The sequence below is a fragment of the Methylocapsa acidiphila B2 genome, assembly GCF_000427445.1.
GTDB lineage: Bacteria > Pseudomonadota > Alphaproteobacteria > Rhizobiales > Beijerinckiaceae > Methylocapsa > Methylocapsa acidiphila.
The window spans coordinates 629,935-686,641 of the sequence record NZ_KE386496.1; the positions used below are offsets into that span (position 1 = coordinate 629,935).

A 56,707-nucleotide genomic window follows, 5' to 3' on the forward strand; every position below is an offset into this window, starting at 1 on the left:
AATGAAAGAGGGAGCTCGAAGATGGTGAAGGCAACCACCAAAAAAGCGCCAGCGAAAAAGACCGCTGTAAAGAAAGCCGTCGTGAAGAAAGCGACAGCGAAGAAGGCGACGGTGAAGAAGGCTGCGGCGCCAAAGGCGGCGGTGAAGAAGGCCGCTGTGAAGAAGACCGCCGTAAAGAAGGCGCCGGCGACGAAGGCGGCGGCGAAGAAGACCTCAGCCCCGAAGGCTGCGGTGAAGAAGACCGCAGCTCCGAAGGCTGCAGTGAAAAAGACAGCGGTCAAAAAGGCGACGGTGAAGAAGGCCAGCGTCAAGAAGGTCGTGCGGAAGGGGGCGCCCCGCAAGCCGAAGGCCGCTCCATCTGCGCCTCCGGAGACTGTTTGACGTCGGCGATAAGCTCTTATCGCTGGTTCGATCGGAGATGGACGGCCGTGGATTCTCATGCGGCATTGACGTAATGGGGCGCCAGTCGAGGCCGTCTATCTCCGTTTCCTCGGCGCGCCCGCGCCGCAAGCGGTTTAAGCAACGTCCCATATTTTCTTGATAGGCTCGCCGACGGCTCGCGCCGATTGTTTCGGCGACGAGGCGCAGCGACAAGCATCGTTCTTTTATTGGCTGCGCTTTCAGTAAATTTTCAACGCCTCCCAAATTTTCAACGCATCCCATTGGGTCAACGCGTGAGGCAGATTTCGGCGAACTCACGCCACGTCTTGTCGGTCGCGGCGCCTGAACCTTTCATAGCTTTCCACTCGACGCCGCACGCATGCATCCGTTCTCGCGAGGCAGGAGGAAGCGGATGCAGCGCCGGCGCCTCGACGACGCTTGGCGTAGGGCGCTCGACGGCGCCCGGCGACGGGAGAGCCATGGGCGGCGTAATCGGCGCGACGCTTGGCGCCGGCAAGTCGGCGGGACGCGTCGGGGGCAAGGGAGCCGTTGCGGAAGGCTTCGGCTTGCTCGGGCCTTCAGTGGTTTGCGCGGCGCCTGTCGCCGGAATTGCAGCCGCGAAGCATAAGGCCGCACCGATTCTGATCGCGACGATCCGCGCGTTGGGGCGTTGCAAAAGCACCCGCGCTCCTTTCAAGACTTCTCGTCGCCGCGCGGGCCGTAAACGCGCTGCTAAAGAGCCGAACAGATTCAATCTAAACCCGCTCCACCTTGCGCCGGGACTAAACATTTAGCTCGCCAACCGAAGGAAGACGCCGATAAAATTGTTCAGCGCATGCAAGGCGATCGGCGCTTTGACGCTGCCGGTCAGTTCGCGAAGTGCGCCGAGCCCGAGGCCGATGGGAAAGATCGCCAGCGCGTAAATATGCGTGTCCTCATGGTGGAGCCCGGCGAAGATCGCCGAGGTCGTGAGCAGGGTCGCAATGAAGCCGAACCTCCGGCGGAGGTCGGTAAAAATCCAGCCGCGAAAGACGAGTTCCTCGACGATTGGCGCGAAGCCCACGGCGAGAAAGGCGACGAGCACAGTCACCGCCGCGCTGCCTTCCGGGATCGCCGACCTGCCGCGCGCCTCGGGCGCGAAATAGGCGATCGCCAAATCCGCGGCGCCACTATAGGCCAGGGTCGCGCCGACGAGCAGCCAAAAGGCGCGCCGACGCAGCCAGCCGATCCAGGGCCGCCAGGCGATGAGATCGCGCCACGCGCCGCCGCCGCGAAGACGGGCGACGATCCAGACAGCAAGTCCGATGGCGAGATAAATCAAGCAGGCGGCGACAAGGCGGAAAATAACCGAATCGCCGGCTTCGCCCCCGTTGAGGGCCGTTCGGAACCTCTCGGCCAGGGGGCGGGCCGCGCTCCAATGCTCGAGAAAGGCGCTGGCGACGCTGATGAGCACGGTCGCCAGCAGAAGCAGCAATGCCGAGGTCCCAAGGATGACAAGGAGCCCGAGACAAAGCTCATAAAGCGCATAAACTCTTGATTTAACGTAATTATATGTGGATTCACCCAAATCCGCACCCGCTTATGTTCGGGCTCCGCGCCATTCGCCTTTGTAAAAATGCCCGCAATGCTTATATTCGATCCGCCGCCTCGGCGGCTACGGCGATAAACGGCGTCGAAATAAGCTCTTCGGACCCGGGGGCGGTACCCGGCGCCTCCACCAAAGCCCGTCTCGCGAGAGGCGGGTTTCGGCGGGGGCGAAATAGGTTCGACGGGGAGTGTAAAGGATGATCTTTCGCTCGGCATGGTTCCGCCGTCATCGGGCCGAACTTTATAGTTGCCAACGACAACTATGCTCCGGTGGCCGTTGCTGCGTAATGCGGCAATAGTACCGAAATTAAAGTCCTTAGGGGTAGCACTCTAAGGCGGGGCTCGGAGGCGCCTGGCAACAGAAGCCTCCACTTTTAATTTCGTCCTGGAGCTTTCCCAGGTCTCCGCCGAAAAACCTCTGCTTGGGCTGAATTGAATGGCGACCGATCTGATCCGCTATGACCTCCTGGTTCAGGACGCATTGCGCGGCGTGGTGAAACGGGTCTTGTCGGACCTCGCTCGGGATGGACTCGTCGGCGATCATCATTTCTACATCACTTTTCGAACCCACGCGCGCGGCGTGCGGCTTTCGGCGCGGATGCGAGAGCGCTATCCGGACCAGATGACGATCATTCTCCAGCACCAGTTCTGGGATCTGAGCGTCAACGATCACGCGTTTGAGGTCGGTTTGTCGTTCAAGAACGTGCCGGAAATGTTGCTCATTCCCTTTGACGCCATCACCCGTTTTTCGGACCCTTCCGTCCCCTTCGACATGGATTTCGAGCCGGAAGACGACGAGGGCGAGGCTGGGGCCAATGACGCCGGCCTGGCCGGCGACCAAATGTCCTCGCCGGCCTCTCTCGCAGCCGCGCCCCTCGGGCCGAGAGCGCTCGAAAGCGAAAATGCCGCCGGGCCTCTCGACTCGGCGATTGAGCCAAAGGTTGCGGCGGATGAGGCGGCAGCCTCGCGCGACGATGCGGCCAAGGTCGTTTCGATCGACGCTTTTCGCAAAAAGACCTGATGGGTGAGATCGTCAATTTGCGCCGGGTCCGCAAGACCAAGGCGCGCGCGGCCGAGGCAGCCGACGCTGCGGCCAATCGGGTGAAATTCGGCCAAAGCCGCGCCGAGCGCGCCGGCGTTGAGGCGCAGCTCGCCGCCGATGCGCGTCGTCTCGATGCGCATAGACGCGAGTCGCTCAAGTCCCCCGAGGCTCCGTTCTTCGGCGATGATGGAGCCTGATCCGCCGCCCGCGGCGTCGAGCGCGATCGTCAAACATTCGCTCGCCATAGCTGGCCATCGCACCAGCATCTCGCTCGAATATGCGTTTTGGGACGGGCTCAAGACGATCGCTGTCGAGCGCGGCCTTTCCTTGGCGAGCCTCGTCGCAGCGATCGACGCCGAGCGCGGCGCGGCCAATCTCTCCTCGGCGATTCGGGTCTTCGTCCTGAACTGGGCGCGCTCGCGAAAATGACCGCCGTTACGCGCTGACCTTGTTCAGCCGATCGAGCGCCGCCGCATCGAGTCTGATCTCCGTCGCCCCCGCGATCTCGTTGAATTGCGCGAGGTTCGTCGCGCTGACAATGGGCGCCGTGACGCCGGGCTGCGCGATAAGCCAGGCGAGCGCGATTTGTGTGGGCGTCGCCTGATGGCGGGCCGCGACTGAATCGAGGGCCGCGAGAATGTCGAAGCCGCGCGGATCGAGATAATGCGCGACGGTCTTGCCGCGCGCCTTTCCCTCGAGGTCTTTCATGTCGCGATATTTCCCTGTGAGGAAGCCCGCGGCCAAGGCGTAATAGGGAATGACGCCGATTCCCTCGGAGATGCAGAGCCTTTGCAGTCCGCCTTCGAATAGCGCGCGATTGGCGAGATTATAATGCGGCTGCAGGCACGCGTAGCGCGGATAGCCTTTGGCTTTGCTCACGGCCAAGGCGTCTGCGAGCCGTGACTCGACATAGTTCGAGGCGCCGATGGCGCGGACCTTCCCCGCCTGAACGAGGCTCGCGAAGGCTTCGAGCGTTTCCTCGAGCGGCGTCCAGACATCGTCGACATGAGCTTGGTAGAGGTCGATACGGTCGGTCCTGAGCCGGCGCAGCGAGGCCTCGGCGGATTGAATGATATGGCTTTTCGACAGGCCCTTGCCGGCTGATCTCATATCCATGCCGACCTTAGTCGCGACGAGGATCTTGTCGCGGTCGCCGCCGCGCTGGAGCCACTTGCCAATGATCGCTTCGGATTCGCCGCCCTGATGGCCATCGACCCAGATCGAATAGACGTCGGCTGTGTCGATCAGATTGAGGCCCCGATCGACGAAAGCGTCAATGATCGAAAACGAGGTCGCCTCGTCCGCCGTCCAACCGAAGACATTCCCGCCCAAGGCGAGCGGGGCGACGCTAAGGCCAGAGTCGCCGAGTTTTCGCTTCTCCATTGGCCACATGCTCCTTTTCGGCCGATCGGCGGTGCGCCGCCGCTTCGCGAGAATTTATAGAGCAATGGAGAGGCGCGCCAATCCCGGCGTGATCGGCCTGGCGGGCGGTCTGTCCGCTCGAATGTTTTTTCCTTTTTTGCAATTGAGATCTGTGGCTTGATCCCGGCTGCTCGCTTGGGATTTTAGAATTGCCCTAATCGGGGCGCCGCGCGCCGGAGACCGTTATGACGGACATCTACAGCTCTTATCGCAAGGACATTTATACAGAGCCTGCCGACGTCGATATCGACACATTGCAAAACCTGGGTCCGTTACGGTCCATGGCCGGCGTCTGGCGCGGATCGAAAGGCTTGGACGTCAACCCTAAAGCCGCGGGGCCGGAGACGCAGGCTTTCGTTGAAAGGCTGGAGCTGCAGCCGATCGACCCGCAGACCAATGGGCCGCAATTATTCTATGGGCTGCGTTATCATCAACATATCGTCAAGCCCGGCGAGGTTGAAACCTACCATGATCAGATCGGCTATTGGCTGTGGGAGCCGGCCACCGAAACGATCATTCAAACGCTTGCGATTCCGCGCGGGCAAGTCGCGATGGCGGTCGGCAGGGCCGCGCCTGAGTCAAAGGAATTCGAACTCGTCGCCTCGCGTGGGCTCACCACCTATGGGATCTGCTCGAACGTCTTTCTCGAGGAAGCCTTTCGGACAGACGAATATCGCATCAAGATCACCATCAACGACGATGGGACATGGTCTTACGACGAGACGACGACGCTCGTTATCAAGGGCGAGACGCGCTTCGCCCACACCGACAAGGACACTTTGATTAAGATTGGAGAGCCGGCGCTAAATCCGCTGGCCAAGGCCAAGAGCGCTCGCTAGCCTAATCCTCCGCGGCGCCGAACTTTGTTTCGCGCGAATGAGCGCGCTGGCAGTTTTATCACGCGACATTGATGCGTCGGAGGTCGCCGCCGTGCCTTTTAGAATGGCGCGTTTCGTGTTCTGGACCGGGATTTATAACGCCGGTCTTGCCTTGGTCTTGGTCTTCCCGCCGCTTTATCGGGCGCTCGGCCTGTCCATATGCACGCCGGTCTGGGCCTGGCTTATCGCCGGGTTTCTCGCTTATACGAGCGTCGCTTTAATCTACGCCTCGCGCGATCTGGCGCGGCGCGGGGCGCTCGTCTATTGGGAATCCTTGCTGCGCTATTTCGCGGCGATCGTGCTCGTTCCTGCCGGTCTGTTCGGCGATATTGGCTTCATCGCCGCATTGCTGGGACTTGGCGATCTGGCCATCGGCGTGGCTTATATGTTTGGCCTGCCGAAGGAACTCGGGGTCTCGCATCAGGCTTTGCTCTTCGACCGAGTCGGCTGAATGCGCGGGCGCTGAGCGCGCCGACCAGGCAATGGGAAACGCGCCTCCATTTCGTTCGGCTTCCGCTTGCAGCGAATGCGGCTGCTTCCCATTAAATTGACCAACTCCCCATATTGGGCGCAAAGATTGGGGTCCAGTCGATTTGGCGCATAATGGCGCAAAGCGCCGCTTGATTCGTTTCAGCCGCGCGGGAGCCTTGAACCCTTGACCGATCCTTTTTCCTTCGCCGATCTCGACGCCGCCGATCCGGCTCCCGCGCCTCGGGCGGGCGGAATCGCCGCGCGGGCGCGGGCGGCCGCAGGCGGTCAGCGCTACCTTGACGGATTGAACCCAGAGCAGCGCGCCGCCATCGAGGCTATGGAAGGCCCGGTCCTGGTGCTCGCCGGCGCGGGCACCGGCAAGACCCGCGTGCTGACGACGCGGATCGCCCATATCATTGGCCAAGGCCGCGCTCGCGCGCATGAAATCCTCGCCGTCACCTTCACCAATAAGGCCGCGCGGGAAATGAAGGAGCGCGTCGCGGCGCTCGCTGGGCCGGTCGCCGAGGGCATGCCCTGGCTCGGCACGTTTCACGCCATTTCAACTAAGATCCTGCGCCGCCACGCCGAGCTTGTCGGCCTCAAATCGAGCTTCACTATTCTCGATACGGACGACCAGATCCGCTTGATGAAGCAGGTCTTGCAGGCCGAGAATGTCGACGACAAGCGCTGGCCCGCCCGCGCGCTCGCCTATCAGATCGACGCCTGGAAAAATCGCGGCCTCGATCCGGCGCATGTGCCCGCGGGCGAGGCGGCCGCTTTCGCCAATGGCAAGGGCGGCGCGCTTTACGCGCTCTATCAGGAGCGCTTGAAGATCCTGAACGCTGCCGATTTTGGCGATCTCTTGTTGGAATCGTTGCGGCTGCTGCGCGACAATCCCGATGTGTTGAAGCAATATCAGGATCGCTTCCACTACATGCTGGTCGACGAGTATCAGGACACGAACAGCGTCCAATATTTATGGCTGAGGCTTCTCGCCCAAGGGCGGCGCAATATCTGCTGCGTCGGCGACGACGATCAGTCGATCTATGGCTGGCGCGGCGCCGAGGTCGACAACATCCTGCGCTTCGGAAGCGATTTTCCGGGCGCGAAAATCATCAGGCTCGAGCGCAACTACCGTTCGACCGGGCATATTCTCGCCGTGGCCGCCTCCCTCATCGCGCATAATCAGGGCAGGCTCGGCAAGACCCTGTTCACCGATGGCGAGCTCGGCGACAAGCCGACCGTCGCCGGCGTCTGGGACTCGGAGGAGGAGGCCCGCGCCATCGGCGAGGAGATCGAGCAACTGGCCCGCGCCGGTCATGATTACGAGGAGATTGCGATTCTGGTCCGCGCTTCGTTTCAGATGCGCGAATTCGAGGAGCGCTTCATCACCTTGGGCTTGCCATATCGCGTGATCGGCGGCCCGAGATTCTATGAGCGCGCCGAGATCCGCGATGCGCTCGCCTATTTGCGCTGCGTCGCACAGCCGGCGGATGATCTCGCCTTTGAGCGCATTTTCAACACGCCGAAGCGCGGCCTTGGCGACGCGACCTTGCAGCTCTTGCATGATTGCGCGCGGCGGAAGCGGATCCCCTTGATGCGCGCGGCCGAGATCATGGTCGAGACCGAGGAGCTGAAGCCGAAGCAGCGCCAGACCCTGCGCGATCTCCTCGCCGATTTCGCCCGTTGGGCGTCCTTGATCGACTTGAAGCCGCAGGGCGAACTCGCCGAGATGATTTTGGAGGAATCCGGCTACACGGATCTGTGGCGGAAGGACCGCACCGCGGAGGCGGCGGGCCGGCTCGAAAATTTGAAGGAGCTTGTCCGCGCGATGGAGGAGTTTCCCGATCTCGCCGGGTTTCTCGAGCATATTTCGCTGGTGATGGAGGCCGAAGGCAAGGACGCCGGCGCGCGTCTCTCCATCATGACATTGCACGCGGCGAAAGGCCTGGAGTTCGAGACCGTCTTCCTACCGGGCTGGGAAGAGGGGCTTTTCCCGCACCAACGCTCTCTTGACGAGTCCGGCCGCGCCGGACTGGAGGAGGAGCGGCGACTCGCCTATGTGGGGCTCACGCGGGCGAAGCGCCGGGCGAAAATCTATTTCGCCACCAATCGGCGCATTCACGGCCTTTGGCAGACCACGATCCCATCGCGCTTTCTCGATGAATTGCCGGCCGATCATGTGGACGTTGTCGAGGCGGCGTCGGGCCAGGCCTATGGCGGCTACGCCCAATCGCGTTTCGCCAATATGGATAGCTACGCCTCATCCTACACGACGCCCGGCTGGCGGCGCGCGCAAGGGCGGGCGCAGGAGGCAAAGCAAGGGCAGGGGCAGGACAGGGCGAGCGCCTTTAAAGAAAGCAAGGCGCGGCGCGGGCCCATGCAGATCGAGGGCGAGCTTGTGGCGAGTTCCGGGGCCTCTTCGTCCTTCCGCGTCGGCGCGCGGGTGTTCCACATGAAATTCGGCTATGGCGCCGTGGCGGCTGTGGACGGCAACAAGCTGACGGTGGATTTCGACAAGGCCGGCCGCAAGATGGTGCTCGAGAGCTTTGTGCAGGCTGGGTAGGGAGTGGCTGTTTGCGGTTTCCTTTCATCTGCAACGAATAACTAGGCGCGACCGAATCATCGGGACTGGCGCCGCATACTGAAACATCGCTGCGACATTAAGCGCCGCCTGAGGGGGTTAAGTTTAGCCTTCGCTCGCAATGAGCCTAACAAATTGCTAAGCGGGGGACGCGAAATTTCCGTTCATGGGCGAAAAGGTCTGTGGCATGCCAGCGTTGTCCACCCCGCCGGCAATTATCATCACCTTCGATGAAGGCGGCGAAGTTTCCAAATATATCCAGCGCGAACGTGCATGGGAGGCGCAGAAGCGGCGCATCATCGTGCGCGGCTTGTGCGGCTCAGCCTGCACGATCTATCTGAAATCGCCTTTTTTGTGCGCCGAGCCGACGGCCCAATTCGCCTTTCATGAATCCTATCTTCGTCGCGGCAAGTCGGAGACCGCGTTGGTCGATCCGGAGAGCAATTCCTACATGCTCCAATGGTATCCGCAGCGCATTCGAGAATTCATCGCGTCGCAGGGCGGCTTGACCACAACGCCCGTCTACTTGGAAGGGCGTTGGATGCAACAGCTTGTGCCTCAATGCAAATAGGCCCGAGCGGAAGAGGCGAATGCGGGCCAAGAGCGTCGAGGCGTTTCCTCATCCATATTGCGCGATCCCATTTCCGAAGGACCAATTTTCCTTTGCAACCTCGACGAGATTCACGAACACGTTTTCGGGCCTGATCCCCGGAGTCTTAGCCAAAATCTCGGCGAAGCGCGCATAAAACGCCTTTTTCTTCTCCAAAGTGCGCGTGTTGTTGGCGGTAATCTCGATGATCACGAAATCATCGTCGCGCGCTATGCCGAGATAGCTTGCGCTAAAGAGAAAATTATCGCGCTCATATTCGTCGATTAGCATGAAGCGATCGTCCTCGGGCACGTCGAAGGCCTCGCGCATGGCCTGATAGACGCGGTCCAAAATGGCCTTGCGATATTCGGGCGGCTTGCCCTTCAACAATGAAACGCGGATCAGCGGCATTCGTCGGAACCTTTCCTACCGTTTGTGAGGCGGCGCCTTAAAGCACCTTGCCGGGGTTGAGAATGTTCTTCGGATCGAGCGTGTGCTTCAACGCGCGCATCACGTCCATCGCGACCTTGTCCTTCACTTTCGGCAACAGGTCTCGCTTCAACTGCCCGATGCCGTGCTCGGCGGAGATCGAGCCGTGATGCGCCGCGACGATCCCGTGAACGATGGCGTTCACCTCGTCCCAGCGGGCGAGAAACTCCGCCTTGTCGGCTCCGATCGGCTGCGACACGTTGCAGTGGATATTGCCGTCGCCGACATGGCCAAAGGGCACTATGCGCGCGCCGGGAATCGTGGCGGTCACCGCGCGCTCGGCCTCTTCGATGAAAGCGGCGACATCGGCGACGGGCACGCTGACGTCATGCTTGATCGAGCCGCCTTCATGGCGTTGGACCTCGGCTAAAAGCTCGCGCAATTTCCAAAAATCCTGCCGCTGGGCCTCGGAAGCTGCGAGCGCGGCGTCCTCGACAATGCCTTTTTCGGCCGCCGCCTCCAACAGCGCGAGCATGCGGTTTTCGAGGCCCTGGGAATGTTGTGAGGCGAGCTCCATCAGCACGTACCAGGCGTGGGGTCCGGCTAAAGGGTCGCGGACGCCTTGCGCATGTTTGAGGACAAATTCGAGCCCGATGCGGGGGATTAACTCAAAACCGGTGATCTCGCCGCCCACCGTCTCCCCCGAGAGATCGAGCAGGGCGAGCGCCGCATGCGGGGAGCCGAGCCCAATAAATGCGGTCGCGATCTCGCGCGGCCTCGGAAAGAGCTTCAGGACGGCGGCGGTGATGATTCCGAGCGTGCCTTCTGAACCGATGAACAGATTCTTGAGGTCATAGCCCGTGTTGTCTTTCTTGAGCTTGGACAAGGTCGATAAGATCCGTCCATCGGCGAGCACGACCTCGAGCCCGGTCACGAGATCGCGGGCGTTTCCATAGGCGATGACGGCGGTCCCGCCGGCATTGGTCGCGAGATTGCCGCCGATGGTGCAGGAGCCTTCGGAGGCGAGCGAGAGCGGGAATAGGCGTCCGGCGCGGGCCGCTTCCTCTTGCGCCCGCGCGAGCGTCATGCCGGCTTCGACGGTCATGGTGTTGGAGCCGACGTCGATCTCGCGGAGGGCTTGCATTCGGCCGAGCCAGAGTACGATGGAGCCGCCGCCGGAGTCGGGAATCTGTCCGCCGACGAGGCCGGTATTGCCTCCCTGCGGGACGACTGGCGTGGCGGTCTCGCTGCAGAGCTCGAGAACGGCCGCGACCTCCGCCGTGGAGCCGGGCCTGACGACACAGGCCGCCGCGCCTTTGAAGAGATCGCGCGGCTCATGCAGGAAAGGCTCGATGTCCATCGGGTCCGTGAGCACATTCGCGGGGCCGACAATATGCGCGAGGCGCGCCGCCAGATCGGTGCGGGTCAAGGGCGCTGGCGCGGCAGTGTCCATGTCAGTTTTCGTCCCTTCGCCCGCTTAGCGGAGAAGCGCGGCGCAATCTTTATCGCGTCGCGCGCCCTCGGCCGTTTTCATCGGCGCGCCGCCTTGTCCATCGGTATAATAATTGCTGTTCAGTCGCTTAGAAGACAAATCCGACCATAGACCGTGCAAGAATATCGGCTTCCATCTGGCGCCGATTCTTCGCAAGCGCGGCGCCTCACCCTAGCAGCGGATCGCCCAGCCTTCCACTCGTCACCGAAGGAGGAAGCGGCGCGTCGCTGCGACCCGAGGCGAATGGCTCGAGAGATTCTCAATTGGACTCCACGGATGAAGCTGTTCTTCATGTGCGGCTATAACTCCGACGCAGCGCATGATGCGGAGGCGCGGCCGCCGGCTTATCAGGACGCTTATCGCTTCTGCCGCGCCGTGCGTTCCGGTCGGTTCGAGCAGCCGTTCCTGATCCATATGAAGACGGATAAGGTCAGCATCACCCAAAGAAACATTGGCCTGGCTCGCCGCGCCTTTGGAAAATTCATCGCCAAGCGGATCGCGGAGGAAGGGTCTTGGTCGAATCCGCTCCTCGTCCCGATCCCGTCTGAAGATGCGCTGATCGACGCCAAGGAGTTTCGCTCATGGGTCATGGTGAGCGAGGCTTTGGCGCCGATCGATCTCAAATGGTCTCTGGTCGATGCGCTGTTTTGGACGGCGCCGCCCTTGTCTCTCGACGCCCACTCGGTTGCGCCGCCGATGGTTTGCGACTTTCCTGTGGGGGGCCAGGCGATCGTCCTGCTTGACGATATCGTGTCCTCCAGCGCCTCCCTCTTCGCCGCGAGGGACTGCCTTCGCGCCGAAGGGGCCGTGGTTCTCGGGGCCATCGCCTGCGGCCGCCTCGTTCACGATTTTAGCGGGGAGGCTTTCGGCCGGCAGGAGATCTGGCTGGACGAGGCGCCGGGCGTGGACAACTAGGCGCGTCGATCGGCTGGCGCCGTTTTGCATGTGCCGTTCATTGCGCGGGCCTAGAGCGCGTTCCGATTGGGTGGAATCACCCAATCGAAAAGAACTCGCTCCAATTCAATAAGTTGGAGCATGTTCTAATCGAAAAAGTCGTGCAACTTTTTCGGAACATGCTCTAGGGACCTCGCGCGCTTCAACGCTAGGGTTTGCGACGGATGAATGAAGAAACGGATTTTGCAGTCGAGCAGGCGGATGAGGAGACCATTCTCGTGCGTCATCTCCACGAGGCCCATCGCTACGCGTTTTTCATCGTTGCCGAGGGCGGCCGCCGCAGTCTCGGCGATGGAATCACGATCGGCAATAATGCGACGGTCAATGATGGCGCGAGCTTTAGCGGCGAGGCGCGCGCTTTCGCGGAAGCCGAGGCGCGAAGCCGCAAACTGATCGATTGAATTTCAGGCGCCGGCCGGCGGAAATGCCTCGTGGAGAAGGCCGTCGAGGAGGCGGCTCGCGGGTCTCGCGCCCAGTCGCTCCCAACTCATCTTGGCCGGCGCGTCGACCGAGCCGGCCTCGACGCCGGCGAAAGGGACATGCTCGCCCCATTGCCGCCAAAAGAACGCTGCGCCGCCCTTGGCGCATTGGTCGCGCAGCGATCGCGCCCAATCCGGGTGGCAGGGCTGCGCCTCGCCGCCTGTCTCGCCGCCTGCGACGACCCAATCCAGGCGCGCCGCGCCGGCGTTCGGGTTCCCGAGCCATGAGCCGAGCTTGAGATCGAGCGGCTCAAGCAAGGGTTCGGCCGCGATCCAGCGCACCGCCGACGGCGTTTGCAGCAGAAGCGGAATGCGGCGGTCTGCTTCTTTCTGGTTCTCGGCGGTGACCCCGAGCCAGACATTGAGAAGCGGCCAGGCGCCGATCTCGCGGGTCGCCTCGCCGCCCGGCGCAATTTTCTCCATGGCGAGGGCGATTCGGCCGGGCGTCGCAGGGTCCGCGACATAGGGCTGCATCACCTTCGGCCGTTTGGTCAGCACTTGGAAAATGTGGCGCGGCGCGAGCGCCATGACCGCGAAGACGAGATCGATCGTCTCGACGGGAAGCGATTCGTGGAAGAGATCGGACAAAGCGTTGACGAAAATTCGGCGCGGGCTCTCCCAGCCGAGCGGGAGCGCGAGGCGCTCCTCGAGAAGCGCGATCTTGCCGGTCCAGGCTGCGCCTCCCGGACCGATTTCCGCGAATCCATGTCCCCACTGGCCGCTTTGCGACGCCGCGGCGGTGAGACCTTCAGCATAGCAATGGCGACAGGCAGCGCTTTTGCGCGTGCAGCCGGCGAGCGGATCCCAGACCGCATCCGCCCATTCGATCGCGAGGCGCGTCTCCAAGTCGCTCAGCCTATGTAGTCTTGGACGATATCGGACAGAAGGCGGTTCATGTCGTCGATCGCCTTGTTCGTGAAAACCGAGCTCTTCTCGCCAGTCGCCCGATTGGACAGCGCGAATTTCTCATGCTCGAAATTGATCTGCTCGCCGATGATGGCGAAGGGAATGCTCAAAACGGGCTTGCCCGGCCGCGAGGCTTCGAGCACGCCCGCGACTCTGCCTTCCGCCGCCGACACTTCCGGATTGTTGACGATAAGGCCGAAGTTAGGACCGATCTCTTTCTGAATCATCTCGTTCAAGACGCTGATCCAGCGGAAGAAGCCCGTGAAATTCGCCTGCGCCTCGCGGATTAGGCGCTCTTCCTCCGCGCTCGGCCCCGTCGCCGTCACGCGCCGGCCCCGCGGCGTAGAATGTCTTTAGTTCCGGCCATGATGCGTCCTTTCGGCGTCGCCGCCCTGCATGAGTTCCGAGCGCGGATCCGCGGCGCTCAGGCGAGTGGCGCCGAACGGCGGGGCTCAGGCTTTAATTGAATATTGGAAGGCCGATATAGGTGTCGTCCGCGCCGCCCCAGGCTTTGTGCAAATCGAAGCCTTCTTTCCATTTCGCGGATTCCGCCTCATCGGCAGGCCGATGCGTGACCTTCGCCTCTTCGTTTCCGGCAAGAAGATATTTCTTCGCATTGCGGACGAAGCGATCGAGATCCTTCTTGTCATTGGGACGGATCACGCAGCGCGGCGCGCCGTCGACCAAAATCATCATGGGCAGCATGTTCCTCGTCTCCGCTCCGCGAGAAACGCGGTCGAGAGCGCGCGTCTCGCCTTGATGCAGCGCGACAAAGCCCATGCAATGATCATGCAACGCAATAGTAGCGGGGCAGGTGAAATCAACGAGGGGCGTAGTTTCGACTCGAGCGGGAAAAGGGGGGCTTTTTTCGCGGTCGGCTTGATTTGCGCCGGCGCTTCAAGCTAATGTCCCGCACGCTTAGGAGTGTAGCTCAATTTGGTTAGAGCACCGGTCTCCAAAACCGGGGGTTGGGGGTTCGAGTCCCTCCTCTCCTGCCAGCCGGCGAGAGATCTTGCGTCAGCTTTTGGGTCCAAGCCACCTTCTAGGCGGACCGCCAGCCTAGACGACTGACGGCCCAGCGGTCTCCTCCGACGCAGCGTTAAGAACAAACGGCCTTGCCGCATTTCCTGACATTCGCGACCTTGGCCTGAAGCTCGTCATAGCCGACGGCGCCGACGATGACGTCCTCGCCGACGACATAGGTTGGCGTGCCGGTCACTTGCAGCGACTTGGCGAGGGCTAGGGATTCGTCGACCCCGGCTGTCGCCCCGGCGGCTTCCGCGTCCTTCCCCAGCCTTTCCATGTCGAGGCCAAGATCCTTGGCGACCGCAAGCGCTTCCGCCTTGCCGACATGGCCACGCGCGCCCAGCAGTTTCTGGTGAAACTCCCAGAATTTCGCGCCCTTGATCTGATTATTCGCGGCATTGGCTATGCGCGCCGCCTCGGTCGAGCCTGGCGAGAGAATGGGAAGATCGCGCAAGACGATGCGCAGGTCCGGATTTTCCTTCATGAGCCGCGCGAGGTCGTTCAGGGCGCGCTTGCAATAACCGCAATTGTAATCGAAAAATTCGACCAGGGTGATTTTGCCGTTCGGATTGCCGATCACCGCCTGCTTGGCGCCGCTAAAAAGCGGGTTTGACGGATTTCCGACGATTTCATTTCGCGCCTTGGCTTCGGCGAGCTTATCGCGCGCCTCGAGCTCGCCGATGGCCTCGCGCAAAATCTCCGGCTTTTCGAGAAGATAATCCTTGATGATCGACTGGATCTCGCTCTTCTGCTCAGGCGTGAAAGGCTCGGCGCGCGCCGGCGCGAAGGGGAGGGCGAATGCGACGATGGCGAAGGTCGCCGCAAGGCTCGCAAGATGCCGGAACGGCGCCGGGGGCAGCTGAAACATTCAATTTTCTCCTCGAAATAGATCCAAAGCATAGAGCGTTAGCCGGCTTATGGGAATGTCGGGCGGCCGACGCAAGGCGATCATCTTTTTCTTATCGGAAATCAGCGCGCGCCGGCCGACATCCGCTTCGGGGCCGAGACGCAAAAGCAGCGACGCCGAGACATCGAAAGGATTTGCGGGATGACGGAGCCCTTGGCGCAATTGAAAGCCCCGGCCGAGCGCCACGCGCCGATTTCGCGAAGATCCGATGTCGCGCCCTTCATGGCTCTCGACGTTATGGTCGGCGCGCGACGGCGCGAGCAGGAAGGGCATGACGTCATCCATCTCGAGATCGGCGAGCCAGCCGCGTCGCCGCCGCGCGCGGTTCGGGAGGCCGCCCTCGCGGCGCTCGACGGCCGCCGCATCGGCTATACCGAGGCGCTCGGACGGCCGAGCCTCAGGGCGCGGATCGCGCGGCATTATCGCGAGACCTATGGCGTCGAGATCGCGCCCGAACGGATCGCCGTGACAACCGGCTCCTCCGGCGGATTCATTCTCGCCTTTCTGGCCTTGTTCGACGTCGGCGCGCGGGTCGCGATCGCCGCGCCTGGCTATCCGGCCTATCGCAACATTCTGGAGACGCTCGGGATCGAGACGGTGACGCTGGAGGCGCCGGAGGAGAACGGCTTTATCGTCACGGCCGCCATGATCGAGGCGGCGCATGCCGAAAAGGCGCTCGACGGCGTCCTCTTGATGAGCCCGGCTAATCCGACCGGAAGCATGACGAGCGGAGATGCGTTGCGGGAAATCTGCGAGGCTTGCGCGCGCTTGAGGATCGCCTTGATTTCCGATGAGGTCTATCACGGCTTGACCTATGAGGCGCAGGCGCAAAGCGCGCTGCAATTCTCCTCCGACGCCGTCGTCGTGAATTCCTTCTCCAAATATTTCTGCATGACCGGCTGGCGGATCGGCTGGCTCGTCCTGCCCGACGCTCTTATCCGTCCGATCGAACGCCTTCAGCAGAGCCTGGCGATCTCAGTTCCCTTCTTAAGCCAGCTCGGGGCCGAGGCCGCCTTCGAGGCGAAGGCCGAACTCGCCTCCGTGGTCGCGGCCTATGCGCGAAACCGTGCGATTCTCTTGAATGAATTGCCCGCCATGGGACTCGGGCGGTTTCCCCGGCCCGACGGCGCCTTTTACGTCTATGTGGACGTCTCCCGCTTCACCGATGATTCGCTCGATTTTTGCGGCCGGATGCTGAAGGACATTGGCGTCGCCGCGACGCCGGGACTCGATTTTGACCGCTGTCGCGGTCATTGCGCCGTGCGTTTCTCTTTCGCTGGGCCGGAGAAGGATCTGATCGAAGCGATGCTGCGCTTGAAATCCTGGCTCCGTTGAGCGGGCGGCTTTCGCCAAGGGAAGGGCGGAGCTTCCGATCGACTCGCACTTTGGCTTCGGCTGACGAAGAGGACGATGAAAAATGCGGAAATTCTGGATGAAGGCGTCCCTCGCCTTGGCGGTCTCGGCCGGCGGAGCCGAGGCGGAACAGGCCCTCGTAAGGCTCGATGTGAAAACGACGCCCGACAAGGCCTGGGCGGCGATCGGCGATTTCTGCGGGATCAAGGATTGGCATCCGGCGGTCGCCTCCTGCGAATTGAAGAGCGACGGCAAGACCCAGATCAGAACGTTGATCTTGAAGGACGGCGGCAAGATCGAGGAGCAGGAAGCCAATTGGAACAATCTCGGCCGAGCCTATTCGTCCAAGGTTCTGGAGAGTCCTTTGCCGGTCGAAAAATTGAGCTCGACGCTCAAAGTCCTGCCGATCGACAAGAAGAAGATCCAATTGCTGTGGACGAGCTCATTCAAGCCGGTCGGACCCGCGGCCGAGGCGCAGAAGGCCGTTTCCGACTATTATCTCTCCGGGTTGAAAAGCCTCAGGGATAGGCTGGAGTCGGACGGCAAGTAGATATGTCGGCGATTTCGCTGCGCGAGATCGCCGATATAAAACCAAGGTAGACGCCTTCAACGACCCAATGGCTCATTGAAAGGTCGCCTGTTCTGGCAAATAGCCGGCGCTCGAGCCCTTTCGAGCCCTATGCTCTAAAGCTGGCTTTGGCGCGTTGCCACCAGCCGGAGCGTTTTGGACGCGCCGATTCCTCTTGAGTGGGCTGCGGCGGCGCTTGCGGCTCTAGACGATCGGCCTCCGTCGTTGTGGACTCGGTCAGAGCGCTTGCCTCAGGGGCCGCCGTCGAATTCTGAACGACAGAGGGCTCAGCCGGCGCGATCGGCGCGGCGTCGAACAGCTCCGGCTCCGACGTTGAAATCGAGACCTGCCCGTCGGGACCTTCGGCGGCCGCCGCATTCCAAGCGCTTGCCTCGATCGGGGCCGGGGCTTCTGCTTCGCGCGCGGCGCCGCGCGGCGCGCGGGGCGCACGACGTCCTCGCCGCGCCGATTTTTGGGGCGCTGGCTCGGGCGCGGTCTCGACGCCGCTTTCTTTGGCCTCGAGTTCTGGCTCCGATTCTGCGGCGAGACCTTGCGCGATCTCGGCTTCGGGCGCAGGGGCGAATTCCGCAGGCTCCGCCTCGCGCGCCCGGCGTCCGCCTCGACGAGGCCGCTGCGGCTCCTCATTTGCAACCGAGGCCGGTTCGACGCCAGCGGTTTCACGCTGCGAAGCAACTTCATCCGGCGAATCTAGTTCACGCGGCGAACCAAGTTCGTCCGGCGAAGACAGCTCGAGGGGCGCTGCAAGCTCCGATTCGGCTTCGGCTTCGGCCGCGGGAATGGGCGTCTGCAAACCGCCGATTCGGGCGATGGCCTCTAAGGCGTCGTCAGGAGGCTGAGGCGCGTTGGCGGAGATCCAAGTGCCCTCGCGATCGCCCCCGCGGCCCCGCCTGCGCCTACGCCTACGCCTACGCCGCGCGTCGGCTTCGCTCTCGCCTCCCTGCTGATCGGCTGCCTCGTCCGCGGGCTCGGCGTCGGCGGACGCGTCGAAACCGTTCGCGGCGGCGCCATTCGCCTCAATCTCCTCGTCGTCCTCGACGAAGAAGATATCCGCCGGCGCTTCGAGCGTCGCGGCCGGCGCTTCGCCGCGCGGAAAAGCGACGACCTCGCCGCCGCCGACCGCGAGCTCGCCGCGCTCGAGAGCATAATAGGTCGATCCGGTAAGGCTATCGTCCGCGCCGATGATGATCGCAGCGCCGAAGCGTTTCTCGAGCTCGCGCAAATGAGCGCGCTTCTGGTTCAGAATGTAGAGCGCGACCTCGGTCCGCGTCTTGATGATGAGATCGTAACTGGCGCTCTTGATCAGAGCGTCTTCGAGCACGCGGAGGATATAAAGGGCGATGGACGAGGTCGACCGGACCATGCCCGCGCCGACGCAATGTGGGCACAGCACCGTCGAGCCTTCGAGGACGCCGGTGCGGATGCGCTGGCGCGACATTTCGAGTAGGCCAAAGTGCGAGATCCGCCCGACTTGAATGCGGGCGCGGTCGTTCTTCAAGGCCTCCTTCAATCGACGCTCGACGGCGCGATTGTTGCGGTTCTCCTCCATGTCGATGAGGTCGAGCACAATGAGGCCGGCGAGATCGCGCAAGCGCAATTGGCGGGCAATCTCGTCGCAGGCTTCGAGATTGGTCCGCAGCGCCGTGTCTTCGATATTGTGCTCTCTCGTGGAGCGGCCGGAGTTGACGTCTATGGCGACCAACGCCTCGGTCTGGTTGATGACGATATAGCCGCCGGATTTCAGCGTCACCTGGTTCGAGAACATCGCGTCGAGCTGCGCCTCCACGCCGGATTTGGCGAAAAGCGGCTGCGCATCGCGATAGGGCTGGACGCTTTTGGCATGGCTCGGCATCAACAGCCGCATGAATTCCTTGGCCTCGCGATAGCCGTTCTCGCCGGCGACGACGATCTCGTCGATCTCCTTGGTGTAGAGGTCGCGGATGGCCCGCTTGATCAGCGATCCTTCCTCGTAGACGAGGGTCGGGGCGGTCGAGCGCAAGGTGGTTTCGCGCACGGTCTCCCACATGCGCAGCAAATATTCGAAGTCGCGCTTGACCTCGGCTTTGGAGCGCGCCGCGCCGGCTGTGCGCAGGATGACCCCCATGCCCTCTGGAACCTCGAGCTCCTGGGCGATGGCCTTCAGCCTTTGGCGATCGGTCGAATCGGTGATCTTGCGCGAAATGCCGCCGCCGCGCGCCGTGTTGGGCATCAGCACGGAATAGCGGCCCGCGAGGGACAGATAGGTCGTCAGCGCCGCACCCTTGTTGCCGCGCTCCTCCTTCACGACCTGCACCAGCAGCACCTGGCGTCGCTTGATGACCTCCTGGATCTTATATTGCTTCCGGTAGCGCTGAGGGCGAACCGGCACTTCCTCCATGGCGTCGCCGCCGAGCTGCTCGACGTGCTCTTCCTCCTCCTCGACTTCGTCGTCGCCCTCGGGCTCGACGCGGCGGTCGAAGGCGAGGACCTCGCCGAGAGCGGAGACGGTCTCGGTCGAAGCGCCTTGCCGAGATTCTCCTTCGGGATGATCTTCGTATTGCGGCTGGTCCTCGACCGGACTGAGAGGCGAGGGGTCGAGGCTTTCGACTGCGGCGCTCCGCTCGGGGACGAGTTCGAAAGCAGGCTCGTCGATTGGTCCGCGCGCGGTCGGCTCCTCCAGCCGGGGGGCGTCCCCAGACTCGCCTAGAGGCGCGAAATCGCCAGGCTGGTCCGCTTCTTCAGGCGCAGACCCGAGATCGCTGTCCGAAGGCGCGCGTTCGTCGCTGAGCGTCGCGCTCGCGGCTTGGTCGGCGATCGCCGCCTCGCCTTCGAAAGGTTCGGACAAGGTTTCGTCGTCGCGGCGCTTTTCGGAGCGGCGGCCATTGCGGTCACCTCGACGGAATCGCCTGCTGCGCCTCGGCGAGCGGGACTCTTCTTCATCCTCATCGCGCTGGGCGCGGGCGTCCTCGTCGATCAGAGCCTGACGGTCGACGACCGGAATCTGATAATAGTCCGGATGGATTTCCGAAAAAGCGAGAAAGCCGTGCCGGTTGCCGCCGTAATCGACGAAGGCGGCTTGCAGCGAGGGTTCGACGCGGGTGACCTTCGCGAGATAAATATTGCCACGAAGCTGTTTCTTGCTCGCGGACTCGAAATCAAACTCCTCAACTCGATTGCCGCGGAGAACGACCACCCGGGTTTCCTCCGGATGGGACGCATCGATGAGCATTTTGTTGGCCATGTGAAACTCTTTTGGGCCCGACGGGCGCGGCGCCGCTGCCGCCAGCGGAAGTCTGCGCATGAGACTCGAAGGCGGGGCGCCGCCGACGCACAAGCGCGTCGAGCGGTGGATGGATGGGAAGTGAGGGAAAACGCGGCGCGCTCTGATTTGGCCCGAGAAGGGACGGCGCGGGAACGATGGCTAAGTCGCGACGAACTCTGTCCGCCGAGTCGTAGCCCTCGTCAAAGGTCTTGGCATTAAAGGGCTTGGCCCTAAATGACTTGGCCCCGAGGGACCTGGACGCTGAACGCTTTGAACCGAGAAAGCCGGACGCGGAAGCGTCCGAAAAACTCACATATGCGCTGTGCATAAATCTGGTTAGATGACTCGCTGCGAGGCAGCCCATATCTTCTTTACCTAGTCGACAATGACTCCCCGTATGGGAGCCATCGGTGGTTTGCGTCGGCTCGTCGTCGCCTCAGCGCGAAACCGCCTGCTCTGAACGTCGGCCCTATGATCGCGCGATCCGAGAACGAGATTTCCGGGCGCAATCATTTAAGGCGCGAATTGCCGATAAATCTAGCGACGACTTCAAAAAAGCAGCCGCGCCTCCGAAATCACGATTCGAAGCTCGTAAATCTCTCAGCTCTAAAAACAATCCTCATATATCAATTTCTTTAGCAGTTTGGCAAGTTTTTTACTCAGCTGCGGCTCGGCTGCTTCGGGGCGTTCAGCCGCGTTGTGATGGTTATACGGCGTTAACCTCATTGATTCTATGACATGGCGGATATTCTGAAAAAGTCGATCGACTTTTTTTATGAGTTGCGTCAACCCATTGAAATTCAGGGCGTCCTTTTCCTAGGAGGCTCGGCGGCCATAGACGATCGCGAAGCGGGTGGCGCGGAGGGAGACGGATCGGGGCGGTGCGCATGCCGAAAAAAAACTGGCGCATTTGCGAGGGGCTAGGCCGGGCGATCGGCGTGGGAGCCATTTGCTCCATAGCAGCATGGCTCGCTGTGATTCATCCTTTGCGCGCCGAGCCGCAAGAGGGGGCGAACGCCGCTGCCGCGCCTGCGTCTGCAGAGCCCGGCGCTCGCGCGGTCGCCTCCGCAGCGCGGTTGGAGCAGGGCGGCGGCAAGGCCAAGCTCATCTTCACCCTCTCGGCCCCAGTCTCTGCAACGGCCTTCGTTCTCTCCCATCCCGCGCGAGTCATCGTCGATCTTCCCCAGATCGATTTCGCGCTCGATCCGCAAATAGGCAAGCCGGCCGCGGCGGGCCGGCGTCGCCACAGGCGCGGCGGGTCCGCGGAACTCGTCGCGTCTTTCCGCTTCGGGCAACTGGGCCAGGGCAAATCGCGCGTCGTCGTCGATCTCGGCGGTCCGACGCGGGTCGTGAAAGCTGTCTGCGAGGAGAGCGGCGGCGAGCAGCGCCTTGTCATCGAGCTCGCTCGGACGTCTCGGCAGAATTTTCGAACTGCGGTTCAAGAGGCGCGCGCCGCTCTTGCAGGGCAATCGAGCAGCGTGGCGCCGCATAAGGTCGAGGCGCCGCAAAAGATCGAGGCCGCCGGAAAGCAGATCGTCGTCATTGATCCCGGCCATGGCGGCATCGACAGCGGCGCCATGGTCAAAGGCCTCGTTGAAAAAACGCTCGTCTTCGAATTTGCCAAGGCGGTTCAGGCCAAGCTCGAGGCCGATGGGCGCTTCGCTGTCGTCCTGACGCGCCAGGACGACAGTTTCGTGCCGCTGTCGGCGCGGGTTCGGATGGCTCGGGAAGGCAATGCGGCGCTTTTCGTTTCCATTCACGCCGACACTTTGTCCGACGCTTCGGACGTTTCCGGCGCGACGGTCTATACAGCGTCGGACCGCGCCTCCGACGCCGAGGCCGCGCGTGTCGCGGAAAAGGAGAATCAGTCGGACGCCGTCGCCGGACTCGAGGGCGCGGAGGATTCTGGAGACGTTTCCGACATTTTATTCGACCTGACGCGGCGCGAGACCCGCGCCTATAGTCATGTCTTTGCGCGCACGCTGGTCAATTATTGGAAAGTCGCGGCCAGGCTCAACAAGAATCCGCAGCGATCGGCCGGCTTCCGGGTCTTGAAGGCGCCCGACGTTCCTTCGGTCCTGCTGGAGCTCGGTTATCTTTCCAATGAAAAGGATCACCTTGCCCTGAACTCGCCGGAATGGCGCGAGCAGGCGTCGAGCCGCGTCGTCGAGGCGATCGAGGCGTTTTTTTCGGAGCGGGGAGTCGCCGCGCCGCCGCGCACGAGCGCGCCTTCGGATCGTGACGATGGGGATTCCGCCGCGACGGCGTCGATCCCGCCGCCAGCAGTCGATATGGCGCATAAGGCCCGTTGAATTAAGGTGAATTCGGATCGGAGCGCCGTCTCAGAAAACCACGAGCGCTACCGATTGTTTCCAGCAAAGGCGGTAGGCCAATTGCGGTTTTCAGCTTGCAGCTTGTCAGCGGCCGACGGCTGAATATGGCGGCGAAGGATACGCGGCCCAATTATAAACACAAAAACGCCGCAGGGGTGTTGCACCAACTCTTGAACGGGTCTCCGGATGGAATTGGGGCGGTCCGCGCCGGGCGAGGGGCGGGCGCGCCGGCGATGTGAGCCGGGGGCTTTGAAGCGCTTGGGGGCTTGACCATATTCGGCTTTGCGATCCCAGGATCGAACGGGGTGGTGCGGATGATTTTCCGGCGGCCGCGAGGCGCACCCCGAAATTTCCACAGAGGCCTATTCGCATGCGGCTGATCGCCAGATTTTTCGGATTTATTTTCACGACCGGCGCGATTCTTTTCATCGTCGCGATTTCCGCCGCCGGCCTGGTGGTGTGGAAATATCAGCAAGACCTGCCGGATTACACCCAGCTCAAGGATTACGAGCCGCGGGTGATGACGCGCGTTCACGCCGGCGACGGATCGCTTCTGGCCGAATATGCGCGTGAGCGCCGGCTCTATTTGCCGAGCCCCGCCATCCCCGACCTGGTCAAGCACGCCTTTATTTCCGCCGAGGACAAGAATTTCTACACACATGCCGGAATCGATCCCGAGGGCATTTTGCGGAATCTCTTGATCTTGGTGCAAGGCGGCCGCCGCATCCAAGGCGCCTCGACGATCACCCAGCAGGTCGCCAAGAACTTCCTCTTGACCAATGAGCGCACGCTCGATCGCAAGATTCGCGAGATCCTGCTCTCGTTCCGAATCGAGGGCGCCTATTCCAAGGAGAGGATCCTCGAGCTCTACCTGAATGAGATCTATCTCGGGCTCGGCAATTACGGCGTGGCTGCCGCCGCCTTGAACTATTACGGCAAGTCGGTCCACGAGCTCACGATCGCCCAAGCCGCCTATCTGGCCGCTTTGCCGAAGGCGCCTAATAATTATCATCCCTTCCTGAAGCGCGAGCGCGCGATCGAGCGGCGCAACTGGGTGATCGACCGCATGGTCGAGAACGGTTATGTCGCGCGCCAAGACGGCGAAAAGGCCAAGTCGGAGTCGCTCGGCGTCAATCCTCGCGTCCTTTCGCCCAATTCGCTAGCCGCCGGCTTCTTCGCCGAAGAGGTCCGTCGTGAGCTCGGCGACCGCTATGGCGAGAAGAAGCTCTATGAGGGCGGGCTTTCGGTTCGCACGACCCTCGATCCGAAAATGCAGCTGATGGCGCGGCGCGCCCTGGTCGACGGCCTTGTGCGTTATGACGAGGCGCATGGCTTCCGCGGCCCGATGCGCCATATAGACGTCAGCCAGGATTGGGGCCTCCCGCTCGCCGATGTTCCAGCGCTCGGCGACGTATCGCCCTGGCGGCTGGCGGTCGTGCTCGACGCGTCGGACGCAAATGCGCGCGTCGGCCTGCAGCCGCGCCGCGAGAAATCCGGCGAGGTCGAGCGCGAGCGCGAAACTGGCGCGCTCACCAGCGTCGGCCTACGCTGGAGCCGCGGCTCAGACTCCCGCTCGGGCCTGGTGGCGGGCGACGTGGTCTATGTGGAGGCGCTGGAGGGCAAGCCCGGCCAATACAGGCTGCGCCAAATCCCCGAGGTCAGCGGCGCGATCGTCGCGATGGATCCCTATACAGGCCGCGTCTTCGCCATGGTCGGCGGGTTTTCCTTCGACCAGTCCGAATTCAACCGCGCGATCCAGGCGCAGCGCCAGCCGGGCTCCTCGTTCAAGCCCATCGTCTATGCGACGGCGCTCGACAATGGCTACACGCCATCCTCCATCATACTCGACGCGCCGATCGAGATCGACCAAGGCCCCGGCCTCGGCGTCTGGCGGCCGGAGAATTTCGAGGGCAAGTCCGGCGGGCCGCACACCTTGCGCTATGGCGTCGAGCATTCGATCAACCAGATGACGGTCCGTCTCGCCCGCGACGTCGGCATGCCGCTCATCGCCGAATACGCCAAGCGCTTCGGAATCTATGACGATCTGCCGCCCTTCCTCGCCATGTCGCTCGGCTCCGGCGAGACCACTCTGCTGCGCATGACGACGGCCTATTCCATGCTGGCCAATGGCGGCAAGAAGATCAAATCGACCCTGATCGACCGCATCCAGGATCGCTGGGGGCATACGATCTACCGCCATGACGAGCGCGTCTGCGAGGGCTGCGACGCGCCCAAATGGGCGGATCAGCCGGAGCCCAAGCTCATCGACAAGCGCGAGCAGGTGCTCGACCCGCTCACCGCCTATCAGATCACCTCGATCATGGAAGGCGTGATCCAGCGCGGCACCGGCCAGTCGATCAAGGAGGTCGGCAAGCATCTCGCCGGGAAGACCGGCACCACCAACGAGGCCAAGGACCTTTGGTTCGTAGGCTTCTCGCCCGATCTCGCGGTCGGCGTCTTCATGGGCTATGACCAGCCGCGCTCGCTCGGCGATTCGGCGCAGGCCGCCCATTACACCGCGCCGATCTTCCGCGACTTCATGAAGATGGCGCTGAAGGACAAGCCCGACGCGCCGTTCCGCGTGCCGCCGGGAATCAAGCTGATCTCGGTCGACGTCAAATCCGGGCAGCGCTCGAACGGTCCGGGCTCGATCCTCGAAGCTTTCAAGCCCGGTACGGCTCCGCCCGACGGCTATTCGAGCGGCGATTTCTCGCCGCGCGCCCAAGCGGTCAACCCGGACGCGGATCGGCTGGTGGGAACGGGGACCGGCGGGTTGTATTAGGTGCGGGGCCGATTAACTCGGTAGCTTCGGTGAAACGGACCCGCCGGGTGAATCGAGCGCGTTCTGAGGCTCGATTTCGACCCTTGGTTGACGCTCCAATTTCGCGGTTCGATCGTGACCTCCGATGCCGATTTGCTCGCTTGCCGGGAACTCGACGATGCGCTCGGATTTTCGGATTTGACAGGAGCGAAGCGGCCCGATATCCGCGCCATAATTGTCCATCCGCCCCTGGCCAACGGTGTTAGAATCATAGGTGTGCGCTGTTGCATCGCGGAGAAAGCTTTGAAGCTTCGGGTCGGCTACGAGATAACCTATGATTTTCCCCAGCCGACGCCGCTGATCGGCATGCTGAATATCCATTATACCCGTGTCGCCGATCTTGCCGCGCCCGATCATATCAGGACGACGCCCTCGGTTCCGATCTCCGGCTACCGCGATCTCTATGGCAACTGGTGCAGCCGCATTCTGGCGCCGGGCGGCCGGATGACGCTTTCGACCGACGCCCTCGTCTCGGACAGCGGGCAGGCCGACGCCCTTGCCCCCGACGCGGCGCAGACCCCTGTGGAGGCGCTGCCTGAGGAGGCGATCGTGTTCCTGTTGCCGAGCCGCTTCTGCGACAGCGACCGGCTGCAGGATCTCGCCTGGAGCCTGTTCAGCCAGACCCGCCCCGGCTGGGCGCGGGTGCAAGCGATCTGCGACTTCGCCCACAATCACATCGCCTTCGGCTATGATTTCGCCAGCGTAACGCGCACCGCCTCGGAGGCTTACGAGGAAGGCAAAGGCGTCTGCCGCGATTATGCCCATCTTGCCGTCGCGTTGTGCCGCGCGCTGAACATTCCGGCGCGCTACTGCACCGGGTATCTCGGCGATGTCGGCACGCCGCCGCCCTGGCCGCCGGGCGATTTCGCCGCCTGGTTCGAGGCCTGGCTCGGCGGCCAGTGGCACATTTTCGACGCGCGCAATAATACGCCGCGCATCGGCCGGGTTCTGATCGCCCGCGGCCGCGACGCCGCCGACGTGCCGATCGCCACAACCTTCGGCCCCAACACGCTGGTCGGCTTCAAAGTGTGGACGGACGAGGTCTGATCCGCTCGGAGCCGAGGCGCCGCCGCGCTCATGGACCGCCCGATTGATAGGACGCGGCACGTAATATATCGATCGGTGGATTGAGCTTTTCGATGATCTCGGCGCGTCTCATGACGCAAGTCTCGCGAAGACTGCACAAGCAAGCCGCGGACCCCCGCCCATTTACATCCCTCGATGGCACCCCTATGTTCCGGCCAGAGCGACGCTCCCGTCGTCTTCCCGAAAAATCCACTCTGAAAGCTTTGCAAAACAATGCGCGCCGAAGCCGAGACGCTGGTCGAAACGATCAAGCAATCCATGGGATTGCTGAGGAGGCATCTTTGACGTCGAATCCTCCATTCGTCGTCTCGCCGAACTGAACAATAAAGCCGAAGATCCGAACCTCTGGAACGACGCCGAGGCCGCGCAAAAGATCATGCGCGAGCGCACGGAGCTCGAAGATCGGCTGGGCTCCATCAAGCGCTTTGAAAGCGAGCTCGAAGACGCCGTCACCCTGATCGAGCTGGCCGAGGCGGAAGAGGACGCCGACAGCGAGCGCGAAGGGCTGGACCAGCTCAAGGCGCTGAAGTTCGAGGCCGAGCGGCGCCAGATCGAGGCGCTGCTCTCGGGCGAGGTCGACGGCAATGACGCCTATATCGAGGTTCATTCCGGGGCTGGCGGCACCGAGAGCTGCGATTGGGCGCGCATGTTGTTTCGCATGTATGCGCGCTGGGCGGAGCGGCACAAGTTCAAGGTCGAGATCATCGAGGAGACGGCCGGCGACGAGGCGGGGCTCAAATCCGGCACCTTGCTGGTCAAGGGCCATAACGCCTATGGCTGGGCCAAGACCGAGTCCGGCGTGCATCGCCTGGTGCGCATCTCGCCCTTCGATTCGAACGCCCGCCGGCACACGAGCTTCGCCTCGGTCTGGGTCTATCCGGTCATCGATGATCGAATCGAGATCGACGTGAAGGAATCCGATTGCCGCATCGACACCTATCGGTCGTCGGGCGCGGGCGGCCAGCACATCAACACGACCGATTCGGCCGTGCGCATCACCCATATTCCATCGGGAATCGTCGTGGCCTGCCAGGGCGAACGCTCGCAGCATAAAAACAGGGCGACCGCCTGGAACATGCTGCGCGCGCGGCTCTATGAGCAGGAGCTTGAGCGGCGCGAGGCCGAGGCGAGCAAGACGGAGGCGAGCAAGACCGAGATCGGCTGGGGCCATCAGATCCGCTCCTATGTGCTGCAGCCCTATCAGCTCGTGAAGGATCTGCGCACGGGCGCGACCTCGGGAACGCCCGACGAGGTGCTCGACGGCGATCTCGATCCCTTCATGGAGGCCTCGCTCGCGCTGAAGCTCTCAGGCGGGGCGCCGGTGGACGTCGCCGACGTTGATTAGGTTGCCCGCCCTTTAGACGCACGTCAGGCGTTCGTCTGGCGCATGTCCGCGTGCTATGAATTGGCTCGCGACGCGTGAAGTTCAGCTTCAGCCCCACTCGGCCCTTCGCGAGGGGCGTCGCTTGAGCTTGAATGAAGGGCCGCCTATGCGCCGGGAATCGGAAAAAATGTTCAACGTGCCGGCGTCCATCGTCGGCATCATCGGAATTCTGGTTCTGATTCAGGCCGCCTGCGACTCTATCCCGCCGCGGCTTTTCCTCGATATTCTGCAGAATTTCGCCTTTGTGCCCGGCCGGTTCACCTATGGATTCGATTCCGATAGCGTGTCCTTGGCCTATGACGCTGTTGCGCGCCAGGACGAGGAGAGGGCGCAGCTTGCGCGCTTCTTTCTCGGCGACGGAAAGCCCCTGTGGTGGACGCCCCTCACCTACGCGTTTCTCCATGGCGGCTGGTTGCATGTCGGCATGAACAGCCTTTGATTCGTAGCTTTCGGCTCTGCCGTGGCGCGGCGGTTCGGAACGCCGCGCTTTCTGGTCTTTTGCGGCGCGGCCGCCATCGCCGGCGCGGCGGCGCATTATCTCACGCATATGAGCGATCTTCAGCCTGTGGTCGGCGCCTCGGCGGTCGTCTCAGGCGCGATGGCGGCGGCCGTGCGTTTCGTGTTCCAGCCGGGCGCGCCGCTCGGCCAGACGCTCGGCTTCGGGACCAGGGCGGAAGAGGAGCGCGCCTATCGGCTTCCTGCGCTGCCCCTGCGGGAGATTTTCTCCAACAGGGGGGCGATCAGCTTTCTCGTCTTCTGGTTTCTCGCCAATTTTCTTTTCGGGATCATGCCGGGACCGCTCGGGATCACCGAAGCGACGGTCGCTTGGCAGGCCCATATCGGCGGCTTTTTGGTTGGGCTTCTAGCTTTTCGCTGGTTCGATGCGCTGCCGCCTGTCGCCGCGGCGAGGCGGCAGGGGCCCAGGTCGTTTTTCGATCGATTCTAGCTTGAGCTCGACGCAGCGTTTGGCTCAGCCGAGAAGGCGTCGAGCGCGCCGAGATTTTTGCGTCGGACGGCGAAATATGCCGACGATCTCGACATGCGGCGAATGGCGGAACTGATCGATCGGCTCGATGCGGGCGATCTCATAGCCGCCCGCGCAAAGAATCGCCGCGTCGCGGGCGAAGGTCTGGACGTTGCAAGAGACCGCGACGACGAGCGGCGTGCGCGAGGAGGCGAGCGCGCGGGCCTGTTGCTCCGCGCCGGCGCGAGGCGGATCGAACACGACTGCGTCGTAATGCGCCGCCTCTTGAGCCGAGAAGGGACGGCGAAAAAGATCGCGCGCCTCGATCTCGACAGGCAGCAAGCCCTGGACGGCCGCCGCCTTGGCCAGGGCGGAAAGCGCTGGCTCTTCGAGATCGATGGCGTGGATCTGCGCGAATTCCGCCATTCGCAAGGAAAATGTCCCGACGCCTGCGAAAAGATCGGCGATGCGGCCCGAGCCTGCGACCGCTTCGCAGACCCGCGCGGCAAGAAGCTTTTCTCCCGCTTCCGTCGCCTGAAGAAAGGCGCCCGAAGGCGGCGCGACCATGGCTCGGCCCATGGCGAGCAATGGGGCGCGCTGAAGCACGACGATCTCACCATGGTTGGAAAGCCGCGCGAGATCCTGCGCAAGCGCCGTTTCCACAAGACGTTTCGTCGCGCTTTCACCAAGCGGGCCGTGACCTCTGACGTCGACGTCGAGCCCGGACGACGTCGCGGTGCAGAGGATGTCGAGCGGCTTGGCCGACTCCGCGAGCGCCTCCGCTATGGCGCGGGCGACCCTTGGCGCGCCGCTCATCGAAGGCGCGAGAATCGGGCAGGTTTCAATTTCGACGATCCGATGCGCGCGTGACTGCATGAAGCCCGCCGCGGCTCGACCGTGGGAATCGTATCGCGCGTGAAACGTCGCCCGGCGGCGCCCCTCGCCATGCGCATCCGCGAGCGCCTCGACCTGGCCCTTGACGCCGGCTTGGGTCAGAGCGCCGAGGAGAAGGCTTCGTTTCCATTGCGCATAGGCGTGAGAGGCGAGGGTTTGGACTGCGCATCCGCCGCAATCCGAAAAATAGCGGCAGAAGGCGGGGATGCGTTCAGGGCTTGCAGTCGCGATCTCGACAAGGCGGCCGCGCGCGCCATCGACTTCGGCGACGATTGTCTCCCCAGGCAGGGCGTAAGGAATGAACACGAGGCCATCCGGGCCGCGCGCGATCCCTTCGCCGCGCTGGCCGAGCCGCTCTATTTGCAGCCGCGCACAGAGGCTGATCATGGGCGCATCGCGCCGATGAGATATTCGCGATTGCCGTCGCCGCCCTCGATCGGGGAAGGGATGACGCCCAGAACGCGCCAGCCGAGATCAGAGATCAAGGCTTCAATGTCGGCGCAGATTTTTCGCCGGACTTCGGCGTCCTTGACGAGGCCCTTCACGACATTGGCGGGACCCGCCTCGAACTGCGGTTTGACAAGGGCGATGAGCGACGCCTTCTCTGCGGCGAGCGGTAGGACGGCCGGAAGCACCAGGCGGAGCGAGATGAAGCTGACGTCGCAGGTCACGAGCGCCGGCGCAGTCCCAAGTTGGGCCGGGGTGAGGCGTCGCGCGTCGGTTCCCTCGTGCGAGGCTACGCGCGGATCGCGCGCGACGTCGGGGTGCAGCTGGCCATGGCCGACGTCGACGGCCGCGACCTGCACCGCGCCTCGGCTCAAAAGGACATGGGTGAAGCCGCCGGTGGACGCGCCGATGTCGAGGCATGCGCGGCCCTGCGGATCGAAGCCGAAGGCGTCGAGGGCGGCGGCGAGCTTGACGCCGCCGCGCGACACCCAGGGGTAGGGCGCGCGCGCTTCGATTTCGGCGTTGGGATCGATGGCGTCCGAGGCCTTGCACAGCAGCTTGCCGTCGACGCGCACGAGGCCGGCCGCAATCGCTTCTTGCGCCTTGGCGCGGCTTTTGAAGAAATTGCGTTCGACGAGATGCAGATCAGCGCGCTTGCTGGCCATTTTGGCCTCCCAGGCGGCGCTCAAAAGCTGCTACGCTTCCGCTTTTGGCCCGGCCGTCTCGTTCTCACGCCGAAGGCGACCGATCTCGGCCTCATGCGATCATGCTTTTCACCGCGTCGGCGTCGCGCCCGAGCGTTGCGAGAACTTTGGCGACGATTCCTTTCGCGTCAAGGCCGGCCTGGGCATAAAGCTTTTCCGGCTTGTCATGGTCGAGGAAGAGGTCCGGCAGAACCATGGAGCGGAACTTCAGGCCGCGCCCATCCAGCGCGCCTTCTTCGGCAAGCGTCTGCATAACGAAAGAGCCGAAGCCGCCGATCGAGCCTTCCTCGATCGTGAGCAGCACTTCGTGATTCGCCGCGAGGCGCAGCAGCAAATCGACGTCGAGGGGCTTGGCGAAGCGAGCGTCGGCGACAGTCACGGAGACCCCATAGGCGGCAAGATCCTCCGCGGCCTTCAGGCCTTCGGCAAGTCTGGTTCCGAAGGACAGGATCGCGACCATATTGCCTTCGCGCAGAATGCGCCCCCGGCCGATCTCCAAGATCTGTCCCTCGGAAGGCATTTCAACGCCGACACCTTCCCCTCTCGGATAGCGGAAGGCGATCGGACCCTCGTCATAAGCCGCGGCGGTCGCGACCATATGGACGAGTTCGCCTTCGTCGGCGGCCGCCATGACCACCATATTCGGCAAGATCCCGAGGTAGGAAATGTCGAAGGCGCCGGCATGGGTCGCGCCATCGGCGCCGACGAGTCCGGCGCGGTCGATGGCGAAACGAACTGGCAGATTCTGGATCGCGACGTCATGGACGATCTGATCATAGCCGCGCTGGAGGAAGGTCGAATAGATCGCGCAGAAGGGCCGGAATCCTTCGGCGGCGAGGCCCGCGGCGAAAGTCACCGCATGCTGCTCGGCGATGCCGACGTCGAAAGTCCGCTCGGGAAAGGCTTTTTGAAAAATATCGAGCCCCGTTCCGCTCGGCATGGCGGCGGTGATGGCGACGATCTTGTCGTCTTTTTGCGCGGCTTTCACGAGGGCCTCGGCGAAGACGCTCGTATAGATCGGCGCGTTCGGCTTGGGCTTCACCTGCTTGCCGGTGACCACGTCGAACATGTTGACGCCGTGATATTTATCGCTCGACGCTTCAGCGGGGGCGTAGCCCTTGCCTTTCTGCGTCACAACATGGACGAGGATCGGCCCGGTTTCCTTGAAGTCGCGGACATTCTTCAGGACCGGGAGCAGATGGTCCAGATTATGGCCGTCGATCGGGCCGACATAATAGAAGCCGAGCTCCTCGAACATTGTCCCGCCGGCCCAGAAATTCCGCGCGAATTCCTCGGTCTTGCGCGCCCGGTCATAGACGAAGCGCGGCAAATGCCGTCCGAGCTGCTTGGCCGCCTCGCGAACCGAGCGATAGGCCCCGCCCGAGACCAGCCGGGCGAGATAGGAGGAAAGCGCGCCGGCCGGAGGAGCGATCGACATTTCATTGTCGTTCAGAATGACGATCAGTCGCGAATGCATCGCGCCGGCGTTGTTCATCGCCTCGTAGGCCATGCCCGCGGACATGGCGCCGTCGCCGATCACCGCAATGACATTGGCGTTTTGGCCGGCGAGCGTGTTGGCCACCGCCATGCCGAGGCCGGCCGACATCGAGGTCGAGGAATGCGCTGCGCCGAACGGATCATATTCGCTCTCGGAGCGCTTGGTGAAGCCGGAGAGCCCGCCGCCTCTGCGCAAGGTCCGGATGCGGTCGCGCCGCCCGGTCAGGATCTTGTGCGGATAGGCCTGATGCCCGACATCCCAGATCAAGCGGTCGCGCGGGGTGTCGAAGACATAGTGGAGCGCAACCGTGAGCTCGATGACGCCGAGCCCCGCGCCGAGATGGCCGCCCGTGACGGAGACCGCGCTGATCGTTTCGGTGCGTAGCTCGTCGGCGACTTGCGCGAGATCTTCCTCCATGAGCCGACGCAAATCGGCCGGAGAGGCGATCGTGTCGAGCAGCGGCGTTTTTGAAGATGTCGTCACAGGCGCCTCATTAATCGCAAGACCGGAAGCTCCTGCGCCCGTCATCCTGAAGGGCGGCGCGAAGCAAAGCCAAACGCGAGCGGATTCTCATCTTGGCGAACTTGCTGAAAACTGCATAACGGACAAATTTCAATGCAGCAACGCGAACGATGCGCCTGACTGGTTGAGCGCGCATTTCGTCAGGGGGCGCGACCTTTCTGTCACAGTTTCGCTAATTATTAACCGGCGCGCAGGTAAGCTCGCCGTGTGCCATCACACGCCCGGCCAGACTTGCGCTCGGTTTCTGAGCCTCGAATTTGGGCTGCAGCGCGGACGACAGTCGCGCCAAAAAAGCGCATTGGCTCCATCAAGCGGCGTTTATTCACCATGCCAAAACAATCTTGCGCGGAACCTTCGATGAGCTGGGCCGGTTAGAGGATGGCGAGGGCCTAGACGCGTCGCCGCTCCAAAGGCAAATTTGGAGGAAGGAGCGCTAAACATGCCGGCCTGGGGGCGTTCACGCAAAATTTGACGTAGAACAGTGATTTTTCGTCAGGAAGGCGCATGGTTTTTATGGTGGAAAAATGCGCTTTGTCGATTTGAGGCCGGGCGACGCTGAACGGAAGGAATTTGACGCATGACCTATTCGCATAACGCCGATCCCATTCCCGGAGGGCGCGCATCTCTCGGAACCGCGATTGAGCGCCTAAAGCATCGATGGGGCTGGATGGTCGCATTCGGCGTTCTCGTCAGCCTTTTTGGCGTCGCGGCGCTCATTTTGGACGTCACCGCCACGATCGCCTCCGTTTACACGATCGCGATCTTCATCATCATCGCCGGAACCGCCGAGATCGCCACAGGCATCGGCGCCAAGAGTTGGGGGCGGTTCTTCCTCTGGATCCTTGGCGGCCTGCTTTATATCGTCGCCGGCGCCTTCGCCCTCGCCAACCCCTTGATCGCGGCCTACTTCCTGACCTTGATGCTCGGCGCGGGCATGATCGCCACCGGCGCCGTACGCATTTATCTCGGGAGCCAATTGGGCAAGGACATCCGCGGCTCCGTCGTCTTCGCCGGCGTGCTCACCTTGATTATCGGTGTCTTGATCGTCATCGGCTGGCCCGCCAATACGCCCTTCATTTTGGGCATTCTGCTCGGGGTCGACCTCTTGTTCTGGGGCCTCGCTTGGGTCAGTTTCGGCTTTCGCCTCCGGCAGGCCTGAGCGCGAGGGACGAACTCGCCGCGTCTCGCTGATGCGCTAGCGCCGCTCCGCAATGGAACGGCGCCTTTCAGTTTCCTCGACGCCGCGTTTTAGCGGAGCGAATCTTGCGCGAGCGACTCTTGGCGGAGGGCCAAGATGGAAAAATGGGTCTATACGTTCGGCGACGGGCGCGCCGAGGGCGAGAGCCGGCTGCGCGATCTTCTCGGCGGAAAAGGCGCGAATCTCGCCGAAATGGCGAGATTGGGCTTGCCGGTTCCTCCAGGCTTCACGATCACGACGGAAGTCTGCGCCTATTTCTACGAGAACGAGAAGCAATTTCCGCCAGAGCTCGATGCTCAGGTCGACGCTGCGCTTGTTTTTCTCGGCGCCCTGACCGGAAAATCGTTCGGCGACGAGAATAAGCCGCTCCTCGTCTCGGTTCGGTCCGGCGCTCGCGCGTCAATGCCGGGCATGATGGACACGGTTTTGAACCTTGGCCTCAACGACGTCACGGTCGAAGCCCTGGCTCGTCATGCCGATCCGCGATTCGCCTATGATTCTTATCGCCGCTTCATTCAGATGTATTCGAGCGTCGTTCTGCACATCGAGCATCGGCATTTCGAGGAAATTATCGAAGACTATAAGGAAGCAAACGCGCTCACTTTCGACACGGAGCTTTCCGCCGAGGACTGGAAGAAGCTGATCGGCGATTTCAAGGCCAAGGTCGAGGAAGAATTCGGAGCTCCGTTTCCGCAGGCCCCGCGAGAGCAGCTTTGGGGTGCGATCGCCGCCGTGTTCGGATCATGGATGACGCCGCGGGCGATCACTTATCGACTCCTCCATGACATTCCGACGAGCTGGGGCACGGCCGTCAACATTCAGGCCATGGTCTTCGGCAATATGGGCGAGACCTCAGCGACCGGCGTCGCCTTCACCCGCAATCCCGCGACCGGCGCGAAGGAGCTTTATGGCGAATTTCTCCTCAATGCGCAGGGCGAGGACGTCGTCGCCGGCATCAGGACGCCGCAGAACATCACCGAGGCGGCGCGCAAGGCGGCCGGCTCCGACAAGCCCTCTCTCGAGACGGCGCTGCCGCGGGTCTTCGGCGAATTCCTCAAAACCACGAGCCTTCTCGAAAAGCATTATCGCGACATGCAGGACGTCGAGTTCACGGTAGAGGACGGCAAATTATGGATGCTGCAGACTCGCGACGGCAAGCGGACCAGCAAAGCCGCCCTACGAATCGCGGTCGACATGACCCACGAAGGTCTGATCAGCAAAGAGGAAGCGATTGCGCGGGTCGATCCTGCCTCGCTTGAGCAGCTCCTGCATCCGACCATCGACCCGAAGGCTGAGAGGCGCGTGATCGCTGTGGGGCTTCCCGCCTCGCCCGGCGCGGCGAGCGGGGAAATCGTCTTCGACGCCGACGAGGCCGAGAAGCTGAAAAACGCCGGGCGCAAGGTCGTGCTCGTGCGGACGGAGACGAGCCCCGAGGATATTCATGGGATGCATGCGGCCGAAGCGATCGTCACCGCGCGCGGCGGAATGACTTCGCATGCGGCCGTCGTGGCGCGCGGCATGGGCAAGCCTTGCGTGTCCGGCGCCGGCGCTATCCGCATCGATGTCGAGAAAGGCGTCATGACGGCGGCCGGACGGACTTTCGCGAAAGGCGACATCCTGACCGTGGACGGCTCTTCAGGGGAAGTAATGCAAGGCGAGGTCCCGATGATTCAGGCCGAGCTTTCGGGGGAATTCGCGACGCTCATGGAATGGGCCGACGGCGTGCGGCGCATGGGCGTTCGCGCCAACGCCGAAACGCCGAAGGATGCCAAGGTGGCGCGCAGATTCGGGGCCGAGGGCATCGGCCTTTGCCGGACCGAGCATATGTTCTTCGACAGCGGTCGTATCCTGGCTGTGCGCGAGATGATCCTCGCCGATGACGAAAACGGAAGGCGTTCTGCCCTCGCCAAGCTGCTTCCGATGCAGCGCGCCGATTTCGTCGAATTATTCGAAATCATGGCCGGCCTGCCGGTTACGATCCGCCTGCTCGATCCGCCGCTGCATGAGTTTCTTCCTCAACGCGAATCCGAGATCAGAGCGGTGTCGGACGCGCTGGGCGTTCCTGTTGAAAAGCTTCAACGTCGTTTGGCGGCTCTGCGCGAAGTCAATCCCATGCTCGGGTTTCGCGGCTGTCGGCTCGCCATCGCCTTTCCTGAAATCGCCGAGATGCAGGCCCGCGCGATTTTCGAGGCGGCCGCCGCGGTCAAGAAAAAAACCGGCGACGCGGTTCGGCTCGAGATCATGGCGCCGCTCATCATCGCCAAGGCGGAGCTCGACCTGATCCAGGCGAGCGTTAGCTCCGTCGCAACGGCGGTCGCGAAAGAGACGGGTGAGATCATTCCCTATTCAATCGGGGCCATGATCGAGACGCCGCGCGCCTGCTTGCTGGCCGGCGAGATCGCCGCGACGGCGGAATTCTATTCTTTCGGGACCAATGACCTCACCCAGACCTGCATGGCGCTCTCGCGGGACGACGCCGGATCTTTTCTCGGGCGCTATGTCGCCAAGGGGGTTTTCGCCGCCGATCCTTTCGCCACCCTGGACCAATCGGGCGTCGGCGAACTGATCGCAATCGCTGCATCGCGCGCGCGCGACGCGCGACCCGGCGTCAAGCTCGGCATCTGCGGCGAGCATGGGGGCGATCCGGTCTCAATCGCCTTCTGTGAGGCGCAGGGGCTCGACTATGTTTCCTGCTCCCCCTTTCGCGTCCCGATCGCAAGGCTCGCCGCGGCGCAGGCGGCGCTCGGCAAAAAGCCCTCGACTCAAGCTTGAGGCGGGCGGAAACGGAAAATCCTGCTTGCCCGATCCCAAGGGCCGTCGCGTCTGAACGGCGCCCGAAAGGGACGAGGTTCGCACGCCCGAGTTGACGGCGTCTTGTTCGAGACAGCGCTGCGGGCGCCTCGCCGTGAGAGCTTTTATGAAAGCTTCGCGAACAGAGCAGCGGCCGCGGCGGGCGGTTCAAGCTCCGGCGAGAGAAACAGCTGCGAGTGGCCGCTCGCGCGGCAGACGCGACAGGCGCTCGATCAACCGCCGATCCAGCAAGATCGCCATGCGCTCCTTGGGATGGAGCCAGGACAAGGCTTCTCCAAGGGTCTCCGCTTCCGCGATCTTGGCTTCGGCCAAGGCCCATTCCGCTGAAATATTGCCGTCCCGGCGACGAAGGTTGCGCGGAAGCCAGGCGACATGCGCGGCCCAAAACTGCGCATCGGCGGCGATGGCGTAAAGCTCCTCGTCGGACTTCAGAGCCTCGGTCTCTGCGAGCTCCCGCGCCAGGACATTGGCGCGCGCGACGACGGGCGGCTCGTTTCGCTCCTCGGGCGTCATGAGAAGGCCGAGCCGGCGAAAGGCGAGGCCGACGGCCAAAAGCCCGGTCGCCCATGACAGGAAGATCGCCAAGATCAGGCCGAGGATAGTGGGCGACATCCATGCCACGAGCGAGGGCGAGATCGAGAGGCCCGCGATAAGGGACAGGAAGCCCAAGGCCACATGGGCACGGTGGCGGCGCACAATGGCGCCGAAGGGAATCGAGCCGTCGTCGCGCCTCTGGGGATCCCATCCGGTGTCGAAGCCGAACACGAAATGCATGACATGGCCGGATTGGATCAGCATCATAATTGGCGCGAGCAGCGCCGACATGACGATCTCGAATAGGGTCGAGACGATAAGTCGGAATGCCCCGCCGCCGCCGCGCCGCGTTTTCGTCTGGATCAGCGCGAGCGCGAGCCCGAAAATCTTAGGCAGCAGCAGGATCGTCATGGTGAGAGCGAAAAGAGACAGCGACCGCGCGGCGTCGAAGCGAGGCCAGGTCGGAAACAAGGTGAACTCGCTGGTGAAATATTCCGGCCTGATATAGCTCGCCTGAAGGACGAGCGCGATGCCGACGAAGAGCTGCAGCATCCAAAGCGGCGAGGCGACGTAGGCCATAATGCCGGTCGCGAAATGTTGGCGCGACGCCAGATGGAAGCCTTTCGCCGAAAGAACGCGCAAATGCTGCAGATTGCCTTGGCACCAGCGCCGGTCTCGGGCCGAGAGGTCGATCAGGGAGGGCGGGCTTTCCTCGAAGCTCCCGCCGAGGGCCGGCAGCATATAGACGTCGTAGCCGGCGCGCAGCATGAAGGCGGCCTCGACGAAATCATGGCTGAGAATATGGCCGCCGAAAGGAGGCCTCCCGCGCAGGCTCGGCAAGCCGCAATGAGCGGCAAAGGCGCGCGTCCGGATAATGGCGTTATGGCCCCAGTAATTGCCGGCGCGCCCCATCCAGCTCGCGACGCCCGCGCCGATCACCGGTCCGTAGATCCGCGCGGCGAATTGCTGGATTCGGGCGAACAGCGTGTTTCGGTTCACGATAAGGGGAAGCGTCTGGATGATCCCGGCGTCGGGATCGGCCTCCATGGTTGCGGCGAGCGTCACGATGGCGTGGCCGGTCATGGTGCTGTCGGCGTCGAGAACGACCATATGGGCGTAGCGGCCGCCCCATCTCGTGATGAAGTCCTGGATGTTTCCCGATTTGCGGCCGACGTTCTTCGGCCGGTGCCGATAGTAGAGCCGGCAATCTTGGCCGAGCCTCTCCCGCATGGCGAGATAGGCGCGTTCCTCGGCGATAAAAATCTCCGGATCAGTGCTGTCCGACAGGAAAAACCATTCGAAAGCCGCGCCGAGGCCGGTCGCCTGAACCTCCTCGATCATCGCTTGCAGCGCCGCGAACACGCGCGCCGGCGCTTCATTGTAGATCGGCATGACGATCGCCGTCCGCTCGCGCAATGCGGAGGGCAGGGCAGGGGGCTTCGGCGCGAAGAACAAGGACCAAACGAAGCCTGCTATCGCGCTGGTGAAGGCGAGCGCGATCCAGGAAAAATTGGCGACGAAAAGAAAGACGAGCGCCCATTCGAGCGGCGTGACCCCGCCGACCGCAACGACCTCGTACATTTCATGCGCGCCATAGGCCGTCAGCGCGAAGGCGCCGCCGAAGACGAAGAGCCGAGCGACCCAGGCGCCGATTTCGCGCCGGCGCGCCGTGCCTTGCCGTCGCTCGGCCGGAGAGCAGCGGTTGAGGCTTTGCGGCGGCATCGCGAGCGGCGCTTCTGGAGGCGTGCAAGCGTTGCGGTCGATCGCGTCGGACGTTTGGTCGAGGGGGCGGAATTTTGTCACCGCCGATTCGTTTTGGGCCGAGTCGGTCATGGCGTCCATCGGTAGATCCAGGTTTCGCTCACGGGGCCGGCGGCGGTTTCAAGCGCCAGGCGCAATTCAGAGGACGGCTCGCCGCCGAAGTCGAGCTCGAACAGAACCCGGTAGGACGTCTTGTCCGGCGAGGCGAAGGTCCGCATCGAGACGATGGCTCCAGGGGCCACGCTCAGACTCGGCTTGAAACCGTCCATGCCTTGGGCCGCGGCGAGATTGTCTCCGGTGAATTCGACAAGGAAACGGCGGCGCTTGGCAGAAGATCCACGCCCGACGCGAGATTGCGCCACGGCGGCGAGCGAGGGCCGCTCGGGTGGGCTCCAGCACCAGAACTGGCGATAGGCGAAAGAGGTCTCGCCGCCGGCGACGAGTGGCTGCCGAGGCTTCCAATAGACAATGATATTGTCGTTAGCCTCGGAATCCGACGGGATTTCGATGAGCTGGACGCCGCCGACGGACCAGTCGCCGAGCGGTTCGATCCAGACCGATGGGCGCGCCTCCCAGTGCTGATCGTCGTCTTGATAGTGATCGAAATTGCGGTCGCGCTGCAAGAGTCCAAAGCCGCGCGGATTTTCGTCGACGAAAGTCGAGATCTGGAGCGTGTCCCGGTTGGAGACGGGGCGCCAGAGCCATTCGCCTTTGCCCGTCAGCATCTGGACGCCTAGGACTTCGCTGACCGTCGGGCGCAAATCGTCGGCGCGGCGGCGGTCGTCGATCGCGCCGGTCAGATGGGTGGCGCTGATGGTCGCGACGCCGAAATTATCGACGGCCACGCGCGCGAAGAGCGTGCATTCGACGTCGATGATCGTCGCCTCGACCGGATGGATCGTGAAGCGGAAGGCGCCGGTCACGCTTTCCGAATCGATCAAAGCGTGGATCACGAGCGCATTGGCGGCGAGCGTCGGACGCTCGATCCAGACCGAACGGAAGGCGGGGAACTCTTCGCCGCGGGGATCGGCGGTCTTGATCGAGAGCGCGCGCGCCATGGCCCCGAGATTTTGGCCGCGGGCGAGCGCGCGAAAGAAGCTCGCGCCCTGAAAGGCGGCAAGTTCCAGGAAATTTTCGCCCCCCTGCGGCGCCAGTATGCGAAATCCCGAGAAACCTATGTCGCCGACATTGATGGGCTGGGAGAGCTTGCCGAAATCGAACAGCGCCGCGTCATAGACGACGCGCCGCGACGCGCCTTCCGCAACGAGATTGATGTCCATGGGCGTCGAGAAGATAAACCCGCGATGAAGCAACTCCACGGCGAAGCCGAGATTGTCCGACACCCAAATGGCCGCCTCCGGCCGATGACGGATCGCGACATATTGCTCATAGCTCAAGTTGCGAAAGGGATCCGGGACGTCCGCCGCTGGCGCCTTGAAAGGCTGCTTGGCGAGCCGCCGAGCCTCTTCTGTCACCGCCGCGGGATCGAAAGGCGTGGGTTGCGACAAAGCGAAATATTGCGACGCGGAAGGCCGCTGCGGGCTTGCCGGCTGCGCGGCCGCCGAGTCGAAAATTGTTCGCGCGCCGACGGCTTGTCCCAGGGCGAGGCCGCCGAGGGCGAATTTCAGAACCTCCCTACGCTCGATCATGAACCCGACTGCCCGGCCTGCCGCCGCTTACGAAACTCTACCAATATAGATCTAATCAATAATACGGCGGCTATAAGATGGCTTCCAAACAATTTCACGCCGCTTTTTCGCGCTTAGCGCTTCGTGATTAAGAAATATTTCCTAGAACACCGTCACGATTCGGGTCCGCGCCGCTGAGGAGTCGTTATGCTTGCCGCCCCACCTTTAGGCTCCGGCCGCGCCGGACGCACCTGCTTGGCCATTGTCCTCGCCGCCGGCGAGGGAACCCGCATGCGCTCGGCGCGCTCGAAAGTTCTGCATAAGCTCGCCGGCCGGACCATGCTGGCGCATGTCTTGACCGCCGTCGTCGCGGCGGGCGCGGACGCCGTGGCCGTGGTCGCGGGGGGCGACCCCGAAGCCATCGCCGCCGAAGCCAAGACCGTCGCGCCGCAGGCCGAACTCGCCATTCAGGCCGAACGGCTCGGCACCGCCCATGCCGCGCTCGCCGCCCGCCATGTCATCGCGCGCGGCTATGACGATATTCTCATCGTCTTCGCCGACACGCCTCTCGTGCGGCCCCAGACATTCGCCGAGATGCGCAAGGCTCTCGCGGCCGGGCGGCGCGCGGTCGTCGCCTTGGGGTTCGAAGCACGGGATCCAACAGGCTATGGCCGGCTCATCGTCGCGGACGGCGCGCTTATTGCGATCCGGGAGGACCGCGACGCCAGCGACGAGGAACGCAAGCTGCGGATCTGCAACGCCGGCCTGATGGCGCTCGACGGCGCGAAGGCGCTCGCTCTGCTCGAGGCCGTCGGCTGCGCCAATAGCAAGGGGGAATATTATCTGACCGACGTCGTCGCCATCGCTAGGTCGCGAGGCCTCGAGGCGCGGGCTCTCGCCGTCGACGAGAGCGAGGTGCGCGGCGTCAATGATCGCGTTCAGCTCGCCGCCGCCGAGGCGATCCTGCAGCGGCGCCTGCGCGAAAAGGCGATGCTGAACGGCGCGAGCCTGATCGATCCGGAAAGCGTGACTTTGTCTTTCGACACGATTCTCGAGCGGGACGTCGTCGTCGAGCCGCATGTGGTCTTCGGCCTCGGCGTCAGCGTCGCGGAGGGGGCCGTCATCCGCTCCTTCTCCCATCTTGAAGGGGCGGTCGTAGGGCCGAAAACGACGATCGGTCCTTTCGCGAGGCTGCGTCCGGGCACCGATCTCGGTCCCAATGTCCATATTGGCAATTTCGTCGAGCTTAAGGCCGCCAAGGTGGAGGCTGGCGCAAAGATCAATCATTTGAGCTATATCGGCGACGCCGTCATCGGCGCGAAGACAAATATCGGCGCCGGGACGATCACCTGCAATTATGACGGGTTCGGAAAGTTTCGCACCGAGATTGGCGAAGGAGCCTTCATCGGCTCGAACAGCGCGCTGGTTGCGCCGGTCAAGATCGGCGCCGGGGCCTATGTCGGCTCCGGCTCCGTGATCACCGCAGATGTCGCGCCGGACGCCTTGGCGCTTGGGCGCGCGGTCCAGGTCGAGAAAGTCGGCTGGGCGAAAGCCTTTCGCTCCAGGAACCAGAAATAAAGCGGCGTGCAGGCATCGTCCGGCTCGTCGCTGCGCCGGGTGGCTTTTTCACGCGGCGCCGCAGGAGACACAAATGTGCGGAATTGTCGGCATTCTCGGGCAGGGTCCGGTCGTCGGGCAGCTTTTGGAGGCGTTGAAGCGGCTCGAATATCGCGGCTATGATTCGGCCGGAGTCGCGACGCTCGAAAACGGCCGGCTGGCGCGGCGCCGCGCCAGCGGCAAGCTCAGAAATCTGGAGGAGCGGCTCGCCGCGGAGCCGCTCGGCGGGTCCACGGGCATAGGCCATACGCGCTGGGCCACGCATGGCCGGCCGACGGAGGGCAATGCGCATCCGCATGTGAGCGCGAAGCTCGCCGTGGTCCATAATGGCATCATTGAGAATTTTCGCGAGCTGCGCGACGAATTGCGCGCGAAGGGACATGAATTTGCGACCGAGACCGATTCCGAGGTCATAGCCCATCTCGTGACCGACGCGATGAGCAAGGGCGAGGGGCCGCTCGAGGCGGTCGCTTCGAGCCTGCCGCGGCTCAAGGGCGCTTTCGCCTTCGCCATGATCTTCGAGGGCGAGGAGGATCTACTGATCGGGGCGAGCCGGGGGGCGCCCTTGGCGGTCGGGTTCGGCGAGGACGACCGGAGCGGCGAGATGTTTCTCGGCTCGGACGCGCTCGCGCTCGCGCCATTCACCGAGACGATCGCCTATCTCGAATCCGGCGATTTCGTCGCGCTGACGCGTCATTCGGCCGCCTTTTACGATAGTTTCGGCAAGCCGGTCGAAAGGCGTAAGATCAAAACTCTCGCCTCGGCCTTCCTGATTGATAAGGGCAATTACCGGCATTTCATGGCGAAGGAGATCCATGAGCAGCCGGAAGTCGTCGCCCGCACCCTGGCGCATTATCTCGACATGTCGGCTGGCCGCGCGGCTTTGCCCTTCGAGTTCCCGGTCGATGCGGCGAATCTCTCTCGCCTCACGATTTGCGGCTGCGGCACCGCCTATATCGCCGGCCTGACCGCCAAATATTGGTTCGAGCGTTTCGCAAGGCTTCCGGTCGACGTCGAGATCGCCTCCGAGTTTCGCTATCGAGCCCCCCCGCTGGAGGTCGGCGGCCTCACCCTACTGGTCTCGCAATCCGGCGAGACGGCCGACACCCTGGCCTCGCTTCACCTGTCCAAGGCGCGCGGCCAGAAAATCATGTCCGTGGTCAATGTCGCGAGCTCGACCATGGCGCGCGAGAGCGACATCGTCGCGCCGACTCTCGCCGGCCCCGAGATTGGCGTCGCCTCGACCAAGGCCTTCACCTGCCAGCTCGCGGTCCTGGCCTGCCTCGCGCTCGCGATGGGACGCGCGCGGGGAACGCTTGACGCCGACGCCGAGGCGCGGCTCGTCGCCGAACTCATGGCCGTTCCCGGCCTGATTGCGCGGGCGCTTGGATGCGAGCCCGGGATCGAGAGCCTGGCGCGGGAACTCGCGAGGGTCCGCGACGTGCTCTATCTCGGCCGAGGGACATCCTATCCTCTCGCGCTCGAAGGCGCGCTGAAGCTCAAGGAAATCTCCTACATTCATGCTGAGGGCTATGCGGCGGGCGAGCTGAAGCACGGCCCGATCGCTCTCGTCGACGAGGAAATGCCGGTCATCGTCATCGCGCCCCGTGACGCGACGCTCGATAAGACGGTCTCGAATATGCAGGAGGTGGCGGCGCGTGGTGGCCGGCTCATTCTGATCAGCACGGCCGAGACTGCGGAAGAATTCGCGGCCGAAGCTTCGGCCGCGATCGTGCTGGACGAGATGGCGCCGAACTTCTCGGCTTTGGTCTACGCCGTCCCGATCCAGTTCATCGCCTATCACACGGCGGTGGTCATGGGCAAAGACGCCGACCAGCCGCGCAATCTGGCGAAAAGCGTCACCGTCGAATAAAGACCGATCGAGCGGCTTTTGGAGCATGTTTCGAAAAAGATGATCGACCCTTTTCGACATTGAGACGTCGAATGTATCCGACGTCTCAAGAGAATATGCTCCGACTTATCGATTGCGAACGAGGTCCTGTCGATCCGACGGTCCCGTCCGATCGGAACGCGCTTTAGCCGACGAGACGCGCGGTGACCATGCAGTAGAGCATTGGGATCGACAGGACGAAATTGGTGCGCGAGGTCAACATGGCGATGCGCGCCGCCTTGGCCTTGGTCGCGTCGTCGGCAGGCTCGATTCCCAAGGCGAGCTTCTGATTGGGCCAAATGATGAACCAAACATTATAGGCCATGATCAGTCCGAGCAGCATGCCTGTGTAGATCGTCAGATTGGACATCGCGGTTCCGGTCATGAAAACGATCAGGCCGGTCGCCACGGTCGCGGCCGCCGACCAGCGGAACCAGAACAACGCTTCGGGAGCGATATATTTGCCGATTCCCGGTTTCAGCTCGGCCGGAATCTTCGGCATGGTCGGGATCTGCACAAGGTTGAAATAATAAAGGAGGCCGATCCAAACGACGCCCGAAATCACATGCAGGACGGTGAAGAAGGGGCCGATATAAACGCGGTCGAGCGATGAGTGGTGATAGAGCACGATAAGCACAAACGCCAAGCCGGCGCCGAGCGCGATGGCGCCGTAAAGCTGCTCAATGATTTTTTTGAGTTTTTCGATGTATTCTTCCATGGCGAACGCCTCCCTCGTTGAATACCGCAAACTTGACGGTGCAAATACGGCGCCGATACGTAAATTTTGTGATAAGGATAAAACGTTTGCTTGAGAATGGCCAATTTGGCGCCTAACGCAGCGGGCGCCGGCGCATCGCTCTCGTCTGCGGCTCCGTCGCCGACGTCAAAAATGGCGGAACGCGCGGTCGAGCTGGCGAAGAAACGATTCTGCCCGTGCCTCGGTCATGCGGTCCATGTCGTGGAGAGTCAGCATCCGGAAACGGGCTTTCGGACTGACCATGGCCTTGACCCCGCGGGACAGCTGCCGCCGCACTGGATCTCCCATGTAGAGCCGCGTCGCCCACCAGGGCGCGCCCGTCGAGGTCACCACGAAAATTGCGGCGATATTCGTCAAGCGCGGAATGAGCCCGCCGCCGGGCGCGTGATCGAACGCGACCCCCGGCGCGAAGGCGCGATCCAGAAAGCCTTTCAGAATCGCCGGCATGTTGAACCACCATTGCGGAAAGATAAACACGAGGCGGTCGGCGCGCCGCAGCCTGTCGACGTAATCGGCGACGCGGCTCGCATCATAAGGTTGCGCAAAATAGTCGGCGCGCTCGTCCGCGCTGAGGCGCGGGTCGAAACCATCCGCATAAAGATCAATTACGTCGACCTCGACGCCGCGTTCCTCCAAACGCGCCCGAATCCGGGCGGCGGCGGCTTTTGCGAAAGAGGCTTTGAGCGGGTGAGCGACGACGAGAAGCGCGCGCATGGAGGACATCCCTTTTTTCGGTTGGGCTCGAGGGCGAGAAGCTCGGCCTTGCGGAGAGGGGACGCGCGACGGTCGAATCGGTTGCGTCGCGGTGACGCCGGCGCGCCCGCGCCAATTGGCTCTACGGCTCTCGCATCAGTCGCGCGAGGCCGCGTTCGGGCAGACGTGGTGGGTGGGAGGGAGAAACCCACCACGTCTGCGTCAGCGATCGGCGCCGCGTGACAAATTTCACACGGTGCGTTAATGGGCGAGGATCGCGCTCGTCCCGATAAATTAAGACGCGGTTCCGGTCGAAAATCCGACAGGGAGCGCGCCGAAAGCCGGGTGGGGCGCCGATTTGTCGCGGCAGTTCGGCCTAATGTCTATTTTGGCGCGTGCTTGATCCGACATGACGGGCGCGGCGCGCCATTTATTCGGTCGGGCGTTCTGTCCTGTTGAAGCGAAGTGGACTACAAGCAGCCGATGCGCCTTTCCCGTTACTTCCTGCCGATTTTGCGCGAGACGCCCAAAGAGGCCGAGATCGTCTCTCACCGATTGATGCTGCGCGCCGGAATGATCCGGCAGGAGGCCGCCGGCATTTACGCCTGGCTGCCGCTAGGCCTGCGCGTTCTGCAAAAGGTCGCGCAAATCGTGCGCGAGGAGATGGACCGCGCCGGCGCGATCGAGCTCTTGATGCCTACCTTGCAGCTCGCGGATCTCTGGCGGGAAAGCGGACGCTACGAGGCCTATGGCCCCGAAATGCTGCGGATCAAGGACCGTCATCAGCGCGAGCTCCTCTACGGCCCGACCAACGAGGACATGATCACGGAGATCTTTCGCGCCTATGTGCGCTCCTACCGCGATCTGCCGAAGATTCTCTATCACATCCAATGGAAATTTCGCGACGAGCAAAGGCCGCGGTTCGGGGTCATGCGCGGGCGCGAATTTCTGATGAAGGACGCCTATTCCTTCGACTTCGACGAGGCCTCGGCGCGCCTTTCCTATAACCGCATGTTCGTCGCCTATTTGCGCATCTTTGCGCGCATGGGCTTGCGCGCCATTCCCATGCGCGCGGAGACCGGGCCGATTGGCGGCGATCTTTCGCATGAATTCATCATTCTCGCGGAAACCGGCGAATCGGGCGTATTCTGCCATGCCGACGTTCTGAATCTGCCGGTTCCGCCGGAGACGACCGATTACGACAGCGATCTCTCGGCCATCATCAAGGAATGGACGAGCCTTTACGCGGCCACCGAGGACGTGCATGACGAAGCGCGTTTCGAGCGCGAGACGCCGGAAGAAAAGCGCATCCACACGCGAGGCATAGAGGTGGGTCAGGTCTTCTATTTCGGCGAAAAATATTCGAAGCCGATGCAGTCCCTCATCGCCGGCCCGGACGGAGTCGATCGACCGTTCCAGGGCGGCTCGTATGGCGTCGGGGTGTCGCGTCTCGTTGGCGCGCTCATCGAAGCCAATCACGACGAGCAGGGGATTATCTGGCCGGAGGCGGTCGCGCCTTTCAAGATCGGCCTCGCCAATCTCAAGGTCGGGGACGCGGCGACAGACAAGGCTTGCGCCGATCTTTTCGCCGCGCTTCAAAAAGCTGGCGTCGAGGTTCTCTACGACGACACCGACGAGCGCCCCGGCGGCAAATTCGCGAGGCTCGATCTCATCGGCCTGCCTTACCAAATCATCGTCGGGCCGAAGGGTCTGGCGGAAGGCAAGGTCGAGCTGAAGACGCGAGCGACCGGCGCGCGGGAGAGCCTCGATCCGGCCGAAGTCCTGGCTCGTCTGGCGGCCGCATGAGCGAGCGCGCCCTGGCCACGCGGCCTTTCTCTCCGTTCGAATGGATGATCGCCTTCCGCTACCTGCGGGCGCGCCGCAAGGGCACCTTTGTCTCGGTGATCGCCGGATTCTCCTTTCTGGGGATCGCGCTCGGGGTCGCCACGCTCATCGTCGTCATGTCGGTGATGAACGGCTTTCATAAGGAGTTGCTCGACAAGATCGTCGGCATCAACGGCCATATTTTCCTTCAGGCGGCGGATTCGCCGCTTACCGATTACAACGACGTCGTAAAAGAAGTCGCGGCCATCCCTGGGGTCGATTTGGCCATTCCGATGATCGAGGCGCCGGCGGCGGCCTCGACGACCAATATGGCCTTCGCGCTGGTGCGCGGCGTTCGCGAGGCCGACATCAAGCGCTTGCCGGGCGTGGCGGCCAATGTGAAGCAGGGCGCGCTCGAAGGTTTCGACAAGGCCGGCGGCGTCGCGATCGGGCAGAGGCTCGCCGAAAATCTTGGCCTTCGCATCGGCGACAAGGTCAAGATCCTGATCGCCAACGGCGCCCAGACGCCGTTCGGAATCACGCCCCGAACCAAAGTCTATCCCGTCGTCGCGATCTTTCAGATCGGCATGGCGGAATTCGATAATCTGTTCGTCTATTTGCCGTTGCCCGAGGCGCAAGCGTTCTTCAACAAAGACAATGAAGCGAGCGTCATCGAGGTCTTCCTGCACAGGCCCGAGGATCTCGACGCTGTGCGCAGCGAGATCGATTCGACGGTCTCGCGGCCAATGATCATGACCGATTGGCGCGAGCGCAACCGGACTTTCTTCGACGCGCTCAATGTCGAGCGCAATGTCATGTTCATCATCCTAACGCTGATCGTCCTCGTCGCGGCGCTCAACATTATTTCCGGCCTCATCATGCTGGTGAAGGACAAGGGTCATGACATCGCCGTGCTGCGCACAATGGGCGCGACGCGTGGCGCCGTCATGCGGATTTTCCTGATCACCGGAGCCTCGATCGGGGTCGCCGGGACAATCGCCGGCTTTTTGCTGGGGCTCGCGGTCGCGAGCAATATCGAAACAGTGCGACAATTCCTGAACTGGCTGCTTCACGCCAATCTTTTTCCGGCCGAGATCTATTTCCTCTTGCGGGTGCCTTCGGTCGTCGATCCGCGCGACGTTCTGGCGGTCGTCTCGATGACCCTCACCCTTTCGGTCCTTGCGACCATCTATCCGTCCTGGCGCGCAGCGACCCTCGATCCGGTCGAAGCGCTGCGTTACGAATAGCCATGTCCGCGCCAGCGCTTCACCTCGAAAAGATCGTGCGGCGTTATCCGCAGGCCGGCGGCGCGCTGGAGATTTTACGCGGCGCCGAACTTTCTCTCTGGGCCGGGCAATCGGTGGCGCTGATCGCGCCGTCTGGCGCGGGCAAATCGACTTTACTCCATATCGCCGGCCTTCTCGAGCAGCCCGACGCCGGCGAGGTCTATGTCGCCGGGCTCGGCACGACGCATCTCGCCGATGACGCTCGAACTTCTTTGCGCCGCAGCGAGATCGGCTTCGTCTATCAGTTCCATCATCTGCTGCCCGAGTTCTCGGCGCTTGAAAACGTCATGCTGCCGCAAATGATCGGCGGCTATTCGCGCCAGGAAGCGAAAGAGCGCGCCGCTCAATTGCTCGATTATCTCGGACTGTCGCCGCGCGCGAAGCATCGGCCGGCTGAGCTTTCTGGGGGCGAGCAGCAGCGCGTAGCGATCGCGCGGGCCGTCGCCAATGGGCCTGGCCTGCTTCTCGCCGACGAGCCGACCGGCAATCTCGACCCCAGGACCGCCGATCATGTTTTCGCGGCCCTCGAAGCGATCGTCAGAGCGACGGGCCTTGCGACATTGATCGCGACGCATAATCTTGAGCTCGCGGGGCGGATGGATCGCCGCGTGACCCTGCGCGACGGCCTCCTCGTGGAATTGGCCTGAAGCGCTTCGGCGCGGGGATAGGGCGACGCGATGCGCGAGAAATGGGGCCGCGAGCAGCCCGAGCTCGGCCTCGACCGGGATGGCGTCGAGCGCCTGTTGACAGCCGCCTTCCCTTCGTCCCGCGTCGTCTATCACAAGCGCGCCAGGGGCGGTTTGACCAATACGAATATCGAGGTTGGCCTCGCGGCGGCGCCCTGGCGCGTGTGCTTGCGTCTCTATCAGGGCAATCCAAAGGAGGCCGGCAAGGAGGCCGCGCTTAACGCGCTGCTCGTGCCGCGCGGCGTGCCGACCGCGCGCTTCCTTCATTTCTCGCCGAGCAATCCCATGAACGGGGCGCCCTATGCGATTCTGGAATGGGTCGAGGGCGCGCGCCTCGCGAGCGCCGCGCGAGGCCTCGACGAAAAAAGTCAGGTTGCGCTCGGTCTCCGACTCGGCGCGACGCTCGCCGCGATCCATGCGATCCGTTTCGATTTAGCGGGCCGCCTCGACGCCGAGCTTCGCATTTGTGCGCCGCTCGATTTTGGGGGCGAAGCGGTCCGCGCCTTTGCGCGGGCCTGTTTCGACAGCGGGATTTTGAGCGCAAGGCTCGGTCCCGAAGACGCATGCGCGCTCGTCGCCTTCCTGGAACGCGAGGCCGATCGGCTGGGGGGCTGGCTCGCCGAGCCTCGCCTGATCCATGGCGATTTTAACGCCTCCAATATCTTGGTTCGGCGCGACGCGGGCGTGGGGTGGACGGTCGCGGCGGCGCTTGATTGGGAATTCGCCTTCGCCGGAACGCCGGCCTTCGACTTCGGAAATCTTCTCCGCCCGCCGCTGGGCGACAAGCCTCTCTTGATCGACGCGGCGGCGCGGGGTTATGTCGCCGAAGGCGGCGTATTGCCGAAGGATTGGCGCATGGCTGCAGGGATCGCCGACCTGGTCGCCTGGGTGGACGTTCTGCGTCGCGACCATGCGACGCCCGGCCTCATCGCTGACGCCGCCCTCGCGATCCAACGAATTGTTACGGCGAGTTTGTAAAGCTGGTTTGAAGATCTGGCTCGGGGAAGGTCTAAGCCGCATCGGCGATCGCGCCGCTCGCGGAATGCACTTCCTCTGTCCGCGTTTTGATGCGTCCAATGAATTGAAAAAAGCGGCTTACGCGTCCATATTGACAGAAATAGACATTGCATATACCTAAATATTTAGCGCATATTTTCCTAGATATAAGATTGAAGATTTTCTTTAAATAAAAGTCATAATATATTTACATCGGTATGTGATGAAATTTATTTGTTATATATAAGTGCAATAATTATTTAATTAGTTCTAATTATTTAGAATAAAGGTCTTTAGTAAGACTAAATAATTAGTTATAAAAGTTATATATACATATTTTTTATGTATATATAACTTTTATATTTATATTCATTCCAAATTATGCATAGCTTTTCGAAAACGGCTGACGAAATTTTCATTGGTTTTTGGCATGACTACTGAGAAAATGATTGTTGAGATCCTTTCTATGGCGTGTCGCCTGCTCGAGGAAGTGGGTTGGACAAGGTGTTCCATGGCGCGCGACGCGCGCGGCGCCGCCTGCGATCTCGGAGGCGAACCGGCAGATTCCTACTGCCTGTCCGGCGTCCTCGTAAAATCCTGGCGCGAGCTTGATCGTGCGAATGAAGATCTTTATTTTAGCTTCTTCGAAGTACGGTTTTCTGAAATCATCTTAGCGAAATACAACTATAGGTGCACACTCACCCGTTGGAATGATGAATTCGCGGCGGATCGCGACGAAGTCATCGAGCTTATCCATGCCGTTATCAGTTCTCTTCGATCGCAAACGACGCCCGCAGTTCGGCAGAGCGAGGCCTGCGCGGACTCGGGTCCCCCGGAGGGAAAATCACGCGCGCGCATTGTTTCGCATTCGGTGCTTGGCACGCGGCGACGCCGGCGACGCGGGAATCCTTGGCCGGCGGAAGATTTTGGCGCCTTTTCGGTCGCGTTCGGTTCGGTCGAGCGCTCAACGTTCTGAGTCTTTGAATTGCTTCAGGACCTTTTCATCCGCAGCATCCGCTGGCTGTTGCCGCGCCATCGGATTTTTCGCGCATTCTGTCGGATGCGCATCTCGAGCGGTCTGTCATTCTCGAGAAGCTCGGAAAGTTTAGCCGTATGTCCTTCATAAGCGCCAAGGAAATGTTTCCCAGCCTGACGCGGGAGCGCCGGCGCATGGTCATTTGCGCGCTGGGGACCTATTCGAAGGTTGGAGGCCTCCAGAACTTCAACCGCCGGGTCATCGCCAATATGGCCAAGCGCTCGATCGAGCGGGGGGAATTCGACCCCTTCGTCCTCATTCGCGGCGATGACGCAGCCTCGATCCCCGCGATCGAGGGAATCACGATCGAGGCGACGACGAGCTTCGCGGCCTTTGTCGTGAAGGGGTTTCTCCTCGGGGTCGCTCGCGCGAATATCTTCGTCATTTGCCACATCAACTTGCTTCCGCTCGCGGCGTTGGTCCGGTGCCTGCGGCCGAAAATGCCGATTCTGCTCTTTGTCCACGGCCTCGAGGTTTGGAACAACGCGAGCCTTCGGCCGAAGCGTTGGTATGAAACGCTTCTCGCCCGCGTCGTGACCCGGATCGCCTCGGTCAGCGATTTCACCGCCGATACGATGGCGCGGGAGTTCGGCGTTCCGCGTGAAAAATTCCGGCTTCTGCCCAATGCGGTCGATCCGCTCAGGACGACGCCCGGTTTCGGCGAGCGCGAGCCGGCGACCATCTTGACCGTTAACCGGCTCTCCCTCGGAGATCGCGACAAGAATGTCGACCAGATGATACGGGCCATGGCTATGCTCAAGGGGAGCGCGCCAGGCCTCAAATATGAAATCGTCGGAGAGGGCGCGCTTCGACCCGAGCTGGAAGCGCTGGCCCGAGAGCTTCAGGTCGACGACATCGTGAAGTTTCGCGGACGGGTCGGCGAGGCCGAGTTGCGCGCGGCCTACGCTCGAGCGACGGTCTTCGCGATGCCCTCCTCCAAGGAGGGGTTCGGAATCGTCTTCCTTGAGGCGTGGCAATGGGGCCTGCCGGTCATTTGCAGCGCGCAAGGGGCCTCGAAGGAAGTGGTCTCCGACGAGATCGACGGCTTTGTCGTGGATCAGACCAATGTCGCCATGATCGCCGATCGCCTGTCGCTTCTCCTGTCCCAGCCGGAGCTGGCGAAGGCCATGGGAGAACGCGGGCGCCGCAAAGTCGAGGAGAAATATCTGGACGCGGCCTTTCGATCGAATCTCGACCGCATTATCGACGAACTGCAAGACGGCGCGGGCGTTTGAGGCGGCTGTCGGGCGCGCGGCCGGGGCTACCCAAATCCACTCGATCCGCCTATGCTCGCGCGCATCGCCGCATTCGGGACCAGATCATGACCGAGCATGTCACTCCGCATTTCCATAATCAGCCGGGCCTTCCGGAAGTGCGCGTCGGGGCCAAGGAATTCATGTGCGTCGGCGCTCTGCCGCCCTTCGATCATCCGCATATTTTCATCGTTATGGGCGCGGATAATGACGCCATCTGCCCTTATTGCTCGACCCATTATGTCTATGACGAGCATCTACATGGCGGCTCCGAACCCGCCGAGTGCGCCTTCCATCCAGAGCCAGCGTCGCGCGCCGCCTAGAGCGCGTTCCGATTGGATGGAATCATCCAATCGAAAAGAACATGCTCCAAGGCGGGATGTGAATAAGTGGAATTCGGTCTTTCGCGGAAGCTTCCGCTCGTGCCACAAACTCGATCACGTCTCATGCCTTTGGATGTTTCCATCCAAAGGCTTCGTGATCTTGGCCTCTGAAACAAGGCGCGATGAGTTCAGCCCCGCACGCGCTGATCGCCGGGGCCGGCATTGGCGGGCTCAGCGCTGCTTTGTGCCTGGCCCAGGCCGGCTTTAGTGTCAGCGTCTTCGAGCAGGCCGATGCGCTCGAGGAAGTCGGCGCCGGCCTGCAGATCTCGCCCAACGCCAGTGCTATTTTGCGCCAACTCGGCGCGCTTGAACGCCTGCGCCCGTCGAGCCTGGCTCCTCGCGCCGTCAAGATCCGCCGGGCCCGCGACGGGGCCCTCATCGCCGTCCTGCCACTCGCCGACGCCGAATCGAGGTGGGGCGCACCCTATCTGCTCGCGCATCGCGCGGATCTCCAGCGCGCGCTTCTCGAAACCGCTCTGACCCATGACGCCATCACGATTTGCGCCGGCGCCGCGGTTGCGGGCTTCGCCTCCGGGCGCGACGGGGTCGCGATCGCCTATAAGCGCGGGGCGATCCGGCTGGAGGCGACGGGCGATTGTCTGATCGGCGCCGACGGCTTGCGCTCTTTCGTTCGGCAAAGGCTCGTGGGGAGCGACGGCCCGCAGTCGAAATTTTCCGGCCGCACGGCCTGGCGCGCCCTCGTCGATGCGAATCGCCTTCCGGCCGAGATGCGGCGGCCCGAAAGCGCGCTCTGGCTTGGAAGCAAGGCTCATCTCGTCCATTATCCGCTGCGCGGCGGCGCGGTCGTCAATGTGGTCGCCATCGTCGATGAGGATTTTCGCGGCCCGTCGGGCGATTTTTGGTCGAGTCAGGGCGACGCCGCATATCTCGAGGCGCGTTTCGCGCGCTGGCACGAGAGCGCCAAGGGCTTGCTCGCGGCGGCGTCGGAATGGCGCAAATGGCCGCTCTATGACAGCGCGCCTCTCGCGCGCTGGACCGGCGGGAGAGTGGCGCTTCTCGGCGATGCGGCGCATCCCATGTTGCCCTTCCTCGCCCAGGGGGCGGCGCAAGCGATCGAGGATGCGGCGGCTTTGGGCCGCGCCTTGGCTGGCGGCCACGAAATAGAGCAGGGGCTCGCCGCCTATCAGACCGCGCGCCGGGCGCGCGCCACGCGGGTGCAGCAGGAGTCGCGGCGCCAAGGCACGATATACCATCTTTCCGGCGCCGCCGGCTTCGCGCGCGATCTCGCCTTGCGGGCGCTCGGCGCCGAAAGGCTGCGCGACCGCTATGATTGGCTCTACGACGCCCGTCCGCGTGGCGAAGCGTCGGCTCTTTGACGTCACGCCCCTGACCGCGACCCCGGCGGCAATCGCTTCCGGCCGAACTTCCAAGAGGCCAGCAAGACGGGTGCGGCGAGAGCGACGACGAGAATGACCGGCGTCAAGCGCAGGACGCTTGCGCCGACCGCGAACTTGAATTGCGCCGTTTCCGTCGCGCCGCCCAGCCGCGCGACGCTCATCAAGACGATATATTGGCCGCTTTGTTTGAAATTATGTTCGAAATAGAAGGTGCCGCTCGGATAGGCGCGGGCTGGCAAAACGGCTTCGGCCGAACCCTCGGAATCGCCGAGCGACGCCAGCGTGTCTTTGACGATCTTGATCTCGATCGGCGCGTCGCGAAGTGCGTTGGTGGCGAGGTCGAAAGCCAGAATGGTCCTGCCCGTGGTCGGGAGCGCCTCGCAATATTTGTCCAGCGAATAGTCGGGTTGATAGGCGGCGATCTGAACCGCCTCGGCCCCGATCCTCACGACGCATTCATCCTTGGTCCGCGACTTGTCCATGCTGACGGCCGCGGCGGGCGACCATGCCGCCGCGAGAGGCTCCAGAAAAGCGCTGGAAAGCGCGACGGCCGCCGCGCGGCGTCTCATTATCCGTCCTCGTCCGTTCATCGCGCCGATCCTTCGGAAATTCCTTGGCCTATCCCAAATCTCATGGCGTCGCGCCAGCCATCGAACCGAAAGGCAAAACGCCGCCGTCGATGCATGTTTTATTGGCGTAAAGCTTGCTTCTTATGCGGCTCCTAAATGTCAGGCGAGCAAGGGGCGGCGGGGACCATGAAGACTTTTCTCGATTGGTCGGCCTATGACACTTATGGCATTGGCGACGCCTATTCCGGCATTCCCGCGACGGGCGGCAATTACGCCAAGGCGGTCGCGGTCTGCATGCACAGTCGCGATTGCCAGAACGTCGGCAAGGGCGTGATGTGCCCAAGCTACCGCATTACCGGCGACCGCGCCCATTCGACAGAGGCGCGGGTCGCGGCCTTCAAGGCGGCGCTCAATGGCGAATATGGCGAGAAATCCTTCGACGATCCGCGTCTCGCCGAGTCCATGGACCTCTGCGTCTCCTGCAAGGCCTGCAAGAAGGAATGCCCGAGCTCCGTCGACATGACCCTCATCAAGACGGAATATCTCGCGCAGCGCCATGCGATTCTCGGCGTCCCGCGGCGGACGCGGCTCTTCGGCGGTCTGCCGAGATGGGCGTTTCGCTATCGTCGATTGCTGCGGGCGGGCATTTTCCTGCGCAACCGTTCAGAGGCGCTGGCGAAGCTCGCCGAGCGCTGGCTTGGGATCGCCGCTGCGCGGCCGCTGCCGGCCTTGGCGCCAAAGCCCTTCGCTGACGTCGAGGCCAAGGCCGAAGGCGAGCGCGGCGAGGTCATCCTCTTCGTCGACACGTTCTGCCATCATTTCGATCCAGAGATTGCGGAAGCGGCGGTCACTGTGCTGTCCAGCGCCGGCTACAAGGTCAGGATCGCGAAGCCGGCGCCGGAGGATTCCGAGCCCGACCGGCCTCTGTGCTGCGGCCGTACTTATTTGACCACCGGCCTCGTCGAGGAAGCCCGCGTCGAGGGCAAGCGGGTGCTGGCTGCTTTTCTGCCGGAGATCGCTAAAGGCACGCCGATCGTCGGGCTCGAGCCGTCATGCCTTCTATCGCTGCGCGACGAGCTCTATAGCCTCGGACTCGGCGCCGAAGTCGGCGCGCTCGGAAAGCAGCTCTATTTGCTCGAGGAGTTCCTGGTCCGTGAGCACCAGCGCGGCTTGCGGCTGAACCTGAAGCCGCTCGACCTGCCGAAGGCGCTCGTGCATGGGCATTGCCACCAAAAGGCCTTCGGCGTCATGAAGGCGACGCGCAAGGCGCTCAGCTGGATTCCCGGTTTCAAGTTCGACATCATCGAGTCGAGCTGCTGCGGGATGGCGGGCAGTTTCGGCCTGGAGGCCGAGCATTACCAAGCCTCGCTGGACATGGCGGAAATCTCTCTAATGCCGGCGGTGCGCGAATCGGCGCAGGATACGCCGATCATCGCCAATGGATTC

48 protein-coding genes, 1 tRNA gene, 1 other RNA gene and 1 pseudogene (1 of these 51 cut by a window edge) are annotated in these 56,707 nt (G+C 62.7%); 33 read left to right on the forward strand and 18 right to left on the reverse strand.

Annotation, left to right across the window (positions count from 1 at the left end; translation table 11 throughout):
- Positions 1 to 21 precede the first annotated feature (21 nt).
- Positions 22 to 381, forward strand: coding sequence for a histone H1-like repetitive region-containing protein (locus tag METAC_RS25670; RefSeq protein ID WP_084143451.1), 360 nt, complete (start codon positions 22 to 24; stop codon positions 379 to 381).
- 286 nt (positions 382 to 667) lie between these two features.
- On the opposite strand, the gene METAC_RS26325 is transcribed toward METAC_RS25670, so the two are convergent.
- Positions 668 to 1,063, reverse strand: coding sequence for a hypothetical protein (locus tag METAC_RS26325; RefSeq protein ID WP_156898111.1), 396 nt, complete (start codon positions 1,061 to 1,063; stop codon positions 668 to 670).
- Positions 1,064 to 1,171: 108 nt separating this feature from the next.
- Positions 1,172 to 1,948, reverse strand: coding sequence for a CPBP family intramembrane glutamic endopeptidase (locus METAC_RS25085; protein WP_084143452.1), 777 nt, complete (start codon positions 1,946 to 1,948; stop codon positions 1,172 to 1,174).
- 35 nt (positions 1,949 to 1,983) lie between these two features.
- On the opposite strand from METAC_RS25085, the gene ssrA reads away from it, so the two are divergent.
- The 4 genes from ssrA (at position 1,984) to METAC_RS0104470 (ending at position 3,439) form a co-directional block, all read left to right on the forward strand.
- Positions 1,984 to 2,341, forward strand: a transfer-messenger RNA (tmRNA) gene (gene ssrA, locus METAC_RS25675).
- Between the two features lie 63 nt (positions 2,342 to 2,404).
- On the forward strand, positions 2,405 to 2,989 hold the full coding sequence (locus METAC_RS0104460) for an SspB family protein (RefSeq protein ID WP_026606085.1): 585 nt from the start codon (positions 2,405 to 2,407) through the stop codon (positions 2,987 to 2,989).
- Positions 2,989 to 3,207 (forward strand): DUF4169 family protein, encoded by a 219-nt coding sequence (locus tag METAC_RS0104465; protein ID WP_026606086.1) that lies wholly within the window; start codon positions 2,989 to 2,991, stop codon positions 3,205 to 3,207. Before METAC_RS0104460 ends, METAC_RS0104465 begins: the two co-directional genes overlap by 1 nt.
- Positions 3,194 to 3,439: a ribbon-helix-helix domain-containing protein gene (locus METAC_RS0104470; RefSeq protein ID WP_026606087.1), complete on the forward strand. Its 246-nt coding sequence runs from the start codon at positions 3,194 to 3,196 to the stop codon at positions 3,437 to 3,439. The genes METAC_RS0104465 and METAC_RS0104470 overlap by 14 nt, the downstream gene beginning before the upstream one ends.
- 6 nt (positions 3,440 to 3,445) lie before the next feature.
- Here METAC_RS0104470 and METAC_RS0104475 read toward each other — a convergent pair whose 3' ends face one another.
- Positions 3,446 to 4,393 (reverse strand): aldo/keto reductase, encoded by a 948-nt coding sequence (locus METAC_RS0104475; RefSeq protein WP_026606088.1) that lies wholly within the window; start codon positions 4,391 to 4,393, stop codon positions 3,446 to 3,448.
- Positions 4,394 to 4,617: 224 nt separating this feature from the next.
- Between METAC_RS0104475 and METAC_RS0104485 the strand changes: the two genes are divergently transcribed.
- The 4 genes from METAC_RS0104485 (at position 4,618) to METAC_RS22340 (ending at position 8,936) form a co-directional block, all read left to right on the forward strand.
- Positions 4,618 to 5,271, forward strand: coding sequence for an FABP family protein (locus METAC_RS0104485; RefSeq protein ID WP_026606089.1), 654 nt, complete (start codon positions 4,618 to 4,620; stop codon positions 5,269 to 5,271).
- 37 nt (positions 5,272 to 5,308) lie between these two features.
- A complete protein-coding gene (locus METAC_RS0104490; protein ID WP_026606090.1) occupies positions 5,309 to 5,761 on the forward strand; it encodes a hypothetical protein in 453 nt (150 codons plus the stop codon).
- Between the two features lie 204 nt (positions 5,762 to 5,965).
- Complete coding sequence (locus METAC_RS0104495) at positions 5,966 to 8,347, forward strand: ATP-dependent helicase (RefSeq protein ID WP_026606091.1); 2,382 nt, start codon at positions 5,966 to 5,968, stop codon at positions 8,345 to 8,347.
- A gap of 205 nt (positions 8,348 to 8,552) precedes the next feature.
- Positions 8,553 to 8,936 (forward strand): hypothetical protein, encoded by a 384-nt coding sequence (locus METAC_RS22340; protein WP_156898112.1) that lies wholly within the window; start codon positions 8,553 to 8,555, stop codon positions 8,934 to 8,936.
- Between the two features lie 48 nt (positions 8,937 to 8,984).
- Here the strand turns inward: METAC_RS22340 and METAC_RS0104505 are convergent, their stop codons facing one another.
- Both METAC_RS0104505 and METAC_RS0104510 read right to left on the reverse strand, forming a co-directional pair.
- On the reverse strand, positions 8,985 to 9,365 hold the full coding sequence (locus METAC_RS0104505; protein WP_026606092.1) for a tautomerase family protein: 381 nt from the start codon (positions 9,363 to 9,365) through the stop codon (positions 8,985 to 8,987).
- A gap of 37 nt (positions 9,366 to 9,402) precedes the next feature.
- The gene (locus METAC_RS0104510; protein ID WP_036255289.1) at positions 9,403 to 10,836 is read right to left on the reverse strand and encodes an FAD-binding oxidoreductase; all 1,434 of its coding nucleotides are present in this window, start codon (positions 10,834 to 10,836) and stop codon (positions 9,403 to 9,405) included.
- A gap of 315 nt (positions 10,837 to 11,151) precedes the next feature.
- Here METAC_RS0104510 and METAC_RS0104520 point away from each other — a divergent pair, with 315 nt between their 5' ends.
- Together METAC_RS0104520 and METAC_RS0104525 are read left to right on the forward strand one after the other, a co-directional pair.
- On the forward strand, positions 11,152 to 11,790 hold the full coding sequence (locus METAC_RS0104520) for a phosphoribosyltransferase (protein ID WP_026606094.1): 639 nt from the start codon (positions 11,152 to 11,154) through the stop codon (positions 11,788 to 11,790).
- A 203-nt stretch (positions 11,791 to 11,993) separates the two neighbouring features.
- The gene (locus METAC_RS0104525; RefSeq protein WP_026606095.1) at positions 11,994 to 12,230 is read left to right on the forward strand and encodes a hypothetical protein; all 237 of its coding nucleotides are present in this window, start codon (positions 11,994 to 11,996) and stop codon (positions 12,228 to 12,230) included.
- A gap of 3 nt (positions 12,231 to 12,233) precedes the next feature.
- Here the strand turns inward: METAC_RS0104525 and METAC_RS0104530 are convergent, their stop codons facing one another.
- From METAC_RS0104530 to METAC_RS0104540, 3 genes are all read right to left on the reverse strand, one after another.
- A complete protein-coding gene (locus METAC_RS0104530; RefSeq protein ID WP_036255291.1) occupies positions 12,234 to 13,154 on the reverse strand; it encodes a phage Gp37/Gp68 family protein in 921 nt (306 codons plus the stop codon).
- Between the two features lie 5 nt (positions 13,155 to 13,159).
- Positions 13,160 to 13,540: a hypothetical protein gene (locus METAC_RS0104535; RefSeq protein ID WP_026606097.1), complete on the reverse strand. Its 381-nt coding sequence runs from the start codon at positions 13,538 to 13,540 to the stop codon at positions 13,160 to 13,162.
- A gap of 133 nt (positions 13,541 to 13,673) precedes the next feature.
- Complete coding sequence (locus METAC_RS0104540; RefSeq protein ID WP_026606098.1) at positions 13,674 to 13,919, reverse strand: hypothetical protein; 246 nt, start codon at positions 13,917 to 13,919, stop codon at positions 13,674 to 13,676.
- A 215-nt stretch (positions 13,920 to 14,134) separates the two neighbouring features.
- Here METAC_RS0104540 and METAC_RS0104545 point away from each other — a divergent pair.
- Positions 14,135 to 14,212, forward strand: a tRNA-Trp gene (locus METAC_RS0104545).
- A gap of 101 nt (positions 14,213 to 14,313) precedes the next feature.
- On the opposite strand, the gene METAC_RS0104550 is transcribed toward METAC_RS0104545, so the two are convergent.
- Positions 14,314 to 15,108 carry a DsbA family protein gene (locus METAC_RS0104550; RefSeq protein ID WP_026606099.1) on the reverse strand — a complete coding sequence of 265 codons (795 nt, stop codon included), beginning with the start codon at positions 15,106 to 15,108 and terminating at the stop codon, positions 14,314 to 14,316.
- Between the two features lie 180 nt (positions 15,109 to 15,288).
- On the opposite strand from METAC_RS0104550, the gene METAC_RS0104560 reads away from it, so the two are divergent.
- Together METAC_RS0104560 and METAC_RS0104565 are read left to right on the forward strand one after the other, a co-directional pair.
- Positions 15,289 to 16,482, forward strand: coding sequence for a pyridoxal phosphate-dependent aminotransferase (locus tag METAC_RS0104560; protein WP_036255292.1), 1,194 nt, complete (start codon positions 15,289 to 15,291; stop codon positions 16,480 to 16,482).
- 82 nt (positions 16,483 to 16,564) lie between these two features.
- Entirely contained in the window at positions 16,565 to 17,050 is a 486-nt protein-coding gene (locus METAC_RS0104565; RefSeq protein ID WP_026606102.1) for an SRPBCC family protein, read from the forward strand.
- A gap of 127 nt (positions 17,051 to 17,177) precedes the next feature.
- On the opposite strand, the gene METAC_RS0104570 is transcribed toward METAC_RS0104565, so the two are convergent.
- On the reverse strand, positions 17,178 to 20,306 hold the full coding sequence (locus tag METAC_RS0104570; protein WP_026606103.1) for a ribonuclease E/G: 3,129 nt from the start codon (positions 20,304 to 20,306) through the stop codon (positions 17,178 to 17,180).
- A 908-nt stretch (positions 20,307 to 21,214) separates the two neighbouring features.
- Here METAC_RS0104570 and METAC_RS22345 point away from each other — a divergent pair.
- From METAC_RS22345 to METAC_RS27025, 6 genes and pseudogenes are all read left to right on the forward strand, one after another.
- Positions 21,215 to 22,639, forward strand: coding sequence for an N-acetylmuramoyl-L-alanine amidase (locus METAC_RS22345; protein WP_084143453.1), 1,425 nt, complete (start codon positions 21,215 to 21,217; stop codon positions 22,637 to 22,639).
- Between the two features lie 391 nt (positions 22,640 to 23,030).
- The gene (locus METAC_RS0104585; protein ID WP_026606104.1) at positions 23,031 to 25,442 is read left to right on the forward strand and encodes a penicillin-binding protein 1A; all 2,412 of its coding nucleotides are present in this window, start codon (positions 23,031 to 23,033) and stop codon (positions 25,440 to 25,442) included.
- Between the two features lie 282 nt (positions 25,443 to 25,724).
- Complete coding sequence (locus tag METAC_RS0104590; RefSeq protein ID WP_026606105.1) at positions 25,725 to 26,528, forward strand: transglutaminase-like domain-containing protein; 804 nt, start codon at positions 25,725 to 25,727, stop codon at positions 26,526 to 26,528.
- Positions 26,529 to 26,780: 252 nt separating this feature from the next.
- Positions 26,781 to 27,912 (forward strand): peptide chain release factor 2 gene (prfB, locus tag METAC_RS0104600; protein WP_156898113.1). Its coding sequence is split into 2 segments (ribosomal slippage): positions 26,781 to 26,849 and positions 26,851 to 27,912, totalling 1,131 coding nucleotides; the frame shifts between segments, so codons are not numbered across the junction.
- A gap of 145 nt (positions 27,913 to 28,057) precedes the next feature.
- On the forward strand, positions 28,058 to 28,390 hold the full coding sequence (locus METAC_RS27020) for a rhomboid family intramembrane serine protease (RefSeq protein ID WP_245257417.1): 333 nt from the start codon (positions 28,058 to 28,060) through the stop codon (positions 28,388 to 28,390).
- Between the two features lie 15 nt (positions 28,391 to 28,405).
- Positions 28,406 to 28,897, forward strand: a pseudogene (locus tag METAC_RS27025) (rhomboid family intramembrane serine protease); the annotation flags it as partial.
- Positions 28,898 to 28,921: 24 nt separating this feature from the next.
- Here METAC_RS27025 and METAC_RS0104610 read toward each other — a convergent pair.
- From METAC_RS0104610 to dxs, 3 genes are all read right to left on the reverse strand, one after another.
- Complete coding sequence (locus METAC_RS0104610; RefSeq protein ID WP_026606107.1) at positions 28,922 to 30,196, reverse strand: class I SAM-dependent RNA methyltransferase; 1,275 nt, start codon at positions 30,194 to 30,196, stop codon at positions 28,922 to 28,924.
- The gene (locus tag METAC_RS0104615; RefSeq protein ID WP_026606108.1) at positions 30,193 to 30,921 is read right to left on the reverse strand and encodes a TlyA family RNA methyltransferase; all 729 of its coding nucleotides are present in this window, start codon (positions 30,919 to 30,921) and stop codon (positions 30,193 to 30,195) included. The genes METAC_RS0104610 and METAC_RS0104615 overlap by 4 nt, the downstream gene beginning before the upstream one ends.
- Before the next feature lie 91 nt (positions 30,922 to 31,012).
- Positions 31,013 to 32,986, reverse strand: a complete 1,974-nt coding sequence (gene dxs / locus METAC_RS0104620; protein ID WP_051335377.1) for a 1-deoxy-D-xylulose-5-phosphate synthase — start codon at positions 32,984 to 32,986, stop codon at positions 31,013 to 31,015.
- A gap of 571 nt (positions 32,987 to 33,557) precedes the next feature.
- On the opposite strand from dxs, the gene METAC_RS0104630 reads away from it, so the two are divergent.
- Complete coding sequence (locus tag METAC_RS0104630) at positions 33,558 to 34,139, forward strand: HdeD family acid-resistance protein (protein ID WP_026606111.1); 582 nt, start codon at positions 33,558 to 33,560, stop codon at positions 34,137 to 34,139.
- Between the two features lie 135 nt (positions 34,140 to 34,274).
- A complete protein-coding gene (ppdK, locus tag METAC_RS0104635) occupies positions 34,275 to 36,950 on the forward strand; it encodes a pyruvate, phosphate dikinase (protein ID WP_026606112.1) in 2,676 nt (891 codons plus the stop codon).
- 186 nt (positions 36,951 to 37,136) lie between these two features.
- Here the strand turns inward: ppdK and mdoH are convergent, their stop codons facing one another.
- Positions 37,137 to 39,356 (reverse strand): glucans biosynthesis glucosyltransferase MdoH, encoded by a 2,220-nt coding sequence (mdoH, locus tag METAC_RS0104640; protein WP_084143907.1) that lies wholly within the window; start codon positions 39,354 to 39,356, stop codon positions 37,137 to 37,139.
- The gene (locus METAC_RS0104645; protein WP_026606114.1) at positions 39,353 to 40,933 is read right to left on the reverse strand and encodes an OpgD/OpgG family glucan biosynthesis protein; all 1,581 of its coding nucleotides are present in this window, start codon (positions 40,931 to 40,933) and stop codon (positions 39,353 to 39,355) included. Before METAC_RS0104645 ends, mdoH begins: the two co-directional genes overlap by 4 nt.
- A gap of 186 nt (positions 40,934 to 41,119) precedes the next feature.
- Between METAC_RS0104645 and glmU the strand changes: the two genes are divergently transcribed.
- The gene (gene glmU, locus METAC_RS0104650) at positions 41,120 to 42,490 is read left to right on the forward strand and encodes a bifunctional UDP-N-acetylglucosamine diphosphorylase/glucosamine-1-phosphate N-acetyltransferase GlmU (RefSeq protein ID WP_051335378.1); all 1,371 of its coding nucleotides are present in this window, start codon (positions 41,120 to 41,122) and stop codon (positions 42,488 to 42,490) included.
- A gap of 73 nt (positions 42,491 to 42,563) precedes the next feature.
- Complete coding sequence (glmS, locus tag METAC_RS0104655) at positions 42,564 to 44,402, forward strand: glutamine--fructose-6-phosphate transaminase (isomerizing) (RefSeq protein ID WP_026606116.1); 1,839 nt, start codon at positions 42,564 to 42,566, stop codon at positions 44,400 to 44,402.
- Positions 44,403 to 44,565: 163 nt separating this feature from the next.
- Here the strand turns inward: glmS and METAC_RS0104660 are convergent, their stop codons facing one another.
- Positions 44,566 to 45,138 (reverse strand): urate hydroxylase PuuD, encoded by a 573-nt coding sequence (locus tag METAC_RS0104660; protein ID WP_051335379.1) that lies wholly within the window; start codon positions 45,136 to 45,138, stop codon positions 44,566 to 44,568.
- Positions 45,139 to 45,303: 165 nt separating this feature from the next.
- The gene (locus tag METAC_RS0104665; protein ID WP_026606118.1) at positions 45,304 to 45,891 is read right to left on the reverse strand and encodes an NAD(P)H-dependent oxidoreductase; all 588 of its coding nucleotides are present in this window, start codon (positions 45,889 to 45,891) and stop codon (positions 45,304 to 45,306) included.
- Between the two features lie 462 nt (positions 45,892 to 46,353).
- On the opposite strand from METAC_RS0104665, the gene proS reads away from it, so the two are divergent.
- The 8 genes from proS (at position 46,354) to METAC_RS0104710 (ending at position 54,671) form a co-directional block, all read left to right on the forward strand.
- Positions 46,354 to 47,676, forward strand: a complete 1,323-nt coding sequence (gene proS / locus METAC_RS0104670; RefSeq protein ID WP_026606119.1) for a proline--tRNA ligase — start codon at positions 46,354 to 46,356, stop codon at positions 47,674 to 47,676.
- The gene (locus METAC_RS0104675; protein ID WP_026606120.1) at positions 47,673 to 48,941 is read left to right on the forward strand and encodes a lipoprotein-releasing ABC transporter permease subunit; all 1,269 of its coding nucleotides are present in this window, start codon (positions 47,673 to 47,675) and stop codon (positions 48,939 to 48,941) included. Before proS ends, METAC_RS0104675 begins: the two co-directional genes overlap by 4 nt.
- A 2-nt stretch (positions 48,942 to 48,943) precedes the next feature.
- A complete protein-coding gene (locus METAC_RS0104680; RefSeq protein ID WP_036255295.1) occupies positions 48,944 to 49,627 on the forward strand; it encodes an ABC transporter ATP-binding protein in 684 nt (227 codons plus the stop codon).
- Positions 49,628 to 49,657: 30 nt separating this feature from the next.
- A complete protein-coding gene (locus tag METAC_RS0104685; RefSeq protein ID WP_026606122.1) occupies positions 49,658 to 50,644 on the forward strand; it encodes a phosphotransferase family protein in 987 nt (328 codons plus the stop codon).
- A gap of 436 nt (positions 50,645 to 51,080) precedes the next feature.
- Positions 51,081 to 51,638: a DUF6197 family protein gene (locus METAC_RS0104695; RefSeq protein ID WP_156898114.1), complete on the forward strand. Its 558-nt coding sequence runs from the start codon at positions 51,081 to 51,083 to the stop codon at positions 51,636 to 51,638.
- A 137-nt stretch (positions 51,639 to 51,775) separates the two neighbouring features.
- Positions 51,776 to 52,933, forward strand: coding sequence for a glycosyltransferase family 4 protein (locus tag METAC_RS0104700; RefSeq protein ID WP_026606124.1), 1,158 nt, complete (start codon positions 51,776 to 51,778; stop codon positions 52,931 to 52,933).
- A gap of 86 nt (positions 52,934 to 53,019) precedes the next feature.
- Positions 53,020 to 53,274 (forward strand): zinc-finger domain-containing protein, encoded by a 255-nt coding sequence (locus METAC_RS0104705; RefSeq protein ID WP_026606125.1) that lies wholly within the window; start codon positions 53,020 to 53,022, stop codon positions 53,272 to 53,274.
- Between the two features lie 182 nt (positions 53,275 to 53,456).
- Positions 53,457 to 54,671 (forward strand): FAD-dependent monooxygenase, encoded by a 1,215-nt coding sequence (locus METAC_RS0104710; protein WP_026606126.1) that lies wholly within the window; start codon positions 53,457 to 53,459, stop codon positions 54,669 to 54,671.
- A gap of 2 nt (positions 54,672 to 54,673) precedes the next feature.
- Here the strand turns inward: METAC_RS0104710 and METAC_RS25090 are convergent, their stop codons facing one another.
- Positions 54,674 to 55,261, reverse strand: a complete 588-nt coding sequence (locus METAC_RS25090) for a hypothetical protein (protein ID WP_051335380.1) — start codon at positions 55,259 to 55,261, stop codon at positions 54,674 to 54,676.
- 186 nt (positions 55,262 to 55,447) lie between these two features.
- Here METAC_RS25090 and METAC_RS0104725 point away from each other — a divergent pair, with 186 nt between their 5' ends.
- Positions 55,448 to 56,707, forward strand: partial view of a (Fe-S)-binding protein gene (locus METAC_RS0104725; RefSeq protein ID WP_026606127.1) — the 5' portion only. 87 nt of this gene lie beyond the right edge of the window; 1,260 of the gene's 1,347 nt are visible here — the first part of the coding sequence; its start codon is at positions 55,448 to 55,450; its stop codon lies beyond the right edge, outside the window.

Excerpts from the sequence above, each read along its gene's own strand:
- dxs (WP_051335377.1), bottom strand. The coding sequence starts at position 32,986 with ATGACGGGCGCAGGAGCTTCCGGTCTTGCGATTAATGAGGCGCCTGTG.
- METAC_RS0104465 (WP_026606086.1), top strand. The coding sequence starts at position 2,989 with ATGGGTGAGATCGTCAATTTGCGCCGGGTCCGCAAGACCAAGGCGCGC.
- METAC_RS0104505 (WP_026606092.1), bottom strand. The coding sequence starts at position 9,365 with ATGCCGCTGATCCGCGTTTCATTGTTGAAGGGCAAGCCGCCCGAATAT.
- METAC_RS27020 (WP_245257417.1), top strand. The coding sequence starts at position 28,058 with ATGCGCCGGGAATCGGAAAAAATGTTCAACGTGCCGGCGTCCATCGTC.
- METAC_RS0104710 (WP_026606126.1), top strand. The coding sequence starts at position 53,457 with ATGAGTTCAGCCCCGCACGCGCTGATCGCCGGGGCCGGCATTGGCGGG.
- METAC_RS0104570 (WP_026606103.1), bottom strand. The coding sequence starts at position 20,306 with ATGGCCAACAAAATGCTCATCGATGCGTCCCATCCGGAGGAAACCCGG.
- METAC_RS0104705 (WP_026606125.1), top strand. The coding sequence starts at position 53,020 with ATGACCGAGCATGTCACTCCGCATTTCCATAATCAGCCGGGCCTTCCG.
- METAC_RS0104470 (WP_026606087.1), top strand. The coding sequence starts at position 3,194 with ATGATGGAGCCTGATCCGCCGCCCGCGGCGTCGAGCGCGATCGTCAAA.
- METAC_RS25670 (WP_084143451.1), top strand. The coding sequence starts at position 22 with ATGGTGAAGGCAACCACCAAAAAAGCGCCAGCGAAAAAGACCGCTGTA.
- METAC_RS0104675 (WP_026606120.1), top strand. The coding sequence starts at position 47,673 with ATGAGCGAGCGCGCCCTGGCCACGCGGCCTTTCTCTCCGTTCGAATGG.
- METAC_RS0104660 (WP_051335379.1), bottom strand. The coding sequence starts at position 45,138 with ATGGAAGAATACATCGAAAAACTCAAAAAAATCATTGAGCAGCTTTAC.
- mdoH (WP_084143907.1), bottom strand. The coding sequence starts at position 39,356 with ATGACCGACTCGGCCCAAAACGAATCGGCGGTGACAAAATTCCGCCCC.
- METAC_RS0104630 (WP_026606111.1), top strand. The coding sequence starts at position 33,558 with ATGACCTATTCGCATAACGCCGATCCCATTCCCGGAGGGCGCGCATCT.
- METAC_RS0104685 (WP_026606122.1), top strand. The coding sequence starts at position 49,658 with ATGCGCGAGAAATGGGGCCGCGAGCAGCCCGAGCTCGGCCTCGACCGG.
- METAC_RS0104665 (WP_026606118.1), bottom strand. The coding sequence starts at position 45,891 with ATGCGCGCGCTTCTCGTCGTCGCTCACCCGCTCAAAGCCTCTTTCGCA.
- METAC_RS0104585 (WP_026606104.1), top strand. The coding sequence starts at position 23,031 with ATGCGGCTGATCGCCAGATTTTTCGGATTTATTTTCACGACCGGCGCG.
- METAC_RS22340 (WP_156898112.1), top strand. The coding sequence starts at position 8,553 with ATGCCAGCGTTGTCCACCCCGCCGGCAATTATCATCACCTTCGATGAA.
- METAC_RS0104610 (WP_026606107.1), bottom strand. The coding sequence starts at position 30,196 with ATGATCAGCCTCTGTGCGCGGCTGCAAATAGAGCGGCTCGGCCAGCGC.
- METAC_RS0104460 (WP_026606085.1), top strand. The coding sequence starts at position 2,405 with ATGGCGACCGATCTGATCCGCTATGACCTCCTGGTTCAGGACGCATTG.
- METAC_RS0104615 (WP_026606108.1), bottom strand. The coding sequence starts at position 30,921 with ATGGCCAGCAAGCGCGCTGATCTGCATCTCGTCGAACGCAATTTCTTC.
- METAC_RS0104490 (WP_026606090.1), top strand. The coding sequence starts at position 5,309 with ATGAGCGCGCTGGCAGTTTTATCACGCGACATTGATGCGTCGGAGGTC.
- glmU (WP_051335378.1), top strand. The coding sequence starts at position 41,120 with ATGCTTGCCGCCCCACCTTTAGGCTCCGGCCGCGCCGGACGCACCTGC.
- proS (WP_026606119.1), top strand. The coding sequence starts at position 46,354 with ATGCGCCTTTCCCGTTACTTCCTGCCGATTTTGCGCGAGACGCCCAAA.
- METAC_RS0104540 (WP_026606098.1), bottom strand. The coding sequence starts at position 13,919 with ATGCTGCCCATGATGATTTTGGTCGACGGCGCGCCGCGCTGCGTGATC.
- METAC_RS0104645 (WP_026606114.1), bottom strand. The coding sequence starts at position 40,933 with ATGATCGAGCGTAGGGAGGTTCTGAAATTCGCCCTCGGCGGCCTCGCC.
- METAC_RS0104485 (WP_026606089.1), top strand. The coding sequence starts at position 4,618 with ATGACGGACATCTACAGCTCTTATCGCAAGGACATTTATACAGAGCCT.
- METAC_RS22345 (WP_084143453.1), top strand. The coding sequence starts at position 21,215 with ATGCCGAAAAAAAACTGGCGCATTTGCGAGGGGCTAGGCCGGGCGATC.
- METAC_RS0104475 (WP_026606088.1), bottom strand. The coding sequence starts at position 4,393 with ATGGAGAAGCGAAAACTCGGCGACTCTGGCCTTAGCGTCGCCCCGCTC.
- ppdK (WP_026606112.1), top strand. The coding sequence starts at position 34,275 with ATGGAAAAATGGGTCTATACGTTCGGCGACGGGCGCGCCGAGGGCGAG.
- METAC_RS0104700 (WP_026606124.1), top strand. The coding sequence starts at position 51,776 with ATGTCCTTCATAAGCGCCAAGGAAATGTTTCCCAGCCTGACGCGGGAG.
- METAC_RS0104565 (WP_026606102.1), top strand. The coding sequence starts at position 16,565 with ATGCGGAAATTCTGGATGAAGGCGTCCCTCGCCTTGGCGGTCTCGGCC.
- METAC_RS0104525 (WP_026606095.1), top strand. The coding sequence starts at position 11,994 with ATGAATGAAGAAACGGATTTTGCAGTCGAGCAGGCGGATGAGGAGACC.
- METAC_RS0104550 (WP_026606099.1), bottom strand. The coding sequence starts at position 15,108 with ATGTTTCAGCTGCCCCCGGCGCCGTTCCGGCATCTTGCGAGCCTTGCG.
- METAC_RS0104510 (WP_036255289.1), bottom strand. The coding sequence starts at position 10,836 with ATGGACACTGCCGCGCCAGCGCCCTTGACCCGCACCGATCTGGCGGCG.
- METAC_RS25090 (WP_051335380.1), bottom strand. The coding sequence starts at position 55,261 with ATGAGACGCCGCGCGGCGGCCGTCGCGCTTTCCAGCGCTTTTCTGGAG.
- METAC_RS0104680 (WP_036255295.1), top strand. The coding sequence starts at position 48,944 with ATGTCCGCGCCAGCGCTTCACCTCGAAAAGATCGTGCGGCGTTATCCG.
- glmS (WP_026606116.1), top strand. The coding sequence starts at position 42,564 with ATGTGCGGAATTGTCGGCATTCTCGGGCAGGGTCCGGTCGTCGGGCAG.
- METAC_RS0104560 (WP_036255292.1), top strand. The coding sequence starts at position 15,289 with ATGACGGAGCCCTTGGCGCAATTGAAAGCCCCGGCCGAGCGCCACGCG.
- METAC_RS0104520 (WP_026606094.1), top strand. The coding sequence starts at position 11,152 with ATGAAGCTGTTCTTCATGTGCGGCTATAACTCCGACGCAGCGCATGAT.